Origin of the sequence: Blautia sp. 1001283B150304_161114_C9, from assembly GCF_015668165.1 — a bacterium.
In the GTDB taxonomy this organism is placed as follows: domain Bacteria; phylum Bacillota; class Clostridia; order Lachnospirales; family Lachnospiraceae; genus Blautia_A; species Blautia_A wexlerae.
The window spans coordinates 1-55553 of sequence record NZ_JADPGO010000024.1 but is presented as its reverse complement, the minus strand read 5'-3'; the positions used below and the strand labels follow the sequence as shown (position 1 = coordinate 55553).

Here is a 55553-nt window from a genome sequence, read left to right as displayed (position 1 = left end):
ATTTTTGATAAAATTTCATTTGATGCGCCTGTTTTTTGCCTTTTTTGTCAGTGTTAATAAGAAGGACAAGTTTTCCTCCTTCATCAGTACATTGACAATCGAATAGACAGCACAACAGGTACATAACCCATGTACGAGCGAATATGAAACGCCGCGAAGATGGAGCAGTCAGGGAGGTGATGAAAAGACTTCTTCAGAGCGATCTGCGATTTCATAAAACGGATTGTGGCAGATTCGGCGCAATGACTGCATGGGGGTTTAAAAATACTTCTTCACGGCCCGCCAAAGACTTGGGGGGAACCCTGCGGCACACGATACGAACGATGCTGCGGAGTTATGACAGCCGCGCCAGCGGAGACCTGTTATTATATCGGTCAATAGGCTTGATTATGCCGATTTGTGTAAGGGGTTGAAAGGGATGAAAAGTCAGCAGACTTTAATCAACTAGATTATCACAGGCAGACTGCAATGGGATTGTGTATTTCTGGACGAGGATACACCTTATCTATCGGTGAGGCGGGCATGGTGTACAGAGCATCAAATACACGGTTACCCCAACGCTGGGCATGACCCAGAAAAATCAACCCAAAATCAGATATACGCTGGACTTTGATGTAACCCCGCATCAGCTGCGGCACACTTACATTACCAATCTTCTCTATGCTGGTGTTGATCCAAAGACCGTCCAATACGTTACTGTGAACGAAGTGAACAGTAACCAAAAGTTTGACTTGATTCGAAAAAGTATATTGAGTATATTGCAAACAAAAAATGCATATGATATAATGCCAGTAGGCAAAATGATAAGGTTAAATTCATTTATAACACAGCAAAAGCCCCAGAGTTGCGACCTCTGAGGCTTTTTTATTCCGTTTGGGCAGGGTGGCTTATTCCCCTAGGCTGGCTACCAGCTGTTATTTTCTATCCAACCATTTGCAAATGTAGTAGGCGATTACACTTGCCAAGATAGAAAGCATAAATGATAAGATCATATCCATTTACAACACACCCCCTTTCTGCACCTGTCTAGGGGTGGTAGCTCAACTATTATATCATAGAACAATGCGTACAGAAAGACTATACTTGAAATATATACTGGGATAGTGGTGTGTGAACAGTAACAAATATGTTACAATTAAGTCTGTAATTATTATTAGTCTTTGACATTCCCGCATCTTTTTGGTACTATAGAATCAGTAAAAAACTAGCAGACCTCCCATGGGAGAAATCCTATGGGAGGTTTTTGTAACGAGGTGAGGTGTATAATGAAAAAAGAAAACAATTCTGCACATAACCATAACAGAGGAAGCTTTTCCGGAAGGATTGGTTATGTGCTGGCAGTTGCAGGTTCTGCAGTAGGACTGGGAAATATCTGGAGATTTCCATATCTTGCAGCGAAATATGGAGGCGGGATTTTCCTGCTGATCTATATTCTTCTGACAGCGTCATTTGGTTATGTGCTGATCATGTCAGAAACAGCCCTTGGACGAATGACCAGAAAGAGTCCGGTAGGTGCATTTGAGCATTTTGGAAAAACGAAGTCATTCAAAATCGGCGGATGGTTAAATGCAGTAATTCCAATGCTGATCGTTCCTTATTATAGTACGATTGGCGGATGGGTAATTAAGTACCTTGTGGAATATTTCAAAGGAAATGTCCGGGCAGTAGCGGAAGACGGATATTTTGGAAACTTTATTTCCGATTCCTGGCAGGTGGAAATCTGGTTTCTGGTATTTGCGGCGCTTGTATTCATCATCATTCTCGGTGGTGTACAGAACGGTGTAGAGAGAATGTCAAAGATCATGATGCCGGTTCTGGTAGTTCTGGCAGTCGTGGTTACAATCTATTCTGTCACACGTCCGGGTGCTGTTGAAGGTGTGAAATATTTCCTGATCCCGAATGTGAAAAATTTCTCCTGGATGACAGTAGTAGCAGCGATGGGACAGATGTTTTATTCTTTGTCTATTGCAATGGGAATCCTGTATACATACGGTTCCTATGTCCGTAAAGATATGGATATTGAGAGATCTACCACACAGGTTGAGATTTTCGATACAGGTATCGCAATCCTTGCTGGATTGATGATCATCCCGGCGGTATTTGCATTCTCCGGTGGAAACCCTGAAACACTTCAGGCAGGACCATCTCTGATGTTTATCACATTGCCAAAAGTATTTGCAAGTATGGGATTTGGTACAGCAACAGGAATCGTATTCTTCATACTTGTATTACTTGCAGCCCTGACAAGTGCAGTTTCCCTGATGGAAACCAGTGTTTCCACATTTATGGACGAACTTCACTGGAGCCGTAAGAAATGCTGCGGTCTGATGGTTGTGATCATGATTGTACTTGGAACCGCATCTTCCATGGGATATGGACTTCTGGATTTCATTCGTATCTTTGGAATGAACTTCCTTGATTTCTTCGATTTTATGACAAACTCAGTAATGATGCCGTTGGCAGCACTTGCAACCTGTATTCTGATTCTTCGTGTTGTTGGTATTGATGGAATGGTAAAAGAAATTGAACAGTCTTCTCCATTCCGCAGAAAGAAACTGTACAGAGTATTTATCAAATACTTTGCAACGATTTGTCTGATTATTATTTTGCTGAGTTCTATTGCAAACGTTTTGGGAATTATCAGTATGTAAGAAAACTTATAACTTCTTCTAAGTGGATTGAGTAAATAATCTGAAATCTGCTTAGGAGAAGTTTTTCTTATATTTGAGGTATTATTTTTATGATGTAGAATATTGTCCAAAATGGGAAATACGGGAGAATAATGCATTGGAGTGTGGTCATAGATCATTGAAAAAATAAAATCAGGAAATTATGATAATGTAGGGGAATGCCAGTATGCGATACCATTACATTGGGATATGGGAAAGGTATATAAGAGATTTTTTACAGACATGCAATGGAAATTGATAAAATTTTCCGCTATAATAGAATAGTTAACCGGAATATGAGTGGAAATCGTATTCTGGTAATCTCAGAAAATAAGGAGGTCTTCACATGGCTTATTTAAGAGAAAACATCAAGAAACTTGGATTTGGCCTGATGCGTCTGCCGAAATTGGAAGGCGACGTGATCGATATTGAGCAGACCAAAAAGATGGTAGACCTGTTTATGGATGCAGGATTTACTTATTTTGATACAGCCTGGGCCTATGCAGGCAGCGAGGATGCCATCCGCCAGGCACTGGTAGAGCGTTATCCGAGAGAGAAATTCCAGCTTGCTACAAAGAACGCAGCATGGATCAACTGCAAGACAAGAGAAGAAGCAACTGCACAGTTTGACACTTCTCTGAAAAAGACAGGAGCAGGATATTTCGACTTTTATCTGTTACATAATCTCGGAGAAGCACGTACCAGATACTTCGACGATTTCGGTCTCTGGGACTGGGTTCAGGAGAAAAAAGCACAGAGTCTGATCAAACATGCAGGTTTCTCTTTCCATTCCACACCGGAAGAACTGGATGCAATCCTGAACGCACATCCGGAAATGGAATTTGTACAGCTTCAGATCAACTACGCTGACTGGGAAAATCCGGCAATCCAGGCCAGAGGATGTTATGAAGTGGCACGTAAACATGGCAAACCGATTGTAATTATGGAGCCTGTGAAAGGCGGTATGCTTGCAACTCCTCCGAAGAGTGTGGAAGAAATCCTGAAAGCAGCAGAACCGGAATCTTCCGCAGCATCCTGGGCGATCCGTTTTGCTGCAAATCTGGAAGGCGTGATTACTGTTCTGTCCGGTATGAGCAATGTCGAGCAGATGCAGGACAATCTTTCTTATATGAAGGATTTCAACGGACTGACAGAGAAAGAACAGGAAACTCTGAAAAAGGTACAGGAAGAATTAAAGAAAATTCCGCTGATCCCATGTACAACCTGTAATTACTGTGCGAAAGTCTGTCAGATGGAAATCGGAGTTTCCGGTTCCTTTACAGCAATGAATTATCTGACCTTATACGGAAGCAAAGATCAGGCACTTCATCAGGAAGAATGGCTGGTAGGCAAACATGGCAGGAAATCTGCCAATGAATGTGTGAAATGTGGTAAGTGCGAAGAAGTATGTCCGCAGCACATTAAGATCAGGGATGAGCTGGAGAAAATTGCAGCAGAACTTTTGGAGTAAATTGCTATAGATAAGAGTAGAAAAGAGGAGTGAAACATGAAATTCGATAAAGAGAAAATGCGCTTATACGCAATAACGGATCGTCACTGGCTTAATGGGCGGAGCCTTAAGGAAGTGGTAAAGGAGAGTCTGGATGGAGGCGTAACCTTTCTGCAGCTCAGAGATAAAAATTCAGATGATGAAACTTTCCTGCAGGAAGCAGCTGAACTTCAGGAATTATGCAGAGATTATAAGGTACCTCTGATCATAAATGACAATGTGGAAATTGCTTTGAAGATGAATGCAGATGGTGTTCATGTAGGGCAGAGTGATATGGAAGCAGGTGCTGTGCGTGAGAAACTTGGACCGGATAAAATCCTGGGAGTTTCGGCACGAACGGTAGAGCAGGCATTGCTTGCACAGGAGCGTGGTGCAGATTATCTGGGGGTGGGTGCAGTATTTGCAACCGGTTCAAAAGCAGATGCGGCAGAACTTCCCCATGAAACACTGAAGGCAATCTGTGAAGCGGTATCTATCCCTGTGGTGGCAATCGGGGGGATCACAGCAGAAAATATATCTCAGCTAAAGGGAACAGGGATTTGCGGTGTGGCAGTGATCAGTGCCATTTATGCTCAGAATAACATTAAAGAAGCAGCAGAAGAACTGAAAGAGGCAGTAGATAAGATTGTATGATAGCAGAAATGAGAGGAAGACAATTATGAGAACTGCACTGACGATCGCAGGAAGTGATTCCAGCGGAGGCGCCGGAATCCAGGCAGATATTAAGACAATGATTACAAATGGTGTATATGCAATGAGTGCCATTACCGCATTAACTGCACAGAATACAACCGGTGTACAGGCAATATTAAATGTAACACCGGAATTTCTGGGGCAGGAACTGGATTCTGTTTTTCAGGATATTTATCCGGATGCGGTAAAAATCGGAATGGTATCAGATAAAGATCTGATCCATGTAATAGCAGAGAAACTGAAACAATATAAAGCGGAAAACATTGTTGTGGATCCTGTTATGGTTGCAACAAGCGGTGCCAAGCTGATCAGTGATGATGCAGTGGAGATATTGAAGCAGGAACTGTTTCCACTGGCTGATGTGCTTACTCCGAATATTCCGGAGGCAGAGGTTCTGGTTGAAATGTCAGTGACCAATGCAGAGGAAATGATAGAGGCTGCCGGAAAGATTTCTGAGACATATCATTGTGCAGTACTTTGCAAAGGCGGACACAGCATTAATGATGCAAATGATCTGCTTTACTATGATGGAAAATATTGCTGGTTTGAAGGAAAGCGTATCGATAATCCAAACACACATGGAACAGGCTGTACGTTGAGCAGTGCCATTGCTTCCAATCTTGCAAAGGGATATGACCTGCAGACTGCTGTAAAACGTTCCAAACAGTATATTTCAGGAGCACTGGCGGCAATGCTTGACCTGGGAAAGGGAAGTGGCCCTATGGATCATGGATTTGCAATCCGAAATGAATATGTGAAAGAAAGTGAAAAGTGAGAATAGCTATGGAAGACAACAAAAAGAAAGGCCTCGGAATGGTTCTGGAAGGTGGAGGTATGCGGGGGCTGTATACAGCCGGAGTTCTGGATGAGCTGATGGAGCAGGGGATTTATGCAGATTCTACAGTTGGCGTTTCCGCCGGTGCAATTTTTGGATGTAATTATAAGTCCCGCCAGATTGGACGAACCCTTCGTTATAATACCAGATTCTGCAAAGATAAACGATATATGGGATTGAAAAGCTGGATCACTACCGGCGATCTTTACAGCAAAGATTTTGCATATGGGGAGGTGCCCTGGAAGCTGGATGTTTTTGACACAGAGACATTTGCCAGATCACCCATGAAGTTTACGGTTGTATGTACAGATATTGAAACAGGAAAACCCTGCTATCAGGAATGCAGAATGGGAGACAGGCTGGATGTGGAATGGATGCGCGCATCAGCTTCCCTGCCACTGGCTGCCAGACCGGTAAATCTGAATGGAAGAATGTATCTGGACGGTGGTATCTCAGATCCGATTCCTGTAAACTGGATGCTTTCACAGGGTTATGAGAAAAATGTGGTAGTATGTACCCGTCATCCGGGATACAGAAAAGAACATAATAAGCTGATGCCGCTGCTCAGACTGAAGTTCAGAGAGTATCCGGAGCTTGTAAAGCTTCTGGATGAACGTCATATTCAGTATAATCGTATGCTGGATAAAATCGCATATCTGGAAAAAGAGGGCAGGATCCATGTTATCCGCCCGGACAGAGACATCAGTGCAAAACCGGTTGAGCGTGATCCCGCCCATTTAAAGGAGATTTATGAGGTGGGACGGAGAGTAATGAAAGCTGATATGGAGAAACTGAAGGCGTATTTGGCAGAGTAAAAAACAGAGAAAAAACAATTACATAAAAACAAATTAAAAACAATTCTTTAACCGAATTAAGTGAGTTCCCTGCAGAGTAGTTATTCGGTGTAGAGATACGTAGCAATGTGGATTAAGAATCTGATAAGAAGAAAGATGGATTTGGAAAATTTTATAACCGAATCCATCTTTCTTTTTGTCTGTAAAAATGTTTTTAGTCTGCAAATCGAAGTGAGATGTTATCAATGAACAGGGGGAGGCAGACTCGTTTGATAAAATATAAAATATAAAGTATAACAGTATAAAACAGTTGACAACAGTTATGCACTGTTATATACTGTTTGTAGATGGAGGAGAAACATATGCATATAATAATCAATAATTCATCCATGGTACCTATTTATGAACAGATCATAGACCAGATTAAGTCTGCGATTATCAGAGGAGAGTTACAGCCGGACACTGTATTACCTTCAGTACGCAGTCTGTCAAAGGAACTGAAGATCAGTGCCCTGACTGTGAAGAAAGCCTACGACAATCTGGAAGAAGAGGGATTTACCGTCACTGTTCATGGAAAAGGAACCTACGTTGCAGCCACAAATAAAAACCTGATGAGGGAAGAACAGCTCAAAGAAGTAGAACATGATCTGGAGCAGGCAATCATGAAGGGCAGAAGATGTGGACTGAACGATGAGGAAATCAGAAATCTTTTTGAAATGATCATGGAGGACTAAGACATGTTGAAAATCAGTCATTTGCAGAAACATTACAGAGGTTTTTCGCTGGACTGTTCTATGGAAGTACAGCCTGGGATGATTACAGGACTTATTGGAAGAAATGGTTCCGGGAAATCCACCACATTTAAAGCTCTGCTCGGCCTGATTCATCCGGATGGCGGAGAGATAGAGGTCTTTGGGAAAAAGGCAGAAGAGCTTAAGCCGGAGGATAAGCAGAAACTGGGAGTTGTTTTTGCAGATTCAGGCTTCAGTATGTATCTGACAGCAGCGGGCGTGGCCAATATTATGAAAAGCATATATCCGGATTTTGACAGAGAGAAATTCCTGCAGCAGTGCAGAAGATTCAATCTGCCCACAGACAAGAAAATCAAAGAATTTTCCACTGGTATGAAAGCAAAGTTTAAAGTACTGGCAGCATTAAGCCATAAGGCAGAACTGCTGATTCTGGATGAGCCCACAGTTGGTCTGGATGTGATAGCCAGGGATGAAGTGCTGAACATGCTGAGAGAATATATGGAAGAAAATGAAAGCAGTTCTATTCTGATCAGTTCACATATTTCATCAGATCTGGAGAGTCTTTGTGACGATTTTTATATGATCCATGCCGGAAAAATTATCCTTCATGAGGATACAGATGTACTGCTGTCGGATTATGCAGTTCTTAAAGTTGCAGAAGAAGAGTACGAAAAACTGGATCAGCAATACCTTATTAAGATCCGGAAAGAAGCTTATGGATACAGGTGTCTGACAAACCAGAAACAATTTTATATGGAAAATTACCCAGATGTTGTAATTGAGAATGGAAAGATTGATGATCTGGTAGTGATGATGGAGGAACAGGTATGAAGGGATTATTTGTAAAGGATATAGAACTGATGAAACAGCAGAAACAGTTTTTTATCCTGGTTGTTGTAATGGAAGTCATCCTGAATCTGGCAGGAAGCGGGAGTGTCAGTTTTGCTACAGGATATTTTACGATTGTCACAGCAATTTTTGCCATTACGACTATAAGTTATGATGAGTTTGATAATGGTCTTGCGTTTCTTATGACCTTGCCGGTTACCAGAAAACAGTATGTGGCGGAAAAATATCTGCTGGGAGCAGGGCTTACGGCTGTAGCGTGGGGAATTGCAACGATAACGGGAGTAATCTGCAAAGGTGTGGCAGAACTTCAGGGGTGTCTGAGTGAGACTATCATTGGCAGCCTGATATACATTCCACTGGCACTTCTTATGCTGGCGGTATCGCTCCCGCTTGTAATACATTTTGGAGCGGAAAAAGGACGTTATATTGCAATGGTCATGTGGGCTATTATATTTGCCGTAGTTTATATTCTGATAAAAACAATGGGACTTTCAGCAGACGCAGTCGATGCATGGCTGAATGGACTGAACTGGGGAATGGTATTGGCCGGAGTTGTATTATTTACAGTAATTGTATATATGGGGTCTTTTTGGATGGGTGTCCGGCTTATGGAGAAGAAAGAATTCTGATGTGTCTCGAATATGGTTGTAATTATAAAAGCAGTGTGCTAAAATTGCATCAGCGTAATTGAATAAGCTGTTAAGTGAACATTATCATATGCAGATTTTGTGTATGGTAATGTGAGAGGGAATCAGGTGAAATGCCTGAACGGTTGCGGCCACTGTATACAGAAAAAAAAGCGGGATTGTAATATGTCATTGCATAAATATGTGAGAAGGCGGAATCCGGCTGCCAGAGAGTATCTGGAAATATTTCTGATACAACATTCATGAACTGCTGAAGCATGGATGTTGTATCAGTTTTTATTTTATGGAAACTTTCTGTGATCTGTGAGTCAGGAAACCTGCCTGACAGCGTAAAGAAGGAGCTTCCGTAAAAAGTATCCGTTATTTTTATCACTTCTATTTTACTTTTTCTGAAGTCCCATCTTTTCGGTTACACGAACAGGTAAATAACATATACGAAAAGAGAGGAAGTCAAATGAAAAACAGGTATTTATCCACAAGAATCATGGCAATTATGATGGCAGCAGCTATGGCAGTTTCCGCAGCTCCGGCAGCTTTTGCAGCAGAGAGAGCAGACTCTGAGACAATCAAAGAGGACAATCAGCCGGCAGCAGATGCAGACTCTGATACACAGGAAGATGCAGACGCACAGGATTCATCAGATGCAGAAGGTACAAAGACAGAATATCCTCTGACCATCACAACCTATGATTATGATGGAAATGAAATCGAAACAACCTATGAAAAGGCACCGGAGAAAGTTCTTGCTGTATATCAGGGAAGCATTGAAACCATGCTTGCACTTGGTCTGGAAGACCGCCTGGTAGCTACAGCAGGTCTTGACAATGAAGTTCCGGATGAACTTAAAGATGCATTTTCAAAAACAAATTATCTTGATGAATTTACCCCATCCCTTGAGACTGTAACGATGTTGGAGCCAGACATGATCTTATCCTGGAGCTCCCTGTTTTCTGATAAAAATCTCGGAAATGTAACAGACTGGATCGACAAAGGCTGCAACACTTATTACAACACAAACACACGCCCTGACGGAGACAGAACTCTGGAAAATGAATTTACAGATATCTTAAATCTTGGAAAGATTTTTGATGTACAGGACAAAGCACAGGCAATCGTAGATGATGCAAAGGCAGTGATCGATAAAACTCTTGCAGCAACAGCAGATGTAGAAGAGAAACCAAGCGTAATGGTTCTGGAACCTCTTGGAGAAGATATCACAAACTATGGTGCAAAGAGCCTTGGTGGAGATATGGTAACACAGTTAGGTGCGACTCTGGCAAACCCGGATGCATCTACAGTTGGAAAAGAAGATATTATTGCAGCAAATCCTGACGTAATTTTCGTAGTATATATGCCATATGCAGGAGATGATTCAGAAACAGTTAAGAATGACCAGCTTGCAGTTATTCAGGATGACGAAGCACTTCAGAGTCTTGACGCTGTAAAGAACGGTCGTGTTTATCCGATCATGCTCAGCGAGATGTATGCAAGTGCAACACGTACACAGGATGGAATCGAAACATTTGCAAAAGGATTATATCCAGACGTTAATCTTGACTGATTGAGGAAAATACAGTGAAAGAACAGGTTTCACAGACAAAAAAAGGCAATGTGTTTAGAGCATCCATGTATGTGGCAGTCCTCATCGGGCTTGCCGGATTTCTTATTTTTTCCATACTTGCGGCGATTACTTTTGGTAATGCTGATCTGTCGCTGAAGGATGTGTACAGTGTCATTGTTTATAAATTATTTCATATAAAAAGTCTGTCTGCCTATGCAGAAGGTGCAATTCACGATGTTGTATGGCTGATCCGACTGCCCAGAGTCCTGCTGGCTCTGGCAGTTGGAATGGCTCTTTCTGTATGCGGCGTAGTAATGCAGGCAATCGTGCAGAACCCGCTGGCAGATCCTTATGTACTGGGTATTTCATCCGGTGCATCTCTTGGCGCAACGCTGGCAATCATGCTTGGAATTGGAAGCTTTCTTGGCGGAAATTCTGTCGGAGTTACTGCTTTTATTGGCGCAATGATTACCTCCTTTGCAGTTATTGCTATTGCAAATATGGGAGGAAAGGCAACATCAGCTAAGCTGATCCTTGCCGGAATGGCGGTCAGTGCGGTGTGCTCTGCTTTTTCAAATTTTGTTATTTACATTACGAATGACAAAAATGCAGCTACGGAAGTTATGAAATGGAGCATGGGAAGTCTTGCAGGGGCAAGCTGGGCCAGAGTAGGTGTGATGCTTCCGGTTACTCTGATATGTGTGGTCATCTTCTGGACGCAGTATCGAAACCTGAATCTGATGCTTTTGGGAGATGAAGTTTCTATCACACTTGGAACAGATTTACACAGATTGAGAACATTTTACCTGATCGTTGCTTCTGTAATGATTGGATTTGCAGTATATTGTGCTGGCGTGATTGGATTTGTAGGACTTGTGATTCCTCATGTAGTCAGGATTCTGTTTGGAACTGACCACAGAAGATTACTTCCACTGAGCGCACTTCTTGGCGCGTCTTTTCTGATCTGGTGTGATGTGGCATGTCGTGTAATCCTGAAGAATTCTGAGATGCCGATCGGTGTGCTGGTATCCATTATCGGTGCTCCATGCTTTATTTATCTGCTTGTGCGGAAATCCTATGGATTTGGAGGTAGTAAGTAATGAAAATCACTACAGAAGATATTCAGGTTGGATTTCACGCCAGACAGATACTGAAGGGAATTTCCATAGAGTCAAAGGATAAGGAACTGGTAGGGATCATCGGACCAAACGGAAGCGGAAAATCTACATTATTAAAATGCATCTACCGTATCCTGAAGCCAGATGCAGGTGCCGTTTATCTGGACGGCGAAGAACTCCATTCCATGAGCGTAAAAAGCTCCGCCAGAAAAATGGCAGTTGTGGCACAGCACAATTACTACAACTTTGATTTTACCGTACGGGAAGTTGTGTTGATGGGACGTGCCCCTCATAAGAAAGCATTGGAACGGGATAATGCAAAAGATTACCGGATTGTTGAAGAAGCACTGAAAACGGTACAGATGGATGCATTTGCGGATCGTACATTCTCTACGCTGTCAGGTGGAGAGCAACAGAGGGTTATTCTGGCAAGAGCACTTGCACAGCAGACGCCTGCACTGATTCTCGATGAGCCGACTAACCATCTGGATATCACGCATCAGATCATGCTGATGGAACTGGTAAAGAAACTTAACGTAACTGTAATATCAGCTATCCATGACCTGAATATTGCGGCGGCATACTGCGATAAGATTTATGTATTGAAAGATGGTGTGCTGGAAGGATATGGAACTCCACAGGAAGTACTCACTCCGGAGCTGATCAAAAGGATTTACCAGGTAGATTCGGAAGTGGTAAATGACAGCCGCGGGAAGATGCATATTTTATTTTTATAATATGATATCAGGGTCAAAAGGTCAGAAAGTCGTTCGTGCTTGCACGATAAGACTTTGGAGCTTGGGACTCGTCAAACATGAGAAAGTAGCAATTTACGTAGTAAATCAGAGGATTTCGAATGTTTGAGTATTGACAGGCCAGAGTCAGGAAAATTTTTGACTCTGGCCTGCTATATATGGAGGAAAAAGATGAATAAAATAGGAATTTTGACGTGTATTCATTCTAATAATGTATGCGCCAGAGTTGGATGCCTGGCAGCATTTCAGAACAGAACCGATTTCTTTCAGGATTATCCGGAAGATACCTGTCTGGCAGCAATGATGACCTGTAACGGATGCAAAGGCGCCAACCCGATAGAACCCATAGAAGACAAAGGAATCCTGGAAAAGATAGACAGACTGGTCAGCGAAAAGATCAGTGCCATCCACGTAGGTGTCTGTCGTCTCCCGGATGGAACGCATGAATGTCCAAGGATGACACAGATCTGCAATATGATAGAAGAACGTGGAATCAAAGTAGTCAGAGGGACACATAAGGAATAAAAAAGTTCCCATACGTTACTGTTCACTCCGTTCACAGTAACGTAGCCAAAATTCATTCCAGATTGCCTGCGGCAATGGAATTTTGGCTTGTATGTCTCGGGATTTTGGCATATTCATGCCAAAACACCTCGCGGAATAGTGGTGTGTGAACAGTAACTCCCATATAATTTATAAAATAAAAAGAATATAAAATGCCTTGAAAATAAGAGTAAGTAATGCTAACATAAGTATAAAGCATATTTCTCTTATATTTCAAGGCATTTTTGCCGTCTGATTATTCTAATCTCAATTCAGAAATCCATGCTTTTAATTCCAGTTAATTATGAAAAGCAGGAGCTGAGAAGTGATAAGAATAGCACAAAATGTTCTTTGACTCCTGCGGAAAACAGGAGGTATTGCCAATGGCAAAAAGAAAGAACAAAAAAATTATTGTGAAAAGAAACCGATTGAAAGGCAACACAGCAACTGCAAACCGTAAATACAAAGATACAGTATTCCGTATGCTGTTTTCAGACAGAAGGAATCTGTTGTCGCTGTATAATGCAATCAATGAAACTTCCTATACAGATGCAACTCAATTAGAGATTGTGACACTTGAAAATGCAATCTATATGGGAATGAAGAATGATCTGGCATTTATTATAAATACGAATCTGTTTCTGTATGAACATCAGTCTACGTATAACCCGAACATGCCTTTAAGAGATTTGTTCTATATCTCCAGTGAATATCAGAAACTGGTGGATTGGAAATCTCTGTATACATCAACAAGACTGAGAATACCCACACCAAATTTTATCGTATTCTATAACGGAACAGAGAAAAATGAAGATCGCTGGGTTGAATATTTGTCAGAGTCTTATGAAAATATGTCTGGCGAGCCAAATCTTGAACTGAAGGTTATTACATTAAATATAAATGTAGGGCATAATAAAAAACTGATGGAAGAATGCCAGACATTAAGGGAATATGCTCAGTATGTTGCGAAAGTACGCAGATATTCTGAAGAAATGGAACTGAATACGGCTGTAGAATGTGCGGTAAGTGAGAGTATTCAGGAGGGAATTTTAAAAGAATTTCTGCAAAAGAATCGTGCGGAGGTTATTGCTATGAGTATATTTGAATATAACGAAGAAGAAGAAAAAAGAAAACTTAGGAAAGCGGAGTATGAAGCTGGTATGGCAGAAGGAGTAATGAAAACTAAAAAAGAAACCGCAATTTCATTGGCTGAAATGGGATTATCTGTGCAGCAGATTGCTCAGGGAGTAAAAGTAGAAGAAAAGACTGTATATAAGTGGTTGAATGAAAAAAAGAATATGAAAACCACATATTAAAAATAATGGAAGCGGAGTCCACATTAACTGTAAATGTGGGCTCTTTTGGACTAAATGAACACATAAAAACACAACCCTATTGGATTTATCTATATCAGTATGTTAAAATAATTAATTGATAAAGAATTTTAACAGATAGAGCAATAAAAAAATAACTACTGATTTTATTTTATAAAGAAAAAGGAGCTTTTAAATATACTATGGAGAAACTTGTTATTGGTATCCTTGCCCACGTAGATGCAGGTAAGACTACGTTGTCGGAGGGGATTTTATATTTAACGGGAAAAATCCGTAAGCTGGGGCGTGTGGATCATAAGGATGCGTATCTGGACACTTATAACCTGGAGAGGGAGCGTGGAATTACGATTTTTTCCAAGCAGGCGGAGTTTGAACTGGGAAACAGGGGGATAACTCTTCTGGATACACCGGGACATGTGGATTTCTCGGCAGAGATGGAGAGGACACTGCAGGTGCTGGATTATGCGATTCTTGTGATCAATGGTGCAGATGGAGTGCAGGGACATACCATGACGTTATGGAGACTTCTAGCAAGATACCAGATTCCGACGTTCCTGTTTATCAATAAAATGGATCAGGACGGAACAGATAAAGAGAAACTTCTGGCAGAATTGAAGAAGAGATTGAGTGATAACTGTGTTGACTTCACCTGGGAAAACACAAGTGGAATGGAAAATAGTACTGACGAAACAGCAGAGAAAGCAGAAGATGAAATATCAGCTCTGCAGTCTCAGTTTCTGGAAGATATTTCTGTCTGCGATGAGGAACTGCTTGAAAAATACCTGGAAACAGAAGAGATTTCAACATCAGATATCCGAAAAGTAATCAAAGAGCGAAAACTTTTCCCATGTTTCTTCGGTTCTGCTCTGAAAATGACAGGGGTAGAAGAATTCCTTCATGGGCTGGAAAAATACTGTGAGACACCAGAATATCCTTCAGAGTTTGGTGCAAAAGTATTCAAGATTGCCAGAGATGATCAGGGCAATCGTTTAAGCTATATGAAAATCACCGGAGGAACATTGAAGGTAAAGGAACTTCTTACAGATACAGAGAAAGCGGATCAGATCCGTATTTATTCCGGTGCGAAATTTGAGCTTGCAAAGGAGGCTCCTGCAGGAACCATCTGTGCAGTAACCGGTCTTTCCCAGACACATCCGGGACAGGGCTTTGGGATTGAACGGGAATCCGAAATGCCGGTTCTGGAACCTGTATTAAATTACAGGATTCTGCTTCCTGAGGACTGTGATGTTCACCAGATGCTTAAGAAACTCAAAGAGCTGGAAGAGGAGGAACCGGAGCTTCACATTGTATGGAACGAGCAGCTTGGAGAAATCCATGCCATGCTGATGGGTGAGGTTCAGATTGAGATATTAAAGCATCTGATCTGGGAGCGTTTCCATGTAGCAGTAGAGTTTGGCACAGGAAATATCGTATATAAAGAAACAATCGCAGAGCCGGTAGAAGGTGTAGGCCATTTTGAACCGCTGCGTCATTATGCAGAAGTACATCTGCTTCTGGAACCGGGAGAGCCGGGGAGCGGTCTGCAGTTTTTTACTGCATGCAGTGAGGACGTGCTGGATCGTAACTGGCAGCGACTGATCCTGACTCATCTGGAAGAACGGGAGCATCCGGGAGTACTGACCGGTTCTCCCATCACAGATATGCAGATCACACTGATCACAGGACGTGCCCATCTGAAACACACAGAGGGCGGCGATTTCCGGCAGGCGACGTACAGGGCTGTGCGGCAGGGATTAAAGAAAGCAAAGAGTGTCCTGCTTGAGCCATATTATGAGTTCAGACTTGAGATTCCGGGAGATATGATCGGGCGTGCTATGACTGACATTCAGAAAATGAATGGAACCTTCCAGCAGCCGGAAGCAGATGAGGATGATATGATGATATTGAAGGGGAGTGCACCTGTATCAATGATGCGCGATTACCAGACACAGGTAACTTCCTATACAAAGGGACGTGGCAGATTATTCTGTTCATTAAAGGGCTATGCACCATGTCAGAATCAGGATGAGATTGTACAGGAGATGGGATATGATTCCGAACGTGACCTGGACAATCCCACAGGTTCTGTATTCTGTGCTCATGGAGCAGGATTTGTGGTACCATGGCATGAAGTAGAGGATTATATGCACTTAGAGGGTGTCGACGAGTCTGAGCCGGGTGGTACCATACCGAAGGGTGAAGAAAGTATAGCAGGAAACAGGAATGGAAGGAATCAGGGAGATTCAGTTTATTGCCCGCCAAAGAATGCCGGCGTAGGAAGCTATGAGGATGAGGAAGAGCTGAAAGCCATTTTCGAGCGCACATTCGGACCGGTCAAGCGTTACAAAGAACCACAGTTTAAGAGAACATTTTCTGCAAAATCTGACAGCGGCAGCTATTACCGCAACAGTTCTTCTACTAAGAAGAAAGAAAAAGAATATCTCCTTGTAGATGGCTATAACATTATCTATGCCTGGGAAGATTTAAAAGAGCTGGCAGATGCAAACCTCCATGCAGCACAGACAAAACTGATGGATATTCTGAGCAACTATCAGGGCTTTAAGAAATGTACGTTAATTCTTGTATTTGATGCTTACAAGATAGAGGGCCATGCAGAGGAAGTGATCACCTATCATAACATTCATGTAGTCTACACCAAAGAAGCTGAGACAGCGGATCAGTACATTGAGAAAACGGTTCATAAGATCGGCAGGGAAAACCAGGTAACGGTAGCAACATCCGATGGACTGGAGCAGATCATTATCATGGGACAGGGTGCTCACCGTATGTCTGCCAGAGGTCTTCGTGACGAAATAAAAGCTACAGAAAACCAGATTCGCCAGCAATGGCATGAGAAACGTCAGAGCAGTAAGAATTATCTGATCGACAATATTTCTGATGAAATGGCACAATATATGAAAGAGAAAAGACTGGAAAAATAAGAAGGACTGGCTTTTAAGCCAGTCCCTTTTCTTCTAACCAGTCATAAAGTGTTTTCCTGTTCGCTTTACGCTGATGAGCCATATGATTAAACTGCAGGATTGTAAGCAGAGTAAATACTACGATCAATCCGATCAGTACATAAACTGACTGACGGATACTTGTGCCGCCTGCAATTGTACTTCTGAATGCATTTACTGTATAGGTAAATGGTACATAAGAGTGGATTTTGGATACAAATTCCGGAGAAATTTCTACCGGATAAGTACCAGCGGAGCCTGCAAGCTGGATTACCATGAATACCAGCATAAGGAAACTTCCAACCTTACCAAAGGTAATATTGAAGAAATACATAATAGATGTAAATGCCATTGCTGTCAGGCAGGCAAATAATACTGTCTTTGTCATCTCTACAGGTGTAAATCCATTGAATACATGAAGCAGAATGATCAGGAAAAGTCCCTGGAGGATTGCTACCGGATAAAGAATAGAAGCTTTGCTTGCCCACCATGCAAATCCTGATTTCAGTTTGCCTTTGTATGTAGTCAGAGGATACATCAGGCAGAAGGCCAGTGCACCGACCCAGAGACCGACAGACATCATGTATGGTGCCATTGCATGACCGTTGTTTTCTACGGTTGTGATCTGGGTTTCCTCATCTTCGATCGGTGTTGCGAACATGCTGACAGTTGTATCACTGGATTTCGTGCTCTTTACCTGATCTGCACCTTCACTGAGGTTGGATGACAGTGTAGAGGATCCATCCTTTAATTTTGTCATGCCATCTCCAAGTTCTTTGGAACCATCATAGAGCTGAGAGGAACCACTCTGAATCTGGGAAGCACCGTCTGCAAGTTTCCGGGCACCGCTGGTCAGTGAATCATTATTGGCAACCAGCTTCGCTGTTCCACTTGCCAGAGTTTTTGTGCCATTACTGAGGGTATCAGCGCCACTTGCCAGGGTTTTGGCACCATCGGCAAGCTGTCCGGTTCCACTTGTCAGTGCTTCATTGTTAGAAGCGAGAGTGGACACACCATCCGTGTACTCTTTGATTCCATCATTAAGTGTAGAGGCTCCTTCTGATAACTGAGAAGCACCTGAGGAAATCTGAGGTACAGCAGCAGTAAGTTTCTTACCTGCTGATTTCAGGCTTGCAGCACCGTCTGTAAGTGTTGTGTCATTGGAAGTCAGAGTTTTGAATCCGTCATTTAATGCTTTCACACCTGCGGCTGCCTGTGGGAAAGATGCTGTGCTGTTTTCCAGTGTAGTCAGTGCAGAAGAAACAGACTGAGTTCCTGCATTTACTGCCTGAGCACCTGCATAGAGCTGTTTTACGGCAGCAGTCACAGAGCTGAATGCATTACCGGAAACATCCGGGATCTGACCTGCACCTGCATTCATCTGATCTGCACCTGCAGACATATTCTGTGCGCCGTTACTTAAAGTGGAAGCACCGTCAGAAAGCTGACCTGCAACTGCATTCATCTGTTCAGCTGCGGAATTCAGTTCAGAAACCCTGGAAGAAAGTTCAGAGGACATACTGCTTACGGCGTTGCTGATCTCACTGGAATACTGTGCTGCGAAAGAACCATCCACACCTTCCAGATCTGTAACAGAAGAGTAAAGTGCATCAGAAAGTCCGGCAATAGAATCAGCGGAGATCATACCATTTTCATCTGCAGAAGCTGCGGCATTATCCAGAGCTGCTGCGACATTCTGCATTGCCTGCATGGCGGTCTGAGCAGAAGCAATCTCGCTGTTGGCTGTTTCGAGTGCGGAAGAAGTAGCCTGAGTATACTCACCAAGTGCAGAACCAATACTTTCTGCTGCGGAAGATGCCTGAGAAGCTGCATCCTGAAGTCCCGGTACAAGAGTATCGGAGATCTGGCTGCTTACCTGGCTGATCGCATCGGAGGCATTGGAGATTCCGGTTGCTGCGGAGGTCATCCCTTCACTGGCATTTTCCATTCCTGTTTTTGCCTGGCTCAGTCCGGTGGTAAGTTTGTCAACGGAAGCAGCGGATGCACTGTTCTGTAAAGCTGACAACTGTGTGTAGAGCTGTCCCAGACCATCCTCAAGCTGCTGGGTTCCGTCTTTTAATGCAGCGGAGGAATTACTTCCTTTGGAAACTGCTGCATTTAACTGGGAAATACCGCCGGATACCTGACCGAGATTTTCCAGTCCGCTTAACTGAGAAGCACCGGCTGCTAACTGCCCGGCACCTTTTACATAAGCGGTAGTTCCGTCTGCGAGAGAATTTGCACCGTTAATATACTGAGTAGCTCCATCTGCCAGTGTTGTCACACCTGCGCTCAGGGAATTAATTCCTGATTCCAGGGCACTTGCCCCTTTTTTCAATTTCTCAGAGTTTTCATTGAGCTTTGCAACACCGTCTGTGTAATTTTTAACACCGCTGTTGAGAGCATCGATTCCGGATGTAAGTTCTGGTACTTTTGCTGTCAGTGTGCTGACACCGTCATCAAGCTGTCTGGCACCTTCATTTACCTGGGAGACACCATCTGTGTACTCCTGAATACCTTTTGTAAGGGTTTCGGCGCCATCTGCGAAAGTCAGTGTGCTGGAAGAGAGTTTCTTCAGATTCTGGGTGATGGTCTGGTTTCCTTTGGCAGCAGATTCGATGCCGTCCTTGAGCTTACCGGAACCATCGGCTGCATCCTGCATACCGTCTCCGACTTTGGCTATCTGGTCAAAAATTGTCTGTGTATAGGTTTCTGTTACTTTGGTGGCAACTGCATCTTTGATCTTCAGCAGTGCGGTTTCACTTAATTTGGAAGCAATATAGTTGGTTCCGGGGTTGGTTTCGTATTTCAGCTCCATTTTCTTAGGTTCATCGTCCATAAGTGTGGCAGCATTTGCGGAAAAGTCTTCCGGAATGGTAATTACCATATAGTAAGTACCGTTTTCCAGACCATCCTCAGCTGTACGGCTGTCTACGAAATTAAATGCCATAGAATCATTTTCACGTAATTCTTCTACCATGTCCTTTCCTACACTTAGCGTGGTGCCATCGTAGTCTACAGGTTTGTCTTCGTTGACAACTGCTACAGGAAGATGGTCAACACTTCCGTATGGATCCCACATGGATTTCAGAAACAGTCCTGCGTAAATGATCGGGATTGCGATAATTGCAATTACCACAACGAACATGATCTTATTATGCAGTAGATTTTTCCATTCGTTTTTGATCATACCTTATCCCTTTCTTTCTATATTTGGTTGTAGTGAAAACTGTTCGGTTTACAGCTAGTGGGCCTGCAAGATTGTTTCAAGAATCAACTTTTCGGCACACTAATGAGCTGGAGTGGAACAGTAAGGTGCTGATAAACAGCAGATTGAATAATCAAAACATAATCGATTAACAGTTATGAAAACTATTAATCAACAAGGTGTTGATTTTTTCCATGGATGGTATTATACTAAAACTAAAAATAAGATACAACCATTAAATTTGCTATTTGACGTATATTAATAGACATATTTGTTTAAAATGACTATTTTTACACAGAATCTACATTTAGGATAAAATATACAAAAACATGAGAATAAAATTGGTGATATTTACAATTGAGCCAATTGAGAAGGTTGTGAAAAGCAATAAGCATTTACCCAGGCCAAAGGCAGAAGACGGAATGACATAACAGAGATGTCTGGGCGTTTTATGGAATTGCTATAGAATGTGAAATAAAGAACAGGGGGAAATGTTAATGGCAGAAAAAGTAGACAGAAGAGTACGAAAAACTAAAGCACAGCTTCGGGCAGGTCTTGCACGACTGATGCAGAAGAAGAGCATCAAGGAAATTACAGTTAAGGAACTGGTGGATGAGGTAGATATTAACAGGTCTACGTTTTATCTTCATTACAGTGATATTTATCAAATGCTGGAGAGCATTGAAAATGAGCTGATGGATGAGATTGCTCAGGTAATTGAGGAGCATCCTCTGGATCTGGTACAAAATGGAAGTTCTTATCCGATGATCGAGCATATTTTTACAATTCTTGATAATAATAAGGATATTTGTATTGCTCTGTTGGGAAGCAATGGAGATATGGGGTTTGTGAGCAGGATGGAGAAGATGGTTGCAGACACTGTTCTCCGGCAGTTGTCCGGAAAATTTGCAGCAGATAACCATGACGTGGAATATGTTTATGCATTTTGCCTTAATGGATGTGTGGGAATGATCAAAGCATGGCTTTCTTCGGAACACCGGGAATCAACCAAACATATTGCAGAACTGACTAACAGAATGATCGAGAATACGACACATGACTTCCTGCGGCAGATACCAAATGCATAAATCCTGTGCATCGTGAAGTGGGTTATCGGGCACGGAGTGAACAGTAATGATTTGACAAAATGATGCCCTTCTGCTATGGTTAAGCCAATATAAAGCAGGAATAAAAAGCAGAAGTAATAAAAGGGAGATGCAGTCATGAAAGAAAAGCTTACACAGAAGGATGTTGAGAAAATCCAGCAGGAGATCGACCATCGCAAGCTGGTTGTGCGAAAAGAAGCAATCGAAGCTGTAAAAGAAGCAAGAGCCCAGGGAGATCTGAGTGAGAACTTCGAATATTATGCGGCAAAGAAGCACAAAAACCAGAACGAAAGCCGTATCCGCTACCTTGAGAATATGCTGAAAACAGCAACTATTGTTTCTGATGATTCCAAAGACGATGAAGTTGGAATGGACGATATTGTAGAGGTATATTTCGAGGAAGACGATGAGATTGAGAAATATAAGTTGGTAACTTCCATAAGAGGAAATTCCATGGAAAACCGCATCAGCATTGAATCTCCCATTGGTATGGCATTAAAAGGTCACAAGGTTGGAGACAGAGTGGAAGTGAAAGTAAATGATAACTACAGTTACTTCCTGGAAATCCGTTCTATTGATAAGACCGGTTCCGAGGATGAAGAAATCCGCGGATTCTGATAATAATACTGTTGAATATTAAGAAAGAACTATTGTAAGAGATGAACACAGGTTAGTGTCATAGCTCTTGCAATGGTTCTTTTTATTTTTATATTAACAATACGGATGGATTTATGGAGATTTTTCACAGAATGAATAGGATGACTGGAAATTTTACATGGATTTAACATTCTCATGGGGATGATTTTACAAAGCATGGTTATGATGGGAAACAAGTTAAATAACCATATACTTATGAAAAGGGAAAAGGAGAATAATCATGGATTTATTCAGTATATTAACATTGATCGGAGGCCTTGCATTATTTTTGTATGGTATGAATGCAATGGGAGATGGCCTTGCGAAGGTTTCCGGCGGAAAGCTGGAGAAGATTCTTGAAAATCTTACTTCAAATCCGATAAAAGCAGTGCTTTTGGGAGCAGGAGTAACAGCAGTGATCCAGTCATCTTCAGCTACGACTGTTATGGTAGTAGGTTTTGTAAATTCAGGGATCATGAAATTATCACAGGCAGTAGGAGTGATCATGGGTGCCAATATCGGTACCACGATCACTTCCTGGATCTTAAGCCTGACAGGAATACAGAGTGACAATTTTATCATTCAGATGTTTAAACCAACATCATTTTCCCCTGTGCTTGCGATCATTGGTGTGATTTTCATTCTGTTTATCAATGATTCAAAGAAGAAAGATATCGGAACAATTTTTATTGGTTTTGCAATCCTGATGTACGGTATGGATATGATGAGTTCTGCTGTAAAACCCCTTGCAGAAGTACCGGAATTTACAAATCTGTTACTTAAATTCTCAAATCCGTTGTTAGGTGTTATAGCAGGTGCCCTTCTTACTGCAGTGATCCAGTCATCTTCTGCATCCGTAGGTATTCTGCAGGCCCTGTGTCTTACAGGTGCAGTACCGTTCAGTGCAGCAATCCCGATCATTATGGGACAGAACATCGGAACCTGTATTACTGCAATCCTTTCTGCAATCGGAGCCAAGAAGAATGCAAAACGTGCAGCAGCAGTACATCTGTATTTCAACCTGATCGGTACGGTTATCTTTATGACTGTATTCTATCTTATAAATGCAGTTGTTGGATTTTCTTTCTTCCATCAGGCAGCAACACCGGCAGGAATTGCTGTTATCCACAGTGTATTTAATGTTACTGCAACGATCATTCTTCTTCCTTTTGCAAAGGGACTGGAGAAACTTGCCTGTCTTACAATCCGGGACAAAAAAGAGGACGTTGTTGTTTCAGCAGAGGACAGAGAATTTATGATCCTGGAGCCTCGTTTCCTGGAGAAACCGGCATTTGCAGTAGAGCAGAGCCGCAATGCAGCAAGAAAAATGGCAGAAGAATCCCACAATGCACTGTTTACAGCACTGAGTCTGGTGGATAAATACAGTGAAGAAGGCGTAGAACGTGTGGAAAACATGGAATCCAAGGTTGACCGCTATGAAGATGAACTGGGAACTTATCTGGTGAAGCTGAGCCACAAAGATATCTCAGAAGCAGACAGTCACAGCCTTTCCATTATGCTTCACTGTATCGGGGATTTTGAACGTATTTCTGACCATGCTGTAAATATTATGGAATCAGCACAGGAGCTTTATGAAAAAGGACTGAAGTTTTCCGAAAATGCAAAGAAAGATCTGGAAGTGCTGGGACAGGCAGTAGAAGATATCGTAAATACGGCATATGAAGTTTTTGACAAACAGGATATGAAACTTGCGGAGAAAATTGAACCGCTGGAAGAAGTGATTGATGAACTTTCCAAAGAAGTGAAACGTCGTCATGTACAGAGACTGAGAAACGGTGAATGTACAATAGAGATGGGATTTATCCTTTCAGACATTACAACCTGTCTGGAACGTGTGGCAGACCATTGTTCCAATATTGGAGTCTGTGTGACGCAGGTGAATGAAGATCTGTATGATACTCACAGTCATCTGAATATTGTCAAGAGCCATCCGGACGAAACATTTTATCATGAACTGGAAGACGCACGAATCAAATATCAGCTTTCATAAAAATAAACAGGTAGATGACAAAATTCCATTGCCGCAGGCAATTTGGAATGAATTTTGGCAACGTTACTGAGAACGAAATGAACAGTAACGGATGATGTTATTTGCATGATCAGGAAATCCGGGCACTCTGAAGTATCTGAGAGATATTTCAGAGAAAATGGCCGGATTTTTGCTTTAAAGAAATGAAGCAGATGCCGGATATCTACTTGTACAGGGATAAAAAAATAAGTATACTGAAAAAAGAAATACACTTGTGACGACAAAGCAGGTGATAAATAAAGGGGAGGCAAAGCAGAATGATCTATTGTGTAGAAGATGAGCGGAATATCAGGGAGCTTCTTATTTATACACTGGAAACAACAGGATTTAAAGCCAGGGGGTTTGGTAATGGCAATGAACTGATGAAAGCGCTGAAAGAAGAGATACCGGAGCTGATCCTGCTGGATATCATGCTTCCGGGAGATGATGGCTATACCATTCTGGAACAGCTGAAAAGTATGCCGTCTGTAAAGGATGTGCCGGTGATTATGGTTACTGCAAAAGAAGCGGAATTTGACAAAGTAAAAGGTTTGGAAGGCGGAGCCGATGATTACATTACCAAGCCTTTCGGTATGATGGAATTTGTTGCCAGAGTAAAAGCAGTTCTCAGACGAAGTACCCGTCAGAATGAAGACAGGGAACTGCATTACGACGAGCTTTATCTGAATGTAGGACGTCATGAGGTGCGTTACCGGGAAGAAAAGATCGATCTTACCCGAAAAGAATTTGAACTTCTTCAGTATCTGCTGGAAAATAAAGGACTTGTTATGACAAGAAATCAGATTCTTTGTCATGTATGGGGATATGATTTTGACGGTGAAACCAGAACTGTGGATGTCCATGTGAGAACCCTGCGCCAGAAACTTGGCGAGGCAGGAAATCTGATCGAAACGATCCGGGGTGTGGGATACAGGATCGGTGCATAATAGATAAAACAGACGAAAAACAGGAGTGGAAAAATGAAGCATAAAATATTCAGTCACACCAGTTTACTTATTATCTTATCCGTAGTACTTACATTCCTGGCAGCAGGAACTGTCATGTATAACAGATATGATATTTATATGAAACAAGGTGTCAGAGACGAAGCTGCATACATTAAAACAGGTCTGGAAGAAGATGGTCAGGACTTTCTTACAGATAAGATAGGGGATGCCACCAGCAGCCGCATCACTCTTCTGGGAAAAGATGGTGATGTGTTGTTTGACAGCATTGAGAATCCTTCTGAAATGGAAAACCACAGCAACAGACCAGAGTTTATTGAAGCTGAGAAAAAGGGATTCGGTGAAATGGTCAGATATTCTGATACCCTGTCAAAACAGACTTTCTATTATGCAATAAAATTAAAAAATGCTCAGGTTCTTAGAGTAGCCAGGACAACAGACAGTCTTCTGATGACTATGCTATCCAGTTTCTTGCTGCTTGGAGGACTGGTATGTGTGATCTTTGTGATCGAGTTTTTTCTGGTACAGAACCAGACACAAAAGCTCATCGAACCGATCAATCAGATTAATCTGGAAAAGCCGCTGGACAATGTCTGCTATGAAGAACTGAGACCGTTACTGTTTCGGCTAGATCAGCAGAACCGACAGATTAAGAAACAACTGGAAGATCTGAAGAACGCAGAGAGTGCAAGAAAAGAATTTACCGCAAATGTTTCTCATGAATTGAAAACGCCGTTAATGTCCATTTCCGGATATGCGGAGCTTATGATGAATGGAATGGTACCGCCGGACAAGATGCAGGATTTTTCCGGCAGGATTTTTCATGAGTCCGAGCGTTTATCCAATCTGGTTGCAGATATTATTCAGCTTTCCAGACTGGATGAGAAGAACGGAGAAACTATGTTTGAACAGGTTGATATCGGAGAGCTTGGGGAAGATGTGATTAACAATCTGCAGAACAGGGCAGCAAAGAAAAAGATTAATCTGGAATATACAGGCGAATCTGCACAGATGCAGGGAGTACGCCATGTACTATATGAAATGTTCTACAATATCACAGATAATGCCATCCGCTATACCCAGGATGGTGGAGACGTAAAGGTTTTTGTGGGAAAACTCAATGGGAAACCGTACTTTCGTGTGGAGGATAATGGAATAGGTATTCCGGAAAGCGAACAGCAGAGAATCTTCGAGCGTTTTTACAGAGTGGACAAGAGTCATTCACGTGAAACCGGAGGTACAGGTCTGGGGCTTTCTATTGTAAAACATGGCGCAGTTTTGCATCATGCGAAGATTCTTCTGGACAGTGAGCCGGGTAAGGGAACGAAGATGGAAATCCTGTTTGATCAAACTAAGTAAACCTCCTGCGGAGCTGTTATTCGTTGTAGAGCCTGCGTAGTGAAACGGATAATTTTGTTTGGTGTTGAAAAGAGAGTGAACAGTATTCGACATGGTTGTTAGAAATGTATAAATTTTGGGGATTGACAGACAAGTGATTATTGGAGAAAATAAAATCAGACAGTTATCCATGTAAAAGCAGGTACAATGGAGGGTATTTTCAGTATGGAAAAATGGAGAAGCATTGCAGCGGGTATGAGCTGTTTGTCAATGCTGTTCGCAACAGGAGCGGTTACTGTATCAGCATCAGATGAAATCACAGAAATTCCGGAACAGAGTATTGTATACTGGTCCATGTGGGAAGAAGATGAACCACAGGCAGATGTGATCAGAGAAGCAGCAGAAGCTTATGAAGAAGCAACAGGTATTTCTGTAGAGATTCAGTGGAAGGGCAGAGGAATCCGGTCTCTGATAGAACCTGCCCTGGATGCCGGAGAACAGATTGATCTTTTTGATGATGATTATCAGAGGATGGCTCAGGAACACAGGGATTATCTGGCAGAATTAAAAGGAATGGCAGATACTGTGGATTATGAGAAGCATATTATGCCGGTACTGTTGGAGCAGGTGAAGAACTGGGGAAATGGAGAACTGCTTGCAATGCCGTATCAGCCTTATATCACAGGCGTCTGGTATAATAAGGATTTATGGGAAGAGGCTGGACTTACAGAACAGGATATCCCGGATACCTGGGAGAAACTGATCAGAGTATGCCGTAAGATTAAAAACAGTGACAGTGGCCTTAGTGCCATGACCTGCGATGAAGAGTATGTGAATCTTCTGTATGGATATCAGCTTGCCAGATACCTTGGACAGGAGAAAGTGCAGCATCTGATCCGTAACTGTACCTGGTCACAGATTCCGCAGGCAAAAGAGGCGGCAGATGATATCAGAATTTTGTTTTTTGCGGGATATATGAGTCAGAGTGCACCGGCACAGCATCCGGAAGGTCAGGATGAAGTGGGAGATGGCGAGGCAGTCATGGTGCTACAGGGCTCCTGGGTTCCGAATGAAGTGACAGAAGCTACAGAATCTGATGATTCCTGGGGATTTTTTCCATGGCCTGCAGTAAAGGCCGGAACAGACGGCACAGAAGGTGTTATGGTGGGAGCACAGGGATTTGGAGTCACGAAGGATTCGCAGATGAAACAGGAAGCTTTTGATTTTGCATATTCCATCTGTACCGGGGAAACAGATATGAAAATGACAGATGCGGTTAATTCCATCCCGGCAGATACGGACAATACACAATGGCCGGAAGTGCTGGCAGATGCAGTACCGTATATGAAAGAGATGTCAAAGCCGTACATGTGGGCTGCAGGTCTGGAGGCAGATCCGGATTATAAAGAACAGATACAAAGCGAACTTCTGAAGCTTACAAGATTAGAAGAAACATCGGATGAATTTATAGAGAATCTCAGCAATATGAAATAAGAAAAAGGCTGTTCAACATTATGAAAATATTGGTCTGGTATTACTGGCGCTCTCGTTCTGAGAGCGCCTTTATTGATGTGATATATTCTGTGGGTGTCATTCCGGAAATTTTTTTAAACTGTCTGGAAAAGTAATGGATGGAAGAGTATCCCAGAAATTCTGAAATCTGTGTGAAGTTCATTTGGTTTTCGCGGATCAGTTGTCTGGCATAGGCGATCTTTAACCGGGAAAAGAAATCCATGGCGCCACACTGATGTTGTTCCTGAAATATTTTCTGAAGCTGGGAGCGTCCGATCATATTGTCATGGCACAGATCGCAGAGTGTAATATTTTCCCGGATGTGGTCTTCCATATAAGCAATGACACGCTTATAGACAGCGGAATTATTTTTCAGATTCACAAATTGGCTGACAGGTACAGTCATGGGAGGAGAAGAATTTCTCCGGATCATGTAGATCAGCATCTGCTCAAGGTAAATACGGATAAGCTGCTGAGAACCAAACAAAAAATTTTCTTTCTTTTCCATCTTTTCTGTATAAGGATCATCCAGAGGGGTTTTGATACAGCGGCGTGCCTCGGCAATTAGCATTCCCATGAGATTTCTCTCAGAATCAGAAAGTTTCAGCAATTTTTTCTCAAAGAATTTCATACATGGAGAATCGCATTCAAAAGAAACTACCACAATATTAGGTGCGGTATTTCCTATGGCAATAAGGTTATGAAATTCATTTGGTCTGTGAAAGATGAGCTGTCCGCTTGTCAGATGGTAGATACCGTTATCTGTCTCTATTTCTGCCTTTCCCTTATCTACACATTGAAATTCCCAGAAATTATGGCGTTCTCCTGCAAAGTGAAAATCGCTTTTGTATTCAAAATAGTGGATTGTATAAATCCGGTCAATATGAATATCTTCTTCCAGATACATACTCTCAAAAGCCATTACTGCCACCTCCCTTAGCCTGTCCGAAAACTGCAATATGGTTGTTGTGTATAAGTATACAACAAAAACAGATGAAAAACCAGTTGAAAATGAATTTTTGTACAAAAGAAATGGACGTTTGTGCAAATACTATTTGTGCAAAAATGATAAAATAAGAACTACCAAAAGAAATAATTGTTGAAATTCAACAAAAGAGCGAAAAGAGAGAAAAAAGAAGACAAAATGTCAAAACCGACAAAGGAGGAAAAAAGGTTATGGGTATGAAGAAAAAGATGCTTAGTGCAACATTATGTGCGGTTATGGTTGGTTCACTTGCAGCACCGGCTTTCACTGTTCAGGCAGCAGATGACACATTAGTTTACTGGTCAATGTGGGAAGCTACAGAGCCACAGGGACAGGTGATTCAGGAAGCAGTTGACGCTTATACAGAACAGACAGGAGTTAAGGTAGACCTTCAGTTTAAGGGACGTACCGGAAACCGTGAAGCACTTCAGCCTGCACTGGACGGCGGCACACAGATTGATATTTTTGACGAAGATATCGACCGTGTAAACGGAATGTACGGTAAATATCTTCTGGATCTGGAAGACCTTGCGAAAGAGAATGACTATGAAGCAACTGCAAACGCAGGTCTGATGGCAGCATGCCGTGATGCCGGCGGCGGCACATTAAAAACAATTCCATATCAGCCAAACGTATTTGCTTTCTTCTATAACAAAGATCTGTTTGAGCAGGCAGGAATCACAGAAGAACCGAAGACATGGGATGAATTCAAAGATGTATGCCAGAAATTAAAAGATGCAGGAATCACACCAATGACTATGGATGATGCCTATGCAACATGTGTGATCGGATATCATCTTGCAAGACTGGTTGGCGAAGATAAAGTAAAAGAGATCGTAACTGAAGGTGAATGGGATGATCCTGCAGTTCTTCAGATGGCACAGGATATCGAAGAACTTGCATCTAACGGATATTATTCAGAGATGGTTGGTTCCAACGTATGGCCTGCAGGTCAGAACACAGAGCTTGCACTTGGAACAGCTGCAATGTATCTGAATGGCTCCTGGTTACCAAACGAAGTAAAAGAGATGGCAGGTCCTGACTTCCACTGGGGATGCTTTGCATATCCGGCACTTACAGACGGAGCAAACGGAATCGAAACAAACAACTTTGGTGCACAGGTATTTGGTATTAACAAAGATACAAAACTTGCAAAAGAAGCATTTGATCTGATCACATTCCTTACAAAAGGTGAATACGACCAGAAACTTGCAGATGAAACTGTAGGTATCCCGGCTGATACAACAAACACAGAATGGCCGGCAATGGTTGAGTGTGCAAAACCTGTTATTGAGCAGAGCACAAACCGTTTCACATGGGCATGCGGTGTAGAATCCAACGTAGATATGACTCCGGTTATCAAAGAAAACTTTATCAAATTAATGGCAGGTTCCATTACAGCAGATGAATTTGTTTCCACTATGCAGGACGCAGCGAAATAAATAAAGAATTTATAGAGATGGTGGCATCGTATCTACGCTGCCGCCATCTGTCTTTTTGAATATCCAGGTTTCAAAGGCAAAAAGTCGTTCGTGCTTGCACGATAAGACTTTTAGACTTGGAAACCGCCAGACATGAGGAAGTAGCGATTTACGAAGTAAATCAGCGGATTCCGAATGGCTGGAGGATTGCGGGAGCGAAGCGTAGCAATCCGTAGATGTGGTATTACTTACAGAGGAGGTATTTATTTGAAGAAGAATAAAACGATGATCGTTGTATTTCTGACTCCGGCAGTTCTGCTGTTTCTGGGAATCTTTCTGTATCCGATCATCAGAACAGTGATCATGAGCTTTTTCAAGATCGACGGAGTTACAGATTCCATGGATTTATGGAAATTTGTAGGATTTGGCAACTATACAAAGCTGATTAGTACCAGCTTATTTAAGACTTCATTTTTTAACCTGTTTCGTATCTGGCTGATCGGCGGTCTGGTGGTAATGAGCCTGTCTCTTTTATTTGCAGTTATTCTTACCAGTGGAATCAGAGGAAAGAAATTTTTCCGCGCGATCATTTATATGCCAAATATTGTCAGTGCAGTAGCACTTGCTACTATGTGGCTGCAGTATGTATACAGTCCAAGATATGGCTTGTTGAAAGATCTTTTTACAGCACTGCATCTGGACAATCTGGCAAAGATCCAGTTCCTGGATAATGACCACAAATTCTGGGCACTGTTGTTTGCATATTGTTTTGGAATGGTTGGATACCATATGCTGATCTGGCTCAGCGGTATTGAGCGTATCAGCCCTGAATATTATGAGGCGGCAACCATTGACGGAGCGACCAAACCGGCACAGTTCCGTTACATGACACTTCCATTGTTAAAGGGAGTATTTAAGACAAACATTACCATGTGGTCTGTAAGCAGTGTAGGCTTTTTTGTATGGTCACAGCTTTTCTCCACAGTAACTGCAGACACACAGACAATTACCCCTTATGTTTATATGTATATGCAGATTTTTGGCGGCGGCAATACAGTTACAGAACGAAATGCAGGTCTGGGAGCTGCCATCGGTGTACTGCTCAGTGTCTGCGTAGTCATTGTATTTACAATCTGCAACAGAGTGATCAAAGATGATGATCTGGAATTCTAAGGAGGGATGAGAAATGGCAAAAGAAAAAGAGGCACGTAGACCCTTTAATCTGAAAAAAGAAGTCAAACTCCTGCCGGGATACATCATCCTGCTGCTCTGGGTAATCTTTACCATTGCGCTTCTGGGATGGGTATTCGGGGCAAGTTTTTCAACAACAGCAGAAATCTTCCAGGGAAAAGCCCTGAAGTTTGAGTCCGGATTACATTTTGAAAATTATGCAAAAGCATGGAACGGGGCCGGAGTTGCAGGCTTCTTCGGAAATTCTCTGATCTATTCAGTAATTTCCTGCACAATACTGATTCTGGTGTGTGCACCTGCAGCTTATGTACTGTCCAGATTTGATTTTATTGCAAACAAATTTATCCAGACCAGCTTCGTATCTGCCATGGGTGTTCCGGCAATCATGGTTGTTCTTCCCCTTTTCAGCATTATTTCCGGTATGGGAATCCTGAATAATGTGGCTGCAGGAAGAACGGTATTGATCATATTGTATGTAGGAATTAATGTACCTTATACGACCATTTTTCTGCTTACATTTTTCAGCAATATTTCCAGGACCTATGAGGAAGCGGCAGCAATCGACGGATGCCCTCCCATGCGTACTTTCTGGAAAATCATGTTTCCCATGGCACAGTCAGGAATCGTAACAGTAACAATCTTTAACTTTATTAATATCTGGAACGAGTATTTCCTGTCACTGATCTTCGCAAGCTCGGATAAGCTGAAACCTGTTGCACCCGGACTTTATGGAATGATCAACTCCATGAAATATACAGGTGACTGGGCCGGAATGTTTGCAGCAGTGATCATTGTATTCCTGCCGACATTTATTCTGTATATTTTCCTGTCTGAGAAGATCATCGGTGGTGTTACCGGTGGCATTAAGGGATAATATTAGAGGACAGCAGGACAATAACAATTGTTTGCGATGTTACTGTTCACACACCACTATCCCGCGAGGTGTTTTGGCATGAATATGCCAAAATCCCGAGACATACAAGCCAAAATTCCATTGCCGCAGGCAATCTGGAATGAATTTTGGCTACGTTACTGTGAACGGAGTGAACAGTAACGTTTGCGATTGTGAAAGGTATTATGTAACACGTTTTGACCTCGAAATCATAGTATGATAAGATGAATGTAAAAAGTTACCAGGTAATCTGAGAGTAACGAAAAACATTTAAAGAAAAGAGGAAAAAAATTATGAAGAAACCAGTATTAGTAGTTATGGCAGCAGGTATGGGAAGCCGTTACGGCGGTCTGAAACAGATCGATCCGGTGGATAAAGAGGGACACATCATCATGGATTTCTCCATTTATGATGCAGTACAGGCCGGATTCCAAAAAGTAGTATTTATTATCAAAAAAGAAAATGAAGCAGACTTCAGAAGCGCCATCGGTGACCGCCTCAGCAATCAGCTGGAAGTATCATATGTTTTCCAGGATCTTCACAATATTCCGGAAGGCTATGAAGTACCGGAAGGACGTGTGAAACCATGGGGAACCGGACATGCCGTATTAAGCTGTATCAATGAAATCGACGGACCATTCGTTGTAATCAATGCAGATGACTATTATGGAAGCCATGCATTTAAGATGGCATATGATTTCCTGACAGAGAACGAAGATACCGCAGATATTTACAGATATATGATGGTCGGCTATAAACTGGAAAATACTTTGACAGAGAATGGCCATGTGGCAAGAGGTGTGTGCGTTACAGATGAAGAAGGACATCTTCTTAAGATCAACGAGCGTACCCATATCGAAAAGCATGACGGCGGCACAGCTTATACAGAAGACGATGGAAAAACATGGACTATGCTTCCGGAAGGCAGTACAGTATCCATGAATATGTGGGGATTTTCCGCAAGTATCCTAAAAGAGCTGAAAGACAGATTCCCTAAATTCCTGGATGAGAATCTGAAAGTAAACCCGCTGAAATGTGAATATTTCCTGCCATTTGTAGTAGATGAACTTCTCGGTGAGAAGAGAGCAACTGTAAAGGTTCTGAAATCTATGGATAAATGGTATGGCGTAACCTACAAAGAAGATAAACCTGTGGTAGTAGCTGCCATTCAGAATTTAAAAGATGGAGGGCTGTATCCACAGAGATTATGGGAGGAATAATTGAGTGGAAATTAACCGGGAGATAAAGAATATCACCAGTGCATTTGTTCTGGAAGATAATCTGACAGAATGTGTTCCTTATGGAAGCGGACATATCAATGATACTTACCGACTGACTTACGGTACAGGCAAACATTATATTCTTCAGAAAATGAACAGGAGTATTTTTACCAAACCCATAGAACTGATGGAGAATGTCAGCGGTGTCACTGCCTGGCTGAAGAAAAAGATTCAGGAAAACGGTGGAGATGTGGATAGAGAGACTCTGAATCTTGTGATGACAAAGGATGGACTTCCTTATTATGTAGATGAGGACGGGGAATACTGGAGAGTATATTTGTTCATTGAAGATGCCACATGCTATGACATGGTAAAAGATGAGGAAGATTTTTACCAGAGTGCAGTTGCTTTCGGACATTTCCAGAGGCTGCTTGCAGACTATCCGGCAGAAACGCTTCATGAGACCATCGTAAATTTTCATAATACGGTGGACAGGCTGGATAAGTTTAAAACTGCTGTGGAAAAAGATATATGTCACAGAGCAGCAGATGTGGAAAAAGAGATTCAGTTTGTGCTGGACCGCACAGAACTGGCACATGTCCTGTGCGATATGCAGGATCAGGGAAAGCTGCCGTTGCGTGTTACACATAATGATACCAAGCTGAATAATATTATGATCGATAATGCAACGGGAAAAGCCATCTGTGTGATTGATCTTGATACTGTAATGCCGGGACTTTCCGTAAATGATTTCGGTGATTCTATCCGCTTTGGCGCAAGTACCGGAGCAGAGGATGAGAAAGATCTGACGAAGGTGTCCTGTGATCTTCATCTGTATGAAGTTTATGTCAAAGGCTTCATTGAAGGCTGTGGCGGTGCGCTGACTGAGACAGAACTGGATATGCTTCCCATGGGAGCAATCCTTATGACCTTTGAATGTGGAATGCGTTTCCTCACAGACTATCTGGAGGGAGATCATTATTTCAAGATTCACAGAGAGGGACATAATCTGGATCGCTGCAGAACACAGTTTAAACTGGTGAAAGACATGGAAGAAAAACTTTCCCGGATGAAAGAGATTGTAAATAAGTATAAACGTTACTGTGAACGGAATGAACAGTAACGTATAAACAGGTATAAAAAAACGTACATGTCCATAAAGACTTGTGTTTATGAACTGATTCGGATAGAATTATCCTGCGGGGATATGAGAGAAATCATATTTTCGCAGGATTTTCTACAATACATGACGTGCCAGGCAACGGTATTTTACAGTTCTGAATATAGGGTGCTGTAAAATACAGAGGTAAATTTTGCAGATGTGAAACAGGATATCGCAGAATTTTATAGATTACACTCAGAATTATCAAGGATATTTCTGATACTGTGAACTAATATAGGTATTGTTGAAAGAGAAAAAAACAGAAATTGCAAAAAACAGGTATTGTAGCAGGAAGACAGGTTAGGAGGAATTATTATGGCAATTTTAGTTACAGGTGGAGCAGGCTATATTGGAAGCCATACAGTTGTAGAATTGCAGAACGCAGGATATGATGTTGTAGTTCTGGATAACTTAAGCAATGCAAGTGAGAAATCTCTGGAAAGAGTTTCCAAGATCACAGGCAAACCAGTGAAATTCTACAAAGCAGACATCCTGGACCGCGATGCTTTAAATGAAATTTTTGATAAAGAAGATATTGATTCCTGTATTCATTTCGCAGGTCTGAAAGCAGTTGGAGAATCCGTTGCCAAACCCTGGGAATATTACGAAAATAACATTGCAGGAACCTTAACACTGGTAGATGTCATGAGAAAACATAATGTAAAGAACATTATCTTCTCCTCATCTGCAACTGTATACGGAGACCCGGCAATTATCCCGATCACAGAAGAGTGCCCGAAAGGACAGTGCACAAATCCATATGGATGGACAAAATCCATGCTTGAGCAGATCCTGACAGACATTCAGAAAGCAGATCCGGAATGGAACGTAGTTCTTCTCCGTTACTTTAACCCGATCGGTGCTCACAAGAGCGGAACTATCGGAGAGAATCCAAACGGAATCCCGAACAACCTGATGCCATATATCACACAGGTTGCAGTAGGTAAACTGAAAGAACTTGGGGTATTCGGAAATGATTATGATACTCCGGACGGAACTGGTGTGAGAGATTACATTCACGTAGTTGACCTTGCAAAAGGACATGTAAAAGCTCTTAAGAAAATCGAAGATAATTCCGGATTAAGTATCTACAACCTTGGTACAGGAAAAGGCTACAGTGTTCTTGATATTGTGAAGAATTTTGAAGCTGCTACAGGTGTTAAAATTCCATATGTGATCAAGCCACGTCGTCCAGGCGATATCGCAACCTGCTATTCCGATGCTTCCAAAGCAGAGAGAGAACTGGGATGGAAAGCCGAAAACGGTATTAAAGAAATGTGTGCAGACTCCTGGAGATGGCAGTCCAATAACCCGAATGGTTATGAAGAATAATTAATTAAATCAACTGAATGCAGGTGCATTTAGCAACTTACCTGCGGAAAATCAATATCCCCCACACATGGAAGGAATGTTCATGCGTGGGGGATGTTGTTAAATTATAATCCTAGTTCTCTTTTCAGATTTTCAGCAGAGATGGATGGTTGATAATCAGGCTCGCCAGCTTCATATCGGCGTAGTGCTTCCAATTCTTCTGGGTCTGGTTCTATTTCTTCAACGTCGGACAAAATAAATGATGCCTGAATTAAGTTCCAGACTTTTTCAGCCTTTTTAGAATATGTGATTTGAAACAAAGAAATGCTCCTTTTCCGGGGTTTCCGGGATATTTAGAATTTTTATCTTTGGTAGAAGCAGATATGTTTCGGCTTGTTTTTAATATAGCATATAAAAATATTGGAAGCAACTTTAATGTAGGATTGGCGATGTGGTTTTTTTCGGCTATAATAGATAAAAGAAAGGAGAGGACGCATATGAAAGTAGCAGCAATTCAGATGCCCACAGTAAAAGATAAAATACAAAATATCCGTACTGCCGGCACTTATATAGAAAAAATAAAGGCGGAAAATCCGGACTTTGTAATTCTTCCGGAGATGTTCTGCTGTCCGTATCAGACCGAAAATTTTCCAGTTTATGCAGAAAAAGAAGGTGGTCCATCCTGGCAGGCAATGTCTGATTATGCCAGAAAGTATCATATTTATCTGATCGCAGGTTCCATGCCGGAAGCAGATGATGTGGGAAAGGTTTACAACACTTCTTATATTTTTGACAGAGATGGAAAACAGATTGGTAAGCACAGAAAAGCTCATCTCTTTGATATCAATGTAAAAAATGGCCAGTACTTTAAAGAATCAGATACTCTGACTTCGGGAGATCATGCCACAGTATTTGATACTGAATTTGGAAAAATGGGTGTCATGATCTGCTACGATATCCGCTTCCCGGAGTTTGCCCGCACAATGGCACTGGACGGTGCAAGGATGATTTTCGTCCCTGCAGCATTTAATATGACCACAGGTCCGGCACACTGGGAACTGACTTTTCGTGCAAGAGCCCTTGACAATCAGATCTACATGCTTGGATGTGCTCCTGCCAGAGATACACAGGCAGGATATATTTCCTGGGGACATTCTATTGTAACAGATCCATGGGGTCAGGTTATGAAACAGTTGGATGAGAAAGAAGGCATCTTAATAGAAGAAATGGACCTGGATCAAGAAGATCAGATCAGAGAACAGCTTCCATTATTAAAACACCGCAAATCTGAAATGTACCATTTATAGGAGAACACATTTTTTTCGCAGACTGACCATAGATCAAACATATTTATCAGATATAGTAATACTAAAATGACAGAAACAACAAAGAGAACAACAAAAGTATGGGCACACAGGGGTGCCAGCGGATACAGACCGGAGAACACTCTGGAAGCATTTGAACTTGCCATCAGACAGGGCGCAGACGGAATCGAACTGGATGTACATACTTCCGCAGACGGCGAACTCATCGTTATGCACGACGAAAACGTAGACCGCGTCACAGACGGAACCGGACTGATCAAAGATATGACACTGGCTCAATTGAAAGAATTAAAAGTCAGTACACCCGCAGAACCATCAGGAATTTATCACATTCCAACTCTGGCAGAAGTACTGGAGCTCATGCGCACCACAGATATGATGGTAAACATCGAACTAAAGAACAGCATTTGCTTCTATCCGGGAATGGAAGGGAAAATCCTGAAACTGGTAAAAGAAATGAACATGGAAGACCAGCTGATCTATTCCTCCTTTAACCATTACAGCCTGTTACAGTTAAAACAGCTGAATGACCATGTACAGACCGGAATCCTTTTCAGTGACGGATGGGTAAATCCAGCCATGTACGCCAAAAATCTCGGAATCAACGCCGTACACCCTGCAGTTTATCACCTGAAATACCCACAGTTCATAGAAGAAGTCAAACGTGCCGGACTGAAAATGCACGTATGGACTGCCAACAAACCAGAACACATCCAGCTGGTAAAAGACGCAGGTGCAGAAGCAGTCATTACCAATTATCCGGACAGAGCGATTGAGATTATAGAGAAATAAAAAATTCCTGCCTGTTCATATGAAACTGTCATATGTTCAGGCAGGATTCTTTCTTGTATCATTATATAGATATTGTGGATTTTCAGAGTTTTCTGCTGCTATTTGAAAACCATTTCAGAAATTATTTCTGCAGTTTCTTAGCATGCTCAGATTTCGGCTCGCAGGTAAGTTCAACACCCAGCTTACGGAATTCCAGGATATCCACCTGAGACAGAAGTACGGAAGTATGAACCTGGCAGCCTTTTAATTTCGGAATCTGCTGCAGGGCAAGCTTGGCATCTTCATTATCTGCGGCACTGATGGAAAGTGCGATCAGAGTCTCATCAGAGTGAAGTCTTGGGTTTTTGCTTCCGAGATATTCTGTTTTGAGTGCCTGGATCGGTCTTAATGCTTCCGGAGAGATAACATGTTTGTCATGATCGATTCCTGCCAGTTCTTTCAGTGCATTCAGAAGCAGTGCTGAAGATGCACCAAGAAGTTCAGAGGTCTTACCTGTAACAATACGTCCGTCAGGAAGTTCCATGGCAGCAGCAGGTGCACCTGTTTCTTCTTCACGTTTCAGCGCAGCAGGAACCACCTTGCGTTCTTCGATGGTCACATGAGCCTGTTTCAGCAGAAGCTCAATCTTATAAACTTCTTCTTCGCGGCCTGTTCCGCGAACCAGAGCTTCCATGCTCTTATAATATCTGCGGATGATCTCCTGACGTGCAGCTTCCTTGCAGACTTCATCATCAACGATGCAGTTACCGGCCATATTAACGCCCATATCTGTGGGAGATTTGTAAGGGCACTCGCCCATGATCTTTTCAAACATAGCCTGAAGAACAGGGAAAACTTCAACGTCACGGTTGTAGTTAATAGTAGTCTCACCATATGCTTCCAGATGGAACGGGTCGATCATGTTCACATCATTTAAGTCAGCAGTAGCTGCTTCATATGCCAGATTTACCGGATGCTTCAGCGGGATATTCCAGATTGGGAAAGTTTCAAATTTGGCATATCCTGCCTTGACACCGCGCTTGTATTCATGGTAAAGCTGAGAAAGGCAGGTGGCCATTTTTCCGCTTCCGGGTCCTGGAGCAGTGATGACAACCAGTGGTCTTGTTGTTTCGATATAATCGTTCTTGCCATATCCCTCATCACTTACAATAAAGGAAGTATTATTCGGATAACCCGGGATCAGATAAAGCACGTATACTTTGATTCCAAGCTTCTCCAGACGTTTCTTAAACGCATCTGCGCTTTCCTGTCCGGAATACTGGGTGATGCAGACACTTCCTACATAAAGTCCGCGCTCGGTAAATACTTCCATAAGGCGGAGTACATCTTCATCATAAGTGATACCAAGGTCACTTCTGACTTTATTTTTATCAATATCAGCGGCGCTGATTACAATAACGATCTCTGCCTGATCAGAAAGCTGCATCAGCATACGCAGTTTGCTGTCCGGCTCAAATCCCGGAAGAACTCTGGAAGCATGGTAGTCATCAAAAAGCTTGCCGCCAAATTCCAGATAAAGTTTGTTTCCAAACTGGTTGATACGTTCCCGAATATGTTCGGACTGCATTTTCAGATACTTGTCGTTGTCAAATCCTATCTTCATTTGTTCATTTCCTTTCCTCATCACATTTTTAGTACTGCTCATTTAGAATATCCCGGGACATACAGCGCAAATTTATGCGGTCAGCATAAATTCTGTGTATTGCGGAGCGCATTACCGGGAACGAAGTGAGCAGTAATCAGTTTGTCAATAGTATACTACAAAAAGAACGGTTTGTAACAGAGAAATTTAGAAAAATATAAATAAATTTTGTTGCTGCAGAAAAAGCACAGATTCTGTTTTCAGCAACAGAAATCCAGATATAACGTAAATTTCACAATCTCGCGGTTGATTTATAGAATAATTCTCTTTATAATAAGAACGATAACGTTTAGGAGGAATGAAATGGATAATCATATGGATAACAATCCGAATGGCAATCGTCCTGATAATAATAAAGGTCCGGGCAGACAGGACCCGAACAAGAATCATCAGTCGATACTGGCCTTTCTGGTATGCCTCCTGGTAACTCTGGTATGTTTCGCCATGTTTACCAATATGCTCAAGGATAATTCGAGTGAGATCACTTATGATAAATTTATTGAGATGGTAGATGATGGAGATGTGAAAGAGGTTACGCTTCAGTCAAATACACTGACGATCACGCCGAAACATCAGTCATCAGGATTTTCAGAAGAAGTTTATTATGCCAATCAGATGGAGTCAGTAGATAAGCTGACGGAGAGACTTGAGGGAACAGGAATCAAGTTTGAGTATAAGAAGCCGGATGCAGCAGGGGAAATTATTTCTATGCTGGTCAGTGTGCTTCTGCCAACGATTCTGCTCTTTGTACTTCTGACGGTATTTATGCGCCGCATGAATAAGGGCGGCGGAATGATGGGCGTTGGAAAGAGCCGCGCCAAAGCCTACATTCAGAAAGATACAGGAATTACTTTCAGGGATGTGGCAGGGCAGGATGAGGCCAAGGAATCACTGCAGGAGGTGGTGGATTTCCTGCATAATCCCGGCAAATATACCACCATCGGAGCGAAGCTGCCGAAAGGAGCTTTGCTTGTAGGACCTCCGGGAACCGGTAAAACACTTCTGGCAAAGGCAGTAGCAGGAGAGGCACATGTGCCGTTTTTCTCTCTGTCAGGTTCTGAGTTTGTGGAGATGTTTGTAGGTGTGGGTGCATCACGTGTCCGCGATCTCTTTGAGGAAGCAAAGAAGAATGCACCATGTATCATTTTTATTGATGAGATTGATGCAATCGGAAAGAGCCGAGATTCTCATTATGGCGGCGGCAATGATGAGCGCGAGCAGACCCTGAACCAGCTTCTTGCGGAAATGGACGGATTTGACACTTCAAAGGGACTTCTGATCCTGGCTGCTACCAACCGTCCGGAGGTTCTTGATCCGGCACTTCTTCGTCCGGGACGTTTTGACAGACGTGTCATTGTGGACAGACCGGATCTGAAGGGAAGAATCGAGATCCTGAAGGTTCATGCAAGAAATGTACATCTGGATGAGACTGTTGATTTTGAAAACATTGCACTTGCAACTTCCGGGGCAGTGGGTTCGGATCTGGCTAATATGATCAACGAGGCTGCTATCCTTGCTGTTAAGAGTGGACGCAGCGCAGTATCCCAGAAAGATCTTCTCGAAGCTGTTGAAGTAGTTCTGGTAGGTAAAGAGAAGAAGGACAGGATCCTCAGTGCACAGGAGCGCAGGATCGTATCCTATCATGAGGTAGGACATGCACTGGTAAGCGCCCTGCAGAAAGATGCAGAGCCTGTACAGAAGATTACTATTGTGCCGAGAACAATGGGGGCACTTGGTTATGTAATGCAGGTACCCGAGGAGGAGAAATATCTCAATACAAAGAAGGAACTGGAAGCAATGCTTGTGGGATATCTTGGCGGACGTGCAGCAGAGGAACTGGTATTTGATACTGTCACAACCGGGGCAGCCAATGATATTGAGCAGGCTACCAAAGTGGCAAGAGCCATGATTACACAATATGGTATGTCTGATAAATTCGGACTTATGGGTCTGGCTACACAGGAGAGTCAGTATCTCAGCGGAAGAGCAGTGTTAAACTGCGGCGATGACACTGCCACAGAGGTTGACCATGAGGTGATGATACTTCTGCATAATTCCTATGAAGAAGCAAAGAGACTGATCGGCAGTCACAGAGAAGCACTTGATAAGATTGCTGCTTATCTGATCCGCAGGGAAACCATTACAGGTAAGGAATTTATGAAGATTTTCCATGCGGTAGAGCGTGGAATCGAGATTCCGGAAAATCTGGATGATCTGGTAATTCCGGAGGAAAAACAGAATACAGTAACGCTGGATAAGCCAGAGATTCAGTGATACAATAACAGAGTCGGAAATGAAATAATTTCCGGCTCTGTTTTCGTATCACAGGAAATTACGCTGTAATATCTCATGGATACGAAAAGCGTTCAGGGCAGGATTTTTTGTATAGAGGAGAGTTTATGTTTCAGATAGAAGAAGAACTGAAAAAACTTCCGGGTAAGCCGGGGGTTTATATTATGCATGGGGAGAAGGACGAGATCATCTATGTTGGAAAAGCCGTCAGCCTGAAAAACAGGGTGCGTCAATATTTCCAGAGCAGCAGAAATAAGGGCGCAAAGATTGAACAGATGGTTACCCATATCACCAGATTTGAGTATATTATCACAGATTCGGAACTGGAAGCCCTTGTGCTGGAGTGTAATCTGATCAAGGAGCACAGACCGAAATATAATACCATGCTCAAAGATGATAAGAGTTATCCGTTTATCAAAGTCACAGTAAATGAGGAATATCCCAGAGTTCTTTTTGCCAGAAGAATGAAGAAAGACAAGGCGAAATATTTCGGACCATATACAAGTGCCGGGGCTGTAAAAGATGTGATCGAGCTTGTGCGAAAACTTTATAAGGTGCGATCCTGTAATCGGGTACTGCCAAGAGATTGTGGGAAGGACCGTCCATGTCTGTACTATCACATGAAACAATGCAGTGCGCCATGCCAGGGCTATGTGAGTTCAGAAGAATATAAGAAAAATATCGCAGAACTGTTGAAATTTCTCAATGGAGACTTTAAGGATACGATTGATATGCTTACCGACAAAATGATGGCAGCTTCCGAAGAAATGCGTTTCGAGGATGCCATGGAATACCGGGATCTGATCCGCAGTATCCAGAAGATCGGAGAACGTCAGAAAATTACAGGTTACGGAGAGGAAGATAAGGATATCATCGCAGTTGCCATGGATGAAAGCCTTGATCTGCGGGAGCAGGATGCTGTTGTACAGGTATTCTTTGTCCGGGGAGGTAAACTGATCGGGCGGGAGCATTTCTATCTGCGTGTGGCGCGTGGCGATACAAAGGCTCAGGTATTATCCAGCTTTATGAAGCAATTTTATGCCGGAACTCCGTTTATCCCACGTGAGATCATGCTGCAAAAAGAAATCGAAGATGCCAAGATCATAGAGGAATGGCTTACAGATCGAAGAAAGCAGCGAGTCTATATCAGGGTACCGAAGAAAGGTACGAAAGAGAAGCTGGTAGAGCTGGCAGAAGAGAATGCAAAGATGGTTCTGGATAAAGACAGAGAGCGTATCAAACGTGAAGAAGGAAGAACCATCGGAGCAGTTCATGAAGTGGAAGAGTGGCTTGGACTGTCGGGAATCAGGCGTATGGAGGCTTATGATATCTCCAATATCAGTGGTTTTGAATCTGTAGGTTCCATGGTTGTCTATGAGAAAGGAAAGCCAAAGCGCAGTGATTACCGCAAATTTAAAATAAAGTGGGTTCAGGGACCGAACGATTATGCAAGCATGGAAGAAGTACTTACCAGACGATTTACTCATGAGGGAAAAGATGAGTTTGACAGCTTTTCTATTATGCCGGATTTGATCCTGATGGATGGTGGAAGAGGACAGGTGAATATTGCGTTAAAAGTCCTGGAAATTCTGGGAATAGAGATTCCTGTCTGTGGTATGGTCAAGGATGACCATCACAGAACCAGAGGACTGTATTACAATAATCTTGAAATTCCCATTGATACAGACAGTGAAGGCTTCCGCCTGATCACCAGAATCCAGGATGAGGCGCACCGTTTTGCCATTGAATTTCACCGATCTCTGAGAAGTAAAGAACAGGTGCATTCCCTGTTGGATGATATCCCTGGTATCGGTGAAACCAGGCGGAAAGCATTGATGCGGAAATTTAAATCCATTGAGAATATCAGAGATGCATCATTGGAAGAACTTGCGGAGACAGAAAGCATGAATGCAGGAAGTGCACAGAAAGTCTATGAATTTTTTCATGGAGATGGTGAGAAAAAAATATAAAATATGTAAAAATATTCCCGGGTTCTTCTACATATTACCCAAAGACTCTCGCTTTTTGTAATTGAAGTTGTATATAGTGATGTGATATAATAAAAAAGACGTGAAATTTACTATGAAAGTTTCGGACGACAGCTATAAATGAGTTATGTCTGTATGAACAGGTTTTGAGATAGCGGACAGACCGGGCTTTCAGATTTTGAACTGAAAAGGAGAAATAAATGAAGGGTGTACAGTTGACAAAATTAGTTCAGGAACTGGGACTTCACAACCTGACTCCTGAAATTGATCTGTCTGAGATTGTAATCAAGACAGCGGAGATCAACAGACCGGCATTGCAGCTGACAGGATATCTGGAGCATTTTGCAAATGAACGGGTACAGATCATCGGATATGTAGAGTATACTTATCTGATGCAGCTCAGTGATGAGGAACGGAAATTTAAATATGAAAGATTTATTTCCAGCAAGATTCCCTGTGTAATTTTCAGTACAATGACAAGACCATCACAGGATATGATCGATCTGGCAGTTAAATATAATGTTCCGACTTTCGTGACAGAACGTACAACTTCCAGTTTTATGGCTGAGATTATCCGCTGGCTGGGTGTACAGCTGGCACCATGTATTTCCATCCATGGTGTGCTTGTGGATGTATATGGTGAAGGTGTCCTGATCACAGGTGAGAGCGGAATTGGCAAGAGTGAGGCTGCGCTGGAACTGATCAAACGAGGACATCGTCTTGTCAGTGATGATGTTGTAGAACTTCGTAAAGTCAGTGATGTGACGCTGGTGGGTTCGGCACCGGATATCACAAGACATTTCATTGAACTTCGTGGTATTGGTATTATCGATGTCAAAACTCTGTTTGGTGTTGAGAGCGTTAAGGATACACAGTCTGTGGATCTGGTTATCAAACTGGAAGAGTGGGACAGAGACAAAGAATATGACCGTCTCGGCCTGCATGAGGAATATACAGAGTATCTTGGAAATAAGATTGTATGCCATTCTCTGCCTATCCGTCCGGGACGTAATCTGGCTATTATCGTTGAATCTGCGGCAGTTAACCACAGACAGAAGAAGATGGGATACAATGCAGCGGAAGAGCTGTACAAACGTGTTCAGGCAAACCTTGCAAAGAAACGTGAAGAAAAATAATTTAAAGTAATTTGGAGGATATCAGATATTATGGGAAAGTATTGTTTTGGAATTGACGTTGGTGGTACATCTGTAAAATGTGGACTCTTTCAGACAGACGGAGTCTTAGTTGAGAAATGGGAAATTCCTACACGTAAGGAGAACAGTGGAGAAGCAATCCTGCCGGATATTGCAAAGACAATCCTTGACAAGATCGCAGAGCGTAAGCTGGATAAAGAAGAAATCGACGGTGTGGGAATCGGGGTACCGGGACCTGTTAATGAGAGAGGGGAAGTGCCATGTGCGGTAAACCTTTTCTGGGGCTTTAAAGAAGTTACTAAGGAACTGACAGAACTGACAGGACTTCCGTCCAAAGCAGGAAACGATGCCAATGTAGCAGCACTTGGCGAAGCATGGAAAGGCGCAGCAGCAGGAGCTAAGAACGTTATTCTTGTAACTCTTGGAACAGGTGTCGGCGGTGGAATCATCGTTGATGGAAAGATTGTTGGCGGTGCTCATGGTGCAGGTGGAGAAATCGGTCATGCAGCAGTTGACCATGAAGAAAAGGAAGCCTGCAACTGTGGTAACTGTGGATGTCTGGAGCAGTATGCGTCTGCAACAGGTATCGTTCGCGTGGCACAGAGAACTCTGGCTGCTACAGATGAGCAGACTGTCCTTCGCAAATTTACAAAACTTTCAGCAAAGAATGTTCTGGATGCTTTTAAAGAGGGCGACAAAGTAGCCTGCGATATTATGGCACAGGTAGGAGAAATGCTTGGCGGAACACTTGCCATGTTTGCATGTGTGACAGATCCGGAAGCCATCGTTATCGGCGGTGGTGTTTCCAAAGCCGGACAGCCATTGATCGACTGTATTCAGAAATACTATGAGAAATATGCTTTTACAGCATGCAAGAAAACACCGATCATTCTTGCAACTCTCGGAAATGATGCAGGTATTTACGGATCTGCGCGTATGGTTATTAAAGAAGTATAATATCTGAGAATCAATTTTGAAAATATATAAAAAATCCACAGTCCTGAGTTGACAGGACTGTGGATTTTTTGCAGTACAGGAACATCATTCGGAGGTGCTCCTGTACCGGTATTTTTGCATTAATAATAGTCGACCTGATAAGAGGAATCATCTTCGTTACCGTTACCGTTGTCATCGCTTCCGCCGGTATTATCAGTACCATCGTCACCGCTGTTACCGTTGTCATCAGTATTGTTACTGTCACCACTGTTGTCGGTATCTCCATTATCAGAGTTTTCGCTGTTATCAGTGTCAGTGGTGTTATCAGTCTGATCAGAGGAATCTGTATCATAATTATAGTCATAATCATAATCATCACTGTCATAGAAATGCTGGTCACAGTATTCAGTAGGCATGGTACCTACGTCAAAGTATTCAGTGATCACCGGGCAGCCGGCTCTTGGAAGAAGTCCGGTTTCCTCGCAGACACTTAATTTCTCTACACTCGCAGGCTTCTCGAATTCTTTGGAAGAAAGTCCCTCATGGATACGAGTCATAACTTTTTTCCATAAAGCTTTGTGGAAGTTACGCGCATAATCAGGTAATTTCTCATTGTTGTCATAACCGGACCATACTGCGCATGTATAATATGGTGTATAACCCACAAACCACAAGTCGTTATAGGCTTCGGTTGTACCTGTTTTTCCGGCAACAGGCATATTGTCAAGCTGGCAGGCTGTACCTGTACCCTGTTTTACAACATCCTCCATTGCACTGGTGAGAAGAAAAGCAGTACTTTCTTTGATTACGGAACGTTCGGCAGCAGTATTCTCGATCAGGACGTTTCCGTTGTGATCCAGAATTTTTGTGTAATAAATTGGCTTGATATAATTTCCGTTATTTGCGATGGCTGCATAGGATGCACACAGTTCAACATTTGTGACACCGCGGGTGATGCCGCCAAGCGCAGTGGCAAGGTTTGCATCGCTCCATACATTACCATTGGCATCTTTGTCAGCCTCTGTTCCATGAGCAAGGGTTGTAAAACCAAAGTTGTCCAGATATTTCAATCCAAGCTCAGGAGTTACTTTTTCCAGACACTTGACGGCTACAACGTTAATGGAATTCTGGATTGCAGTACGGATCGTGGTTGTTCCGTTGTAAGAACGGGTTGCGTTGTTTACAGGGGAACCATCCGGATATTCATAAGGTTCGTCTTCAAATGTTGTTGCAAGAGTCATGCCTTTTTCATTTAAAGCAGGTGCATAAGTGGACACAATCTTAAAGGTAGAACCAGGCTGTCTGGTAGTGTCCGTTGCCCGGTTCAGTGTAAGACTTGCCGTTTTCTCTCCACGACCACCGATCAGAGCTTTTACATAGCCGGTATGCTGGTCGATCACACTCATGGAAGACTGTGGCTGAGGTGCGAAATTGACACGCTCTGCAAGAACTTTACTTCCGTTGGCGAGTATGCTTGCCTTATATTTGTCTACATAAGTCTGTCCATCTTCCGGGGAATCGAACAGAAGATCGAAATCGGGATCCTCATTCTGAAAATAAAGCTGCAACATTTCCTTACTGTAGTTTACCTGATTTCCATTAGGATCGGTAACCGTCAGGGCATAGTCAAGTTCATACTGGACAGTGTCCGGATAATTGGAAGGATCTGCATATTCCTCATCCAGGATATTCTGGATCTTGGAATCCTGTGTTGTATATACTTTAAGTCCGCCGCTGTAGAGAAGATTGGTTGCCTGTTTTTTGGTGTAACCTTTGATATTCATCAGGTCGTTGATGATCTGATCTGTCAGTTCATCTTCAAAATATGTGTAAACAGTATTCTCAGTGCTGGAGTTCTTTTCCTGAGCGGCCTGGATACGGGAATAAACATCATCTGCAAGAGCTTCATCATACTGATCCTGAGTAATATAGTTCTGATCCAGCATATGCTGGAGAACTTCCTTGCGTCTCTTCCTGTTGCTGTCAGGATTGATAATCGGGTTAAATTTCGTCGGGTTCTGTGTGATACCTGCCAGAGTTGCACATTCAGAAAGATTCAGATCCCATACATCCTTGTCAAAATACTGTCGTGCGGCAGCCTGTACACCGTAGGAACCGGCACCCAGGTTAATTGTGTTCAGGTAATTCTCAAGAATGGTGTCTTTATCAGTTTTTTTCTCAACCTGGACAGCAAGGTACTGTTCCTGGATTTTTCGCGTAAATCTTTCCAGCTGAGTAGATTCACTGGTCCAGTTGGTAAATACGTTATTCTTAAGAAGCTGCTGTGTGATCGTACTGGCACCTTCTGAGAAATCTCCGGTAGTGAGAGCTTTCATTCCGGCACGAAGAATACCTTTTACGTCAATACCGTTATGTTCATAGAAACGTTCATCCTCAATTGCGACAACTGCATGCTGCAGATCAACAGGTATCTGATCGAGAGTGACAGGCAGTCGGTTGGAATCCGGAGCAGCCAGTTTACGGATCTGATTCCCTGCATCATCGTAGAGAAAGGTTGCATAGCCCAGTGGCATAATATCAATATCATCAACATCAGGAGCAGTATCAATTACACCCCTGAATGACCCCACACCCAGACAGGTTACTGCGATGCAGAGTGCTATCAGTGATACGAACAGGACTCTGATGAAAGAAACTCTGGCGCGCTTTCCCATCATGGAAGAACGGGAGATCAGTGCCGTCCGTTTCTTTGCAGTCGACTTTTTACCGTAGTTCATGTTAAACCTCCTTTATAATCCGTTCTATTATATCAAATAAGAATAAGTAAATAAAGCAGAAAAATAAAAATTCACAATTGCTTTTGGATCTTTTTTAATGGTTATTGTGTTTTTTTACAGGATTAGTATACACTGTGCTGGCACATTTTTGTAATTCATGGTACACTGAGTCAATAAGAGAACGGAAAGAGGAGTATGAGACATGCTTGAGAAATATAAGACAGTTTACGAGGGCGGGGAAGGCGAGATCGTGGAAAAGAAATCCAGATTTATTGCTACAGTGCGTCCTGTACAGACCGAAGAGGAGGCACTGGCCTTTATAGAGGAAATGAAGAAGAAATATTGGGATGCCAGACATAACTGCTATGTATATTCGGTGGGAAAGAACAGGGAATATACCAGATGCAGTGACGATGGTGAGCCGTCAGGCACTGCGGGAAGACCAATGCTGGATGTAATCCTGGGGGAAGATATTTATAATGTGGCAGCAGTAGTTACCAGATATTTTGGAGGGATACTTCTTGGAACAGGAGGTCTTGTCAGAGCATATTCCAGGAGTCTGCAGGAAGGTCTTGCCGCCAGCACAGTGATTGAGAAAACCTACGGAATTTCTATGGAAGTAGTTACGGATTATACCGGGATAGGCAAGATCCAGTATATTGCCGGAGAACAGAAATTACCGATCCTTGATTCTGAATACACTGACAGGGTAGTTCTGCATTTGCTGGTTCCGGCGGATCAGATTGCATTTGTAGAAAAAGCAATCACCGAGGGAACAAATGGAAAAGCGAAGATGAAGAAAGAGAAAGATCTTTACTATTCAGTGATTGACGGTGAAGTGAAAGTATTTACGGACTGATAAAATATGCCCCATGCAGCCTGAAAACTGCATGGGGCATAAACAGTCAGCGAATCAGCATTTCTCCGGTTCCGGATAATCAACACCGAAAGTTTCTACTGTCATGGATTTGATTTTCTGCTCGTCAAGCGGACGGTCGCTGTAATCGGTATCTTCTTCTGCAATACGGTTTACAACATCCATTCCTTCAGTGATCTTGCCGAATGCAGCATAAGCACCGTCAAGATGCGGAGCATCTTTGTGCATGATAAAGAACTGGCTTCCTGCTGAGTTTGGATGCATGGCGCGTGCCATGGAAAGAACACCTGCAGTATGTTTCAGATCATTTTTAAATCTGTTCTGAGTGAATTCACCCTTAATGCTGTATCCCGGACCGCCCATACCTGTTCCGTCCGGGCATCCTCCCTGGATCATGAAACCGTTGATCACACGATGGAAAATAAGTCCGTCATAGAAGCCTTTTTTTACAAGACTGATAAAGTTATTAACTGTATTCGGTGCAATCTCAGGATATAATTCTGCTTTCATCACATCGCCATTATCCATGGTAATTGTAACTATCGGATTTGCCATAGTTTCAAGTCTCCTTTTCAAAAAGTATTGTATTTCGCTGTTCGCTCTATTATAATATGCAAAGAACAATTCTGCAAGAAAAAGGTGGAAAAGATGATTATAGAGACAAAAACACCACAGGAAACATTTGAGGTGGGAAAGAAGATCGGAGAGAATGCGAAACCGGGTCAGATTTATACTCTGACAGGTGATCTTGGAGTTGGAAAAACCGTATTTACCCAGGGGGTTGCGGCAGGGCTTGGAATCACAGAGCCTATCTGCAGCCCGACATTCACGATCATTCAGGAATACGAAAGCGGACGTCTTCCTTTATATCATTTTGATGTTTACCGTATCGGTGACATTGAGGAAATGGAAGAAATCGGATATGACGATTATTTTTTCGGACAGGGAATCTGTCTGATCGAATGGGCTGATCTGATCGAAGAAATCCTTCCGGAAAAGCTGATCAAAGTAACCATAGAGAAAGATCTGGAGAAAGGCTTTGATTATAGAAGGATTACAGTGATTGGTCTGGAGAACAGTTAGGAGGTAGAAATGAAAATTTTAGCTTTGGACAGCTCAGGAATTGTTGCATCTGTAGCAGTTGTGGAAGATGATACATTACTGGCTGAGTATACTGTAAATTATAAGAAAACACATTCTCAGACTTTGCTTCCGATGTTAGATGAGATTGTGAAGATGACGGAACTGGAACTGGAATCCGTAGATGCTATTGCAGTGGCAGCGGGACCGGGATCCTTTACAGGACTCCGTATCGGCTCGGCAACAGCCAAAGGCCTGGGACTTGCCCTGAAGAAACCATTGGTAGCAGTACCGACAGTAGATGCACTGGCATATAATCTTTATGATGCACAGGGATTGATCTGTCCGATCATGGATGCCAGAAGAAAGCAGGTATATACAGGAATTTACAGATTTGAAGAGCATCAGCTTATGACTTTGAAAGAACAGTGGGCAGCACCGATCGAGGAACTGCTGGAAGAACTGAATCAGAGAGGAGAGATGGTTACATTTTTGGGAGACGGTGTACCTGTATTTCGTGAACTGATCGCAGAGAAACTGCAGGTTCCGTATTCTTTTGCACCGGCTCATGTAAATAAACAGAGAGCAGCGGCAGTGGCAGCTCTTGGCAGTATTTATTATAAAGAAGGACGCACAGAGACTGCTATGGAACATATCCCGGAATATCTCCGCGTTTCCCAGGCAGAGCGTGAGCGTGCAGAGAGAGAAAAAGAGCAGAAACCGGCAGGTACAAAAATATGATCCTGCGGGAAATGCTTGTGGATGACCTGGATCAGGTAATGGAGATTGAGCAGGATCTTTTTCATGTGCCATGGACAAAAGAAGGTTTTTTTACTTTTCTGACCAGGGATGATGCCATGTTTCTGGTGGTGGAAGAGAAAGAAAAGATTCTGGGTTACTGCGGTCTTCTTATGGTTCTGGATGAGGGAGATATTACCAATGTGGCTGTGCGCAGGGACAGACAAAAAGAAGGAATTGGCGCTTTTCTGATGCAGAGCCTGATCCGCCTTGCAGCAGAGAGGGAGGTTACGACAATCCATCTGGAAGTACGTGTGGGAAATGAGACTGCAATCCGTCTCTATGAACGTATGGGATTTACCGGAGATGGAATACGTAAGGCATATTACAGTGATCCTGTGGAGGATGCGCTGCTTATGACCAGACATCCCGAATGAAAAAGAAATGAAAGCAGAAAAAATCAGCAGCCGGACCATACACCTTTTAAGGGAATTGCCGGAAGCTGGAAAATAGAGGGAATATATGTTAGATGTATGTTTAGTTGGAACCGGTGGAATGATGCCTCTGCCGCGCAGATGGTTGACTGCGCTTATGACAAGATATAACGGGAGCAGTCTGCTCATTGACTGTGGTGAAGGTACTCAGGTAGCAATTAAGGAGAAGGGATGGAGCTTTAAACCTATTGATGTGATTTGTTTTACTCATTATCATGGAGATCATATCAGCGGGCTTCCGGGACTTCTTCTTACTATGGGAAATGCAGACCGCACAGAACCATTGACTCTGGTAGGTCCCAAAGGTCTGGAGAGAGTAGTCAATGCACTTCGCGTCATTGCACCGGAGCTTCCGTTTGAAATTAAATTTATTGAGATTACACAGCCGGAGCAGGTCATTGAATTAAATGGCTATCGTATTACGGCTTTTAAAGTGAACCACAATGTACTCTGTTATGGCTATACCCTTGAGATTCTCCGCCAGGGAAAATTCTCGGCTGAGAGAGCGAAAGAGCAGGATATTCCACTGAAATACTGGAATCCGCTCCAGAAAGGGCAGACCATCGAAGCAGACGGTATTACCTATACACCGGAGATGGTACTTGGACCTGCGAGAAAAGGAATCAGGCTTACTTATACAACAGATACCAGACCAACAGAATCTATCCTGCGAAATGCAAAGGAATCGGATCTGTTTATCTGTGAAGGAATGTACGGAGAAGATGACAAAGCAGACAAAGCACGCGGATACAAGCATATGACTTTCCGTGAGGCGGCGGTTTTGGCCCGTGATGCCCGGGTAAAGGAGATGTGGCTGACACATTACAGTCCGTCTCTGGTCAGACCGGATGAGTTTATGGATAAAGTTCGTGAAATTTTTCCAAATGCATATCCGGGAAAAGACGGAAAGAGTCTGGAATTGAATTTTGAGGAATAATATGTCACTGAAACTGATTATGTACAAGTAGTAAAACGGATGACTTATCCGTCGGATATATGAGGAACAGAAAATGAAAGATACATTAATTCTTGCAATTGAGAGTTCCTGTGATGAGACTGCAGCTTCTGTTGTCAAAAACGGAAGAACTATTCTGTCAAATGTGATCTCTTCACAGATCGCTCTTCATACTTTATACGGTGGGGTAGTTCCGGAAATTGCTTCCCGTAAACATATTGAAAAGATTAACCAGGTAATTGAACAGGCACTGGCAGATGCAGATGTAACTCTTGATGATCTGGATGCAATTGGTGTCACTTATGGTCCGGGACTTGTAGGTGCACTTCTTGTGGGCGTTGCTGAGGCGAAGGCAATTGCTTATGCAAAGAAGCTTCCACTGGTAGGGGTCCACCATATTGAGGGCCATGTGTCAGCAAATTATATTGAACATCCGGATCTTGAACCTCCATTTTTATGTCTGATCGTGTCAGGAGGACATACACACCTTGTGATCGTTAAGGATTATGGAGAATTTGAAATCCTGGGACGTACCCGTGATGATGCTGCAGGCGAAGCTTTTGACAAAGTTGCAAGAGCTATCGGACTGGGATATCCGGGAGGACCAAAGGTAGACAAGCTCTCTAAAGAGGGAAATCCCAATGCAATTGAGTTTCCAAAAGCTAAAATTGGAGATTGTCCGTACGATTTCAGCTTCAGTGGTGTAAAATCAGCAGTGTTGAATTATATTAATCATGCGCAGATGACCGGAGAAGAGATAAACAGAGCAGATCTGGCAGCATCTTTCCAGAAAGCGGTAGTTGATGTGCTGGTGGAGCATACAATGCTTGCAGCCAAAGATTATGGGATGACTAAGATTGCAATTGCAGGCGGAGTGGCTTCGAATGGAACGTTAAGAGCGGCAATGGAAGAAGCATGTAAGAAAAATAATTACAGTTTTTATCGGCCGTCACCGATCTTCTGTACAGACAATGCAGCAATGATCGGAGTAGCTGCTTATTATGAATATATTAAAGGTACACGTCATGGCTGGGATCTGAATGCTGTGCCGAATCTTAAACTGGGAGAGCGTTGAGATGTCAGAAAGAAATACGGCCATTGTTCTGGCGGCAGGGCAGGGAAAAAGAATGCACAGTAAAGTACAGAAGCAGTTTCTGGAGATACAGGGATACCCGGTTCTGTATTATTCCCTGCGCTGTTTTCAGGAAAGTCCGCTGATTCAGGATATTATTCTTGTGACAGGAGAGGAATCTATCTCCTACTGTAAAGAAGAAATCGTGCAAAAATATGGATTTACAAAGGTATCGGCAGTAATCCCGGGAGGAAAAGAACGCTATGATTCTGTCTATGCAGGTCTTTGTGAATGCAGAGACTGTGAATATGTATTGATCCATGACGGTGCAAGACCTTTTGTGACAGAAGAAATTCTTAAACGTGGTCTGCAGAAAGTGAAGGAAACAGGTGCATGTGTGATTGGTATGCCTTCTAAAGATACAGTCAAACTTTCTGATGAAGAGGGATATGTAAAAGAAACTCCAAACAGAAAGTGTGTGTGGACAATTCAGACCCCGCAGATTTTTTCGTATTCACTGATACGTGAGGCTCATGACAGCATTCGTCAGAAAGATATGAGCAAAATTACAGATGATGCCATGGTAGTAGAGCAGGAGACAGGGGCAAAGGTTGCTCTGGCAGAGGGATCTTATCAGAATATTAAGATCACAACACCGGAGGATCTTGATATCGCGGAATCATTTTTGAAACATTAAAGAATGTTTTGTGATTGAAAAGTGCCGTATTTTAGCGGGTTTTATGGGAAATCTGGGAAGATAAAAATAAAAATTGAAAAAAATGTAAAAAAGTTGTTGACAGATGCGGGTATTGATGCTAGAATATCACTTGCGTCGGCGGTGAGAACACAACGAACGCAGTCAACAACATATGGAGAGATATCGAAGTGGTCATAACGAGGCGGTCTTGAAAACCGTTTGTCCGCAAGGGCGCGTGGGTTCGAATCCCACTCTCTCCGCTTGCCAAGTCACTTAAAAAGTTTTGAAAAAAGTACTTGACAAACAAATACAAAGTGCGATATAATGCACAAGGTTCTTCGGTGAAAACGAAGAGAACTAAATAAAGACACGAGAGTGTGAAGAAAGTCGTTTCTGTGAAACGGCGAATCTAGGGCAATTTGGAGAAGTACCCAAGCTGGCCGAAGGGGCTCCCCTGGAAAGGGAGTAGGTCGTTAATAGCGGCGCGAGGGTTCAAATCCCTCCTTCTCCGTTCTTTCTTGGGAAAAGAAAGTAAAAAAAGTTCTTGACAAAGCGAAAAGGTTATGATAAACTTGAAAAGCTGTTGAAAAGAACAAATGTTGAAAAAGTTTGAAAAGACTTATTAAAAAAGTTCTTGACAAACAGAAGACAACATGTTAAAATAGCAAAGCTGTCGCAAGACAGACAACCTTGATAACTAAACAGTGAAACACATACGATTCTCGAAAATTCTTTACATTTTTAAGAACGGTTTGAAAAACCAAAAACAGTAAAACG

At 42.6% G+C, this 55553-nt stretch carries 45 protein-coding genes, 2 tRNA genes, 1 pseudogene and 1 riboswitch; of the genes and pseudogenes, 42 read left to right on the top strand and 6 right to left on the bottom strand.

The features are described 5' to 3' along the window. Positions 1-463 precede the first annotated feature (463 nt). The 15 genes and pseudogenes from I4V44_RS12555 to I4V44_RS12485 all read left to right on the top strand — a co-directional run. Positions 464-743 (top strand): annotated as a pseudogene (locus I4V44_RS12555) (hypothetical protein); the annotation flags it as partial. Positions 744-1265: 522 nt separating this feature from the next. Beyond that, positions 1266-2651, top strand: coding sequence for a sodium-dependent transporter (locus tag I4V44_RS12550; RefSeq protein WP_196002806.1), 1386 nt, complete (start codon positions 1266-1268; stop codon positions 2649-2651). Between the two features lie 364 nt (positions 2652-3015). Next, positions 3016-4140 (top strand): aldo/keto reductase, encoded by a 1125-nt coding sequence (locus tag I4V44_RS12545; RefSeq protein WP_196002805.1) that lies wholly within the window; start codon positions 3016-3018, stop codon positions 4138-4140. 36 nt (positions 4141-4176) lie between these two features. Next, a complete protein-coding gene (gene thiE / locus I4V44_RS12540; RefSeq protein WP_055060316.1) occupies positions 4177-4812 on the top strand; it encodes a thiamine phosphate synthase in 636 nt (211 codons plus the stop codon). 25 nt (positions 4813-4837) lie between these two features. Further along, complete coding sequence (gene thiD, locus I4V44_RS12535) at positions 4838-5647, top strand: bifunctional hydroxymethylpyrimidine kinase/phosphomethylpyrimidine kinase (RefSeq protein ID WP_008705936.1); 810 nt, start codon at positions 4838-4840, stop codon at positions 5645-5647. A gap of 8 nt (positions 5648-5655) precedes the next feature. Then, positions 5656-6522: a patatin-like phospholipase family protein gene (locus I4V44_RS12530; protein ID WP_174514926.1), complete on the top strand. Its 867-nt coding sequence runs from the start codon at positions 5656-5658 to the stop codon at positions 6520-6522. Positions 6523-6863: 341 nt separating this feature from the next. Beyond that, positions 6864-7235, top strand: a complete 372-nt coding sequence (locus tag I4V44_RS12525) for a GntR family transcriptional regulator (protein ID WP_008705927.1) — start codon at positions 6864-6866, stop codon at positions 7233-7235. 3 nt (positions 7236-7238) lie between these two features. Then, entirely contained in the window at positions 7239-8084 is an 846-nt protein-coding gene (locus I4V44_RS12520) for an ABC transporter ATP-binding protein (RefSeq protein WP_118516967.1), read from the top strand. Beyond that, positions 8081-8731: an ABC-2 transporter permease gene (locus tag I4V44_RS12515; protein WP_196002804.1), complete on the top strand. Its 651-nt coding sequence runs from the start codon at positions 8081-8083 to the stop codon at positions 8729-8731. The genes I4V44_RS12520 and I4V44_RS12515 overlap by 4 nt, the downstream gene beginning before the upstream one ends. 87 nt (positions 8732-8818) lie before the next feature. After that, a riboswitch (cobalamin riboswitch) is annotated at positions 8819-9088 on the top strand. 115 nt (positions 9089-9203) lie between these two features. Further along, positions 9204-10310, top strand: a complete 1107-nt coding sequence (locus I4V44_RS12510) for an ABC transporter substrate-binding protein (RefSeq protein WP_196002803.1) — start codon at positions 9204-9206, stop codon at positions 10308-10310. Positions 10311-10324: 14 nt separating this feature from the next. Continuing rightward, positions 10325-11410, top strand: a complete 1086-nt coding sequence (locus tag I4V44_RS12505) for a FecCD family ABC transporter permease (protein ID WP_243009553.1) — start codon at positions 10325-10327, stop codon at positions 11408-11410. Further along, positions 11410-12165 carry an ABC transporter ATP-binding protein gene (locus I4V44_RS12500; protein ID WP_008705921.1) on the top strand — a complete coding sequence of 252 codons (756 nt, stop codon included), beginning with the start codon at positions 11410-11412 and terminating at the stop codon, positions 12163-12165. Before I4V44_RS12505 ends, I4V44_RS12500 begins: the two co-directional genes overlap by 1 nt. Before the next feature lie 189 nt (positions 12166-12354). Beyond that, complete coding sequence (locus tag I4V44_RS12495) at positions 12355-12708, top strand: CGGC domain-containing protein (RefSeq protein ID WP_196002802.1); 354 nt, start codon at positions 12355-12357, stop codon at positions 12706-12708. Positions 12709-13109: 401 nt separating this feature from the next. Then, positions 13110-14042, top strand: a complete 933-nt coding sequence (locus tag I4V44_RS12490) for a hypothetical protein (RefSeq protein ID WP_196002801.1) — start codon at positions 13110-13112, stop codon at positions 14040-14042. 200 nt (positions 14043-14242) lie between these two features. Continuing rightward, entirely contained in the window at positions 14243-17002 is a 2760-nt protein-coding gene (locus I4V44_RS12485; protein WP_196002800.1) for a translation factor GTPase family protein, read from the top strand. 13 nt (positions 17003-17015) lie between these two features. Here the strand turns inward: I4V44_RS12485 and I4V44_RS12480 are convergent, their stop codons facing one another. Continuing rightward, a complete protein-coding gene (locus tag I4V44_RS12480) occupies positions 17016-20210 on the bottom strand; it encodes a YhgE/Pip domain-containing protein (protein ID WP_196002799.1) in 3195 nt (1064 codons plus the stop codon). Positions 20211-20725: 515 nt separating this feature from the next. Here I4V44_RS12480 and I4V44_RS12475 point away from each other — a divergent pair. The 6 genes from I4V44_RS12475 to I4V44_RS12450 all read left to right on the top strand — a co-directional run bounded on the left by I4V44_RS12475 (position 20726) and on the right by I4V44_RS12450 (position 27796). Beyond that, on the top strand, positions 20726-21316 hold the full coding sequence (locus I4V44_RS12475) for a TetR/AcrR family transcriptional regulator (protein ID WP_055153387.1): 591 nt from the start codon (positions 20726-20728) through the stop codon (positions 21314-21316). 135 nt (positions 21317-21451) lie between these two features. Then, positions 21452-21952, top strand: coding sequence for a transcription elongation factor GreA (gene greA / locus I4V44_RS12470; RefSeq protein ID WP_008705914.1), 501 nt, complete (start codon positions 21452-21454; stop codon positions 21950-21952). Positions 21953-22211: 259 nt separating this feature from the next. After that, a complete protein-coding gene (locus I4V44_RS12465; RefSeq protein ID WP_008705912.1) occupies positions 22212-23981 on the top strand; it encodes a Na/Pi cotransporter family protein in 1770 nt (589 codons plus the stop codon). 296 nt (positions 23982-24277) lie between these two features. Continuing rightward, on the top strand, positions 24278-24946 hold the full coding sequence (locus tag I4V44_RS12460; protein WP_055153383.1) for a response regulator transcription factor: 669 nt from the start codon (positions 24278-24280) through the stop codon (positions 24944-24946). A 33-nt stretch (positions 24947-24979) separates the two neighbouring features. Next, a complete protein-coding gene (locus I4V44_RS12455) occupies positions 24980-26323 on the top strand; it encodes a sensor histidine kinase (RefSeq protein WP_196002798.1) in 1344 nt (447 codons plus the stop codon). A gap of 204 nt (positions 26324-26527) precedes the next feature. Next, positions 26528-27796 carry an ABC transporter substrate-binding protein gene (locus I4V44_RS12450; RefSeq protein WP_243280276.1) on the top strand — a complete coding sequence of 423 codons (1269 nt, stop codon included), beginning with the start codon at positions 26528-26530 and terminating at the stop codon, positions 27794-27796. A gap of 40 nt (positions 27797-27836) precedes the next feature. Here I4V44_RS12450 and I4V44_RS12445 read toward each other — a convergent pair whose 3' ends face one another. After that, positions 27837-28736, bottom strand: coding sequence for a helix-turn-helix domain-containing protein (locus tag I4V44_RS12445; RefSeq protein WP_196002796.1), 900 nt, complete (start codon positions 28734-28736; stop codon positions 27837-27839). A gap of 260 nt (positions 28737-28996) precedes the next feature. Here I4V44_RS12445 and I4V44_RS12440 point away from each other — a divergent pair, with 260 nt between their 5' ends. The 6 genes from I4V44_RS12440 to galE all read left to right on the top strand — a co-directional run bounded on the left by I4V44_RS12440 (position 28997) and on the right by galE (position 36017). Further along, positions 28997-30241, top strand: a complete 1245-nt coding sequence (locus tag I4V44_RS12440; RefSeq protein WP_025580678.1) for an ABC transporter substrate-binding protein — start codon at positions 28997-28999, stop codon at positions 30239-30241. Between the two features lie 246 nt (positions 30242-30487). Then, entirely contained in the window at positions 30488-31393 is a 906-nt protein-coding gene (locus I4V44_RS12435) for a carbohydrate ABC transporter permease (RefSeq protein WP_196002795.1), read from the top strand. A gap of 13 nt (positions 31394-31406) precedes the next feature. Then, the gene (locus I4V44_RS12430; protein WP_019160841.1) at positions 31407-32285 is read left to right on the top strand and encodes a carbohydrate ABC transporter permease; all 879 of its coding nucleotides are present in this window, start codon (positions 31407-31409) and stop codon (positions 32283-32285) included. 311 nt (positions 32286-32596) lie between these two features. Further along, entirely contained in the window at positions 32597-33523 is a 927-nt protein-coding gene (locus I4V44_RS12425) for a sugar phosphate nucleotidyltransferase (protein ID WP_161280917.1), read from the top strand. Positions 33524-33527: 4 nt separating this feature from the next. Next, a complete protein-coding gene (locus tag I4V44_RS12420) occupies positions 33528-34646 on the top strand; it encodes a phosphotransferase enzyme family protein (protein ID WP_196002794.1) in 1119 nt (372 codons plus the stop codon). 354 nt (positions 34647-35000) lie between these two features. Continuing rightward, positions 35001-36017: a UDP-glucose 4-epimerase GalE gene (gene galE / locus I4V44_RS12415; protein ID WP_022380560.1), complete on the top strand. Its 1017-nt coding sequence runs from the start codon at positions 35001-35003 to the stop codon at positions 36015-36017. Between the two features lie 104 nt (positions 36018-36121). Here the strand turns inward: galE and I4V44_RS12410 are convergent, their stop codons facing one another. After that, entirely contained in the window at positions 36122-36316 is a 195-nt protein-coding gene (locus I4V44_RS12410; protein ID WP_118575296.1) for a hypothetical protein, read from the bottom strand. Positions 36317-36493: 177 nt separating this feature from the next. Here I4V44_RS12410 and I4V44_RS12405 point away from each other — a divergent pair, with 177 nt between their 5' ends. Both I4V44_RS12405 and I4V44_RS12400 read left to right on the top strand, forming a co-directional pair. Beyond that, positions 36494-37303, top strand: a complete 810-nt coding sequence (locus I4V44_RS12405; protein ID WP_196002793.1) for a carbon-nitrogen hydrolase family protein — start codon at positions 36494-36496, stop codon at positions 37301-37303. Between the two features lie 66 nt (positions 37304-37369). Beyond that, entirely contained in the window at positions 37370-38113 is a 744-nt protein-coding gene (locus I4V44_RS12400) for a glycerophosphodiester phosphodiesterase (protein WP_025580173.1), read from the top strand. A 121-nt stretch (positions 38114-38234) separates the two neighbouring features. On the opposite strand, the gene I4V44_RS12395 is transcribed toward I4V44_RS12400, so the two are convergent. Continuing rightward, positions 38235-39716 (bottom strand): DUF1846 domain-containing protein, encoded by a 1482-nt coding sequence (locus tag I4V44_RS12395; RefSeq protein ID WP_196002792.1) that lies wholly within the window; start codon positions 39714-39716, stop codon positions 38235-38237. 342 nt (positions 39717-40058) lie between these two features. Here I4V44_RS12395 and ftsH point away from each other — a divergent pair, with 342 nt between their 5' ends. The 4 genes from ftsH (at position 40059) to I4V44_RS12375 (ending at position 46146) form a co-directional block, all read left to right on the top strand. Beyond that, positions 40059-42029, top strand: coding sequence for an ATP-dependent zinc metalloprotease FtsH (ftsH, locus tag I4V44_RS12390; RefSeq protein ID WP_128867880.1), 1971 nt, complete (start codon positions 40059-40061; stop codon positions 42027-42029). 125 nt (positions 42030-42154) lie between these two features. Beyond that, on the top strand, positions 42155-44017 hold the full coding sequence (gene uvrC / locus I4V44_RS12385) for an excinuclease ABC subunit UvrC (RefSeq protein WP_196002791.1): 1863 nt from the start codon (positions 42155-42157) through the stop codon (positions 44015-44017). A 218-nt stretch (positions 44018-44235) separates the two neighbouring features. Then, positions 44236-45171 carry an HPr(Ser) kinase/phosphatase gene (gene hprK / locus I4V44_RS12380; protein ID WP_008705888.1) on the top strand — a complete coding sequence of 312 codons (936 nt, stop codon included), beginning with the start codon at positions 44236-44238 and terminating at the stop codon, positions 45169-45171. 30 nt (positions 45172-45201) lie between these two features. Then, complete coding sequence (locus I4V44_RS12375) at positions 45202-46146, top strand: ROK family glucokinase (RefSeq protein ID WP_118759472.1); 945 nt, start codon at positions 45202-45204, stop codon at positions 46144-46146. Positions 46147-46265: 119 nt separating this feature from the next. Here I4V44_RS12375 and I4V44_RS12370 read toward each other — a convergent pair whose 3' ends face one another. Further along, complete coding sequence (locus I4V44_RS12370) at positions 46266-48863, bottom strand: transglycosylase domain-containing protein (protein WP_118759473.1); 2598 nt, start codon at positions 48861-48863, stop codon at positions 46266-46268. Positions 48864-49065: 202 nt separating this feature from the next. On the opposite strand from I4V44_RS12370, the gene I4V44_RS12365 reads away from it, so the two are divergent. Continuing rightward, positions 49066-49722 carry a YigZ family protein gene (locus tag I4V44_RS12365; RefSeq protein ID WP_196002790.1) on the top strand — a complete coding sequence of 219 codons (657 nt, stop codon included), beginning with the start codon at positions 49066-49068 and terminating at the stop codon, positions 49720-49722. Between the two features lie 54 nt (positions 49723-49776). Here I4V44_RS12365 and I4V44_RS12360 read toward each other — a convergent pair whose 3' ends face one another. Continuing rightward, positions 49777-50295 carry a peptidylprolyl isomerase gene (locus I4V44_RS12360; RefSeq protein WP_020993454.1) on the bottom strand — a complete coding sequence of 173 codons (519 nt, stop codon included), beginning with the start codon at positions 50293-50295 and terminating at the stop codon, positions 49777-49779. Between the two features lie 93 nt (positions 50296-50388). On the opposite strand from I4V44_RS12360, the gene tsaE reads away from it, so the two are divergent. The 8 genes from tsaE (at position 50389) to I4V44_RS12320 (ending at position 55287) form a co-directional block, all read left to right on the top strand. Next, positions 50389-50823, top strand: coding sequence for a tRNA (adenosine(37)-N6)-threonylcarbamoyltransferase complex ATPase subunit type 1 TsaE (gene tsaE / locus I4V44_RS12355; RefSeq protein ID WP_196002789.1), 435 nt, complete (start codon positions 50389-50391; stop codon positions 50821-50823). A 9-nt stretch (positions 50824-50832) separates the two neighbouring features. Continuing rightward, complete coding sequence (tsaB, locus tag I4V44_RS12350) at positions 50833-51561, top strand: tRNA (adenosine(37)-N6)-threonylcarbamoyltransferase complex dimerization subunit type 1 TsaB (protein WP_008705879.1); 729 nt, start codon at positions 50833-50835, stop codon at positions 51559-51561. Next, complete coding sequence (gene rimI, locus I4V44_RS12345) at positions 51558-51995, top strand: ribosomal protein S18-alanine N-acetyltransferase (protein ID WP_008705878.1); 438 nt, start codon at positions 51558-51560, stop codon at positions 51993-51995. The genes tsaB and rimI overlap by 4 nt, the downstream gene beginning before the upstream one ends. Before the next feature lie 85 nt (positions 51996-52080). Further along, positions 52081-52989 carry a ribonuclease Z gene (locus tag I4V44_RS12340; protein WP_008705877.1) on the top strand — a complete coding sequence of 303 codons (909 nt, stop codon included), beginning with the start codon at positions 52081-52083 and terminating at the stop codon, positions 52987-52989. Positions 52990-53062: 73 nt separating this feature from the next. Beyond that, complete coding sequence (gene tsaD, locus I4V44_RS12335; RefSeq protein WP_008705876.1) at positions 53063-54082, top strand: tRNA (adenosine(37)-N6)-threonylcarbamoyltransferase complex transferase subunit TsaD; 1020 nt, start codon at positions 53063-53065, stop codon at positions 54080-54082. Between the two features lies 1 nt (position 54083). Further along, on the top strand, positions 54084-54776 hold the full coding sequence (ispD, locus tag I4V44_RS12330) for a 2-C-methyl-D-erythritol 4-phosphate cytidylyltransferase (RefSeq protein ID WP_196002788.1): 693 nt from the start codon (positions 54084-54086) through the stop codon (positions 54774-54776). A 174-nt stretch (positions 54777-54950) separates the two neighbouring features. Next, a tRNA-Ser gene (locus tag I4V44_RS12325) sits at positions 54951-55036 on the top strand. Between the two features lie 161 nt (positions 55037-55197). Continuing rightward, positions 55198-55287 (top strand) — tRNA-Ser (locus I4V44_RS12320). Positions 55288-55553: the final 266 nt, after the last annotated feature.

Excerpts from the sequence above, each read along its gene's own strand:
- I4V44_RS12500 (WP_008705921.1), top strand. The coding sequence starts at position 11,410 with ATGAAAATCACTACAGAAGATATTCAGGTTGGATTTCACGCCAGACAG.
- I4V44_RS12365 (WP_196002790.1), top strand. The coding sequence starts at position 49,066 with ATGCTTGAGAAATATAAGACAGTTTACGAGGGCGGGGAAGGCGAGATC.
- tsaD (WP_008705876.1), top strand. The coding sequence starts at position 53,063 with ATGAAAGATACATTAATTCTTGCAATTGAGAGTTCCTGTGATGAGACT.
- I4V44_RS12550 (WP_196002806.1), top strand. The coding sequence starts at position 1,266 with ATGAAAAAAGAAAACAATTCTGCACATAACCATAACAGAGGAAGCTTT.
- I4V44_RS12480 (WP_196002799.1), bottom strand. The coding sequence starts at position 20,210 with ATGATCAAAAACGAATGGAAAAATCTACTGCATAATAAGATCATGTTC.
- tsaE (WP_196002789.1), top strand. The coding sequence starts at position 50,389 with ATGATTATAGAGACAAAAACACCACAGGAAACATTTGAGGTGGGAAAG.
- I4V44_RS12360 (WP_020993454.1), bottom strand. The coding sequence starts at position 50,295 with ATGGCAAATCCGATAGTTACAATTACCATGGATAATGGCGATGTGATG.
- I4V44_RS12460 (WP_055153383.1), top strand. The coding sequence starts at position 24,278 with ATGATCTATTGTGTAGAAGATGAGCGGAATATCAGGGAGCTTCTTATT.
- I4V44_RS12425 (WP_161280917.1), top strand. The coding sequence starts at position 32,597 with ATGAAGAAACCAGTATTAGTAGTTATGGCAGCAGGTATGGGAAGCCGT.
- I4V44_RS12445 (WP_196002796.1), bottom strand. The coding sequence starts at position 28,736 with ATGGCTTTTGAGAGTATGTATCTGGAAGAAGATATTCATATTGACCGG.
- I4V44_RS12465 (WP_008705912.1), top strand. The coding sequence starts at position 22,212 with ATGGATTTATTCAGTATATTAACATTGATCGGAGGCCTTGCATTATTT.
- I4V44_RS12510 (WP_196002803.1), top strand. The coding sequence starts at position 9,204 with ATGAAAAACAGGTATTTATCCACAAGAATCATGGCAATTATGATGGCA.
- galE (WP_022380560.1), top strand. The coding sequence starts at position 35,001 with ATGGCAATTTTAGTTACAGGTGGAGCAGGCTATATTGGAAGCCATACA.
- tsaB (WP_008705879.1), top strand. The coding sequence starts at position 50,833 with ATGAAAATTTTAGCTTTGGACAGCTCAGGAATTGTTGCATCTGTAGCA.
- I4V44_RS12370 (WP_118759473.1), bottom strand. The coding sequence starts at position 48,863 with ATGAACTACGGTAAAAAGTCGACTGCAAAGAAACGGACGGCACTGATC.
- I4V44_RS12455 (WP_196002798.1), top strand. The coding sequence starts at position 24,980 with ATGAAGCATAAAATATTCAGTCACACCAGTTTACTTATTATCTTATCC.
- rimI (WP_008705878.1), top strand. The coding sequence starts at position 51,558 with ATGATCCTGCGGGAAATGCTTGTGGATGACCTGGATCAGGTAATGGAG.
- ftsH (WP_128867880.1), top strand. The coding sequence starts at position 40,059 with ATGGATAATCATATGGATAACAATCCGAATGGCAATCGTCCTGATAAT.
- I4V44_RS12475 (WP_055153387.1), top strand. The coding sequence starts at position 20,726 with ATGGCAGAAAAAGTAGACAGAAGAGTACGAAAAACTAAAGCACAGCTT.
- I4V44_RS12525 (WP_008705927.1), top strand. The coding sequence starts at position 6,864 with ATGCATATAATAATCAATAATTCATCCATGGTACCTATTTATGAACAG.
- I4V44_RS12515 (WP_196002804.1), top strand. The coding sequence starts at position 8,081 with ATGAAGGGATTATTTGTAAAGGATATAGAACTGATGAAACAGCAGAAA.
- thiE (WP_055060316.1), top strand. The coding sequence starts at position 4,177 with ATGAAATTCGATAAAGAGAAAATGCGCTTATACGCAATAACGGATCGT.
- uvrC (WP_196002791.1), top strand. The coding sequence starts at position 42,155 with ATGTTTCAGATAGAAGAAGAACTGAAAAAACTTCCGGGTAAGCCGGGG.
- I4V44_RS12450 (WP_243280276.1), top strand. The coding sequence starts at position 26,528 with ATGGAAAAATGGAGAAGCATTGCAGCGGGTATGAGCTGTTTGTCAATG.
- I4V44_RS12400 (WP_025580173.1), top strand. The coding sequence starts at position 37,370 with ATGACAGAAACAACAAAGAGAACAACAAAAGTATGGGCACACAGGGGT.
- I4V44_RS12520 (WP_118516967.1), top strand. The coding sequence starts at position 7,239 with ATGTTGAAAATCAGTCATTTGCAGAAACATTACAGAGGTTTTTCGCTG.
- I4V44_RS12485 (WP_196002800.1), top strand. The coding sequence starts at position 14,243 with ATGGAGAAACTTGTTATTGGTATCCTTGCCCACGTAGATGCAGGTAAG.
- I4V44_RS12490 (WP_196002801.1), top strand. The coding sequence starts at position 13,110 with ATGGCAAAAAGAAAGAACAAAAAAATTATTGTGAAAAGAAACCGATTG.
- ispD (WP_196002788.1), top strand. The coding sequence starts at position 54,084 with ATGTCAGAAAGAAATACGGCCATTGTTCTGGCGGCAGGGCAGGGAAAA.
- I4V44_RS12530 (WP_174514926.1), top strand. The coding sequence starts at position 5,656 with ATGGAAGACAACAAAAAGAAAGGCCTCGGAATGGTTCTGGAAGGTGGA.
- I4V44_RS12395 (WP_196002792.1), bottom strand. The coding sequence starts at position 39,716 with ATGAAGATAGGATTTGACAACGACAAGTATCTGAAAATGCAGTCCGAA.
- I4V44_RS12340 (WP_008705877.1), top strand. The coding sequence starts at position 52,081 with ATGTTAGATGTATGTTTAGTTGGAACCGGTGGAATGATGCCTCTGCCG.
- I4V44_RS12405 (WP_196002793.1), top strand. The coding sequence starts at position 36,494 with ATGAAAGTAGCAGCAATTCAGATGCCCACAGTAAAAGATAAAATACAA.
- hprK (WP_008705888.1), top strand. The coding sequence starts at position 44,236 with ATGAAGGGTGTACAGTTGACAAAATTAGTTCAGGAACTGGGACTTCAC.
- I4V44_RS12375 (WP_118759472.1), top strand. The coding sequence starts at position 45,202 with ATGGGAAAGTATTGTTTTGGAATTGACGTTGGTGGTACATCTGTAAAA.
- thiD (WP_008705936.1), top strand. The coding sequence starts at position 4,838 with ATGAGAACTGCACTGACGATCGCAGGAAGTGATTCCAGCGGAGGCGCC.
- I4V44_RS12440 (WP_025580678.1), top strand. The coding sequence starts at position 28,997 with ATGAAGAAAAAGATGCTTAGTGCAACATTATGTGCGGTTATGGTTGGT.
- greA (WP_008705914.1), top strand. The coding sequence starts at position 21,452 with ATGAAAGAAAAGCTTACACAGAAGGATGTTGAGAAAATCCAGCAGGAG.
- I4V44_RS12495 (WP_196002802.1), top strand. The coding sequence starts at position 12,355 with ATGAATAAAATAGGAATTTTGACGTGTATTCATTCTAATAATGTATGC.
- I4V44_RS12545 (WP_196002805.1), top strand. The coding sequence starts at position 3,016 with ATGGCTTATTTAAGAGAAAACATCAAGAAACTTGGATTTGGCCTGATG.
- I4V44_RS12430 (WP_019160841.1), top strand. The coding sequence starts at position 31,407 with ATGGCAAAAGAAAAAGAGGCACGTAGACCCTTTAATCTGAAAAAAGAA.